This window comes from Acinetobacter lwoffii (assembly GCF_019048525.1).
GTDB classification, from domain to species: Bacteria; Pseudomonadota; Gammaproteobacteria; order Pseudomonadales; family Moraxellaceae; genus Acinetobacter; species Acinetobacter lwoffii_K.
The window spans coordinates 2,650,869-2,708,539 of the sequence record NZ_CP077369.1; the positions used below are offsets into that span (position 1 = coordinate 2,650,869).

Below are 57,671 nucleotides of genomic sequence, written 5' to 3' on the forward strand. Positions count from 1 at the left end.
CCTGACGGATTGCACGCTTGGCATCCAGCTCACCCGCTTCTTTCGCTCCACCAATCAGATGCACATTTTTCCCGGCTGCTTTTAGCTCATCAAACATGGCGGTATAAGATTCCTGACCGGCACAAATGATCACGTGATCGACTTCCAGCACTGCAGGTTTGTCATTCACGACGATATGTAAGCCCTGATCATCAATTTTTTCATAATTGGCGCCCGCAATCATTTTTACGTCACGGTGTTTTAAACCGGTACGATGAATCCAGCCTGTGGTTTTACCCAGACTCGCGCCGACTGAAGCGGCTTTACGTTGCAATAAATAAATTTCACGTTGCGGTTTTTCTACATTTGCGGCTTTTAAGCCACCGACATTTTCATAGTCAGTATCAATACCCCATTCATCATAGAATTTTTCCGGATTGATACTGCCACTTTCCCCTTCATGGCTCAGGAATTCGGCTGTATCAAAACCAATACCGCCTGCACCAATAATGGCAACTCGCTGCCCCACTGGCTTACGCTCTTTCAGAACATCCAGATAAGACAGTACTTTTGCATGATCAATGCCCGGAATCTCAAGCTGACGCGGTGTCACGCCTGTTGCCACCACAATGTCATCAAAGTTTGACTGAGCCAGTTCTTCCAGACTCGCCTTATGGTTCAGCTGCAATTTAATACGTGGCTGTAATTCAATCTGGCGTTTGAAATAACGCAAGGTTTCATAAAACTCTTCCTTGCCTGGAATGGTCTTGGCAATATTAAACTGCCCACCAATCTGAGCAGCGGCTTCAAATACCGTCACCTGATGACCGCGATTTGCCGCATATACAGCAAAACTTAAACCTGCAGGACCTGCACCAATCACGGCAATATTTTTTGCTACATTGGTTTCTTTAAAAATGAGCTCTGTTTCATAGCAGGCACGTGGATTGACCAGACAGGTGGCAATTTTCATTGAGAAAATATGATCCAGACAGGCCTGATTACAACCGATACAGGTATTGATCTCATCGCTACGACCCTGCTCCGCTTTCAGGACAAACTCAGAGTCTGCCAACATTGGGCGGGCCATGGAAATCATATCAGCATCACCAGACGCCAATACATATTCAGCCATTTCCGGAGTATTGATACGGTTTGAAGTGATTAAAGGGATCTTCACCTGACCTTTCAGCTTACGCGTCACCCAGGTGAAGGCTGCACGAGGCACTTTAGTGGCAATCGTCGGAATACGCGCTTCATGCCAGCCAATGCCGGTATTGATAATGGTGGCACCAGCTTTTTCAATTTCTTTGGCCAACTGGATGACTTCTTCCAGAGTTGAACCGCCTTCGACCAGATCCAGCATAGATAGGCGATAAATAATGATAAAGTTCTCACCGACCATTTCACGTGTACGGCGTACGATTTCAATCGGGAAACGGATGCGGTTTGCATAGCTTCCACCCCACTCATCATCACGATGGTTGGTACGTGCTGCAATAAATTCGTTAATCAGATAGCCTTCCGAGCCCATGATTTCTACACCGTCATAACCGGCGTATTGAGCCAGCTTGGCACAATTGGCAAAATCATCAATGGTTTGCTGCACCTCAGCCGAAGTTAAAGCATGCGGTTTGACTGGATTGATCGGTGCCTGAATTGGGGATGGCGCGACATTTTCAGCCTGATAAGAATAACGTCCGGTATGCAGAATCTGCATGGCAATTTTCCCGCCCGCTTCATGTACGGCCTGGGTAATCACCTTATGCTTTTCAGCTTCTTCAATGGTGTCAAGTTTGGAACCGCCATGAAACGTTACGCCATGATCATTTGGTGAAATCCCGCCGGTGACGATTAAAGCGACTCCACCTTTGGCGCGCTCTGCATAAAAAGCTGCCATCCGATCATATCCGCCGGGTGCTTCTTCAAGACCAACGTGCATGGAACCCATTAATACGCGGTTTTTAAGTGTGGTAAAACCCAAGTTCAATGGGGCAAGTAAATTCGGATATTTAGACATTTCAACTCCTGAGCATGCGTTTAGGCTGGCTATTGTTTTAGCAACTGGCAGTTTGATCCCTCAATCTTTCCAGTTTAATGCAACTTGTTGCACTAATTTATATGCCAGAATTGATTATTATGCAACATGTTGCATAATAATCCCGAGTCACTTTTTTGAGACGTTTATGTCTTTAGCGCATGTTTTATTGACCAGCCTGATTGAAAAACCTAGCACCGGAATCGAACTGGCTCGCCGTTTTGACCGTTCCATGGGCTTCTTCTGGAATGCCACTCATCAGCAGATTTATCGCGAGCTGAATGCCATGCTGCAAAAAGGCTGGATTTCGACGATAGAAGAGGAAGACTCGAATAGCCGCAAAAAGACTTATCAGGTAGAACGTCTGGGCCGCGAAGAACTGGCCAACTGGATGTTGCAACAGAGCCCACCAGCACAATTACGTGAAGAGCTGATGGTACGTTTACGTGCCGAAGCCCAACTTGGTGGCAATAACACTTTGGCAGAGCTGGAACGCCATCTGGAACTGCATAAAGAGAAATTGAAAACCTATCAGCAGATTTTTGCCAAGGACTTTGCTCAAGCGGACGAAACTGACCGTACCTTATATATTCATAAAATGATTCTGCAACTGGGAATTGATCAGGAACTGGGTTGGATTTCCTGGCTGGAACAGGTTATTCCGCGACTGCAACAATTTGACGCACAACAATTATAAATACGGAGACACACATGCCCTTTTATCGCATGCCCGATGGTGAACAGCTGTTTGTACGCGAATATGGTCGGGGACAGCCGGTACTGGTACTCTCTGGACTTGGCATGCTGAGCTGGCAATGGAAAGCTTTTCTCTATCCGCATCAGAAAAATTTCTGTTTCATTATTCCAGAATGGCGCGGCTTTGGGGCTTCCAGTCGCTGTAAAATTCCGCAAGATCTCGATGCAATTTCCAGTCACTGGCTGGATGTGCGTTCAGTTCTGACCCAGCTAGAATTAGATCAAGTCATCGTCATTGCCTATTCCATGGGTGCAACCACCGCAATGCACGGCATGCATTATGACAACTTTGCCAGTCAGATTTCTGCTTATTTGCACATTGATCAGACTCCCAAAATTCCGGTCGATGATGCCTGGGATTTTGGTCTTTTTGGTCCACGTTATCAGGAATTTATCGACATCCTGCAGCAGCTCTCTGTCCTACTTACGCAATATCAGCAAGTTGAATTGATCCGTGATCTTGACGTTTCTGTCCGTAAACAAATTGCCGCCCTATGGCTAAAGTTTATTCAGCTACAAAATCAACAAAAATATAGTCTGAAAGCTTTCGAATTCATTTTGAATCAACCTCGCCTGCAAAGTCTGTTAATGCCTTCCAGCCGGGTGGATTATATGGCGTGGTATATCAACAATTATTTATACCATCGTGAGGATTACCGAGAGGCATTGGCCCAGCTCAGCTGTTCGGTGACTTTCTTTAGCGGCGTACAATCCAAGTTGTATCCTTTTGAAGGTCAGCGCCTGATTGCAGAAAGCCTGCCTCAGGCCAAACAGATACTTTTCAGCAAATCCGGCCATACACCTTTACTGACTGAACCGCTAAAATTTGCCCGAGAACTTGGCATCTTTTTAAATGAAAATTCACAATCTAGCACTTCAGCTGCCTAAAGATTCAGGAGATAGAACAATGAAAAAGTTGGTGGCTTTTTCCGGTGCAGGCATGAGCGCCGAAAGTGGCATTCATACTTTTCGCGACAGTGATGGACTTTGGGAACAATACCGGATTGAAGAGGTCGCGACACCTGAAGCTTGGGCCAAAAATCCAGAACTGGTGCAACGCTTTTATAATGCCCGCCGTAAAAACATTCTGGAAGCACAGCCGAATGCCGCACATCAATTAATTGCCGATCTTGAAAATGAGTTTGATGTGCATGTAATCACCCAGAATATTGATGACTTGCATGAACGTGCCGGCAGCTCCAAGGTGATCCATTTACATGGCAATATTCGCCTGGCCAAAAGCTCAGGCCCCGATGCACAAAGCACAACCGAGTTTTATCCAATTGAAGGCTCTGAATTAGATTTAAATCAACACTTTTGTAAGGCAGGCTATCCGCTGCGTCCTCATGTGGTCTGGTTTGGCGAAGCCGTACCCGCGTATGAAGAAGCTCAAGACTGTGTACAGGATGCCGATATTTTCGTGGTGATTGGCACCAGCCTTCAAGTTTATCCAGTTGCCGGGTTAATTCATGAGATTCCTGCGAAATGTCCGGCCTATTACATCGACCCGAAAGCCGAGCAGCAGCATTTGCCTGCACAGTTTTACAAAATCCCCCAAAACGCGACCGATGGCATGCAAACACTGCTAGGTTTACTGAAATCCGGGAATTAAATTTTTTTTATATGCTGCATTCTCTGATTGACAGTATGCAACAATCAATTTTTAATCAGCTTATCGTTGCAAGAATGGAATTAAACCATGCTGTCTGATCTGGATGACTTTTACTGTTTCGCTCAGGTGGTGGAACATGGCGGCTTTAGTGCAGCCGAACGTGCGACCGATATTCCCAAATCCAAACTCAGCCGTCGGGTGTTTAATCTGGAAGAGCGTCTGGGTGTACGTCTGATTCAGCGCAGTTCTCGTCATTTTGCCGTCACCGATATCGGCATGAATATTTACCGGCATGCCCAAGTTATGCTGAGTGCTGCACAGGCGGCGCATGATCTGGTGGACCACCTGAGTACCGAACCGCGCGGAACTATTAAAGTCAGCTTGCCCGTCTCTATTGCCCAAAACGAACTGGCAAAAATTCTGCCGGATTTTTTGAAAAAATATCCTGAAATTAAAGTCCAGATGATGATCACCAATCGACGGGTCGATATTATCAATGAAGGCTTTGATCTGGCCTTACGTGTCCGTTCCAGCCTGGATGATGACCCGAATCTGGTGATCCGCCAGTTTGAAAAAATTGAGCAGCATCTATTTGCCAGTCAAGGTTATTTAAATGAATTTGGTGAACTGAAAAACCCTGAGCAACTGGCTGAACATAAAATTCTGAGTATGGCTGAAGATCATACCGAACAGTTTCTGACCCTACAAAATGAACAGCAGGAACAGAAAAAAATCCGTGTCAGTCCCACAGTTATGGGGTCTGATTTAAATATGCTGGCACAACTGGCCGCCTCAGGCTCAGGCGTCACTTTGCTGCCAGATAATGTGGTCGAGCAGTACGTGGCAAGTGGTGAACTGGTTCGAGTGCTTCCTGACTGGAAAGCACCGCATGGTATTTTCCATGTGGTTTATCCTTCACGTCGCGGCTTATTGCCCGCAGTCCGGGTCTTTATTGATTATTTGGTTGCTGAATTAAATCGGCGCTAAGTGAAGTACTTTTGAGAAAAACTGGACAAAAAAATAGCTCATTCTTGGGGAAAAATGAGCTAGAGAAACTTTCACTACAGCATAGTGAGCGAAAAAAAGGGAACCTATGTATCTGACTCTTAGTTTAATCAGATATAAAATCCTAAACCACTGTTTAATGTAGTTTTTTGTATGTTTTCGTCAGCAAGAACGAGTGAGTTGTAATTTATGTAAGTGGATTATCTGAATAAAGATCATTCAATCAATATTTTAAATTTCCGAATACTCACCTGTACCTTCAGGCCAAGGCGACAAGACTTCAAACCCGGTTTCAGTCACATAGACCATATGTTCCCATTGCGCAGACCAGGATTTATCCGTGGTGACCACAGTCCAGCCATCTTTCAGCTCTTTGACGCGAGCTTTACCCATATTCACCATTGGCTCAATGGTGAACACCATACCCGGAACCAGTTTAATGCCCTGTCCTGGCTGTCCGTAATGCAGAATGTTTGGCTGTTCGTGATAGACCTTGCCGATGCCATGACCGCAATATTCGCGCACGATGGAATAGCCTTCACGCTGTGCGACCGTTTGAATCGCATAACCAATATCACCCAGGGTCGCGCCCGGCTTCACTGCATGAATCCCGGCTACCATAGCTTCATAGGTGGTATTGACCAGTCGCTTGGCTTCTGGAGATGGAGTTCCGACATAGTACATCCGGCTGGTATCACCGAAATAACCGTCTTTAATAATGGCAACATCAATATTGATAATATCGCCATCCTGAAGAACGAGTTTCGATGATGGAATGCCGTGACAAACCACTTCATTCGGTGAAATACAGGTGGTTTTAGTATAGCCATAATAGCCAATATTGGCTGGCGTCACCTTTAATGTATTTACAATAAAATCATGACAGAGATCATCCAGATATTCAGTCGTGACACCTGGCTTGACATGCTCCCCGATCATCGCTAAAACCTCTGCAGCCAAACGCCCAGATATCCGCAATTTTTCAACATCTTGCTCAGTTTTAAGACTAATCGCTGTAGCTCGCATATACCCATCCTCACTATGAATCCCTGAATTATAATCCCTTTTTTGCGAAATATGTCGCAGTTGTTGAGTTTCGGCACAGCAATTTTCCTTGAAATAGGACTTTTCACTGCTGCTTATTTGTACAAACAATAACTGACATATTTTGATATCAAGTGCAGATATTTTTTGAGCTTGTAAGGAAAAATATATTTTTCAGCGAATTATCAAACATATATTTCTACCAAGATTTGAATGACCGGTTATGTGATCCGCAAACTCACTAGAATCAAGGCTTCCAGCCTTAAAATAAACTCCAAAAAATTGGACATATACACTAAAATCGCTTTCTTTTGTTCTATTGATCTCCCTTTATGACAAGTCTGCGTACCCGGGATATTGTCGCCCTAGGTTTTATGACCTTTGCATTGTTTATTGGTGCGGGCAACATTATCTTCCCACCGATTGTGGCTCAACAAGCCGGTGAACACGTATGGCTCGCTGCTTTAGGTTTCCTTATTACAGCAGTCGGCTTACCCGTGATTACCATTATTGCGTTGTCTCGCGTTGAAGGTTCCATTCAGGCACTAAGCTCGCCTCTTGGCAAAGCAGCCAGCATCTTGCTGACTGTAATCTGTTACTTAGCTGTTGGCCCTTTATTTGCGACGCCGCGTACCGCAACCGTTTCTTATGAAATCGGTTTTTCATCTTACTTTGGCAATGAATCTGGCAGCCTGCTCATTTACAGCATCATCTATTTTGCTGTGGTGACCATCGTATCTTTATATCCAAACAAGATTCTGGATACCGTCGGCTATTTCCTGTCACCACTTAAAATTATTTCTTTGATAATTTTGGGTGTAGCAGCCGTGATGATCCCTGCCAGCAATCCGCCTGCAGCGATCGATAATTACGTTACCAGTCCAGTGACTGAAGGCTTCGTAAATGGTTATTTAACCATGGATACTTTGGGCGCTTTAGTTTTCGGTATTGTGATTGTTAAAGCCATTACTTCACGTGGTGTAACCGATAAAAAACTGATTACCAAATATGCAGTGAATGCCGGCATTATTTCTGGTATTGGTTTAACTCTGGTGTATTTAAGTCTGTTTAAACTTGGACTAGGTAGCCATGAGATTGCACCAAATGCAGCCAATGGTGCCATTATCCTGCATGCATATGTACAACATGCTTTTGGCGATATGGGTGCTTACTTCCTGTCCGGCATGATTTTTATTGCCTGTATGGTCACTGCAATTGGTCTGACCTGTGCCTGCGCTGAGTATTTTTCCAGCTTGACCAAAATTCCGTACAAGATCTTTGTATTTATTCTGGTGGGCTTCTCACTGGTGATTTCAAATCTGGGTTTAACCAAACTGATTGCTGTTTCGGTTCCAGTCTTGAGCGCGATTTATCCGCCTGCGATTAGCGTCATTATGCTGAGCTTCTGTGCAAGCTTCTTCAAGAAACCATCTCATGTGATTGCGCCAGTGACCCTGGTAGCCTTGATCTTTGGTATTTTTGACGGATTAAAAGTTGCTGGTTTTGAATTGCCTGCATTACTGCAAAACTTACCTCTATCAGAACAGAATCTGGCCTGGTTTATTCCATCCATGATTGTATTGCTGATTACAGCTGTGATTGACCGTATTAGAAACTAAAATTTCTAGGATGTCTGAAAAATCGTATTTTTACCCAAAATCCGGTTTGAGCGTGATCAATAATTGTCAGGTTTTACCCAAACGGACATTTATTGTTTCTTAATAATGACATCAAATCACCGCTGTAAATCTTGATACTAAGATTTTCTATAAAAATCGTTTCTATAAATAGGATCGCGCTTTAATTATTTTATTTTTATATAAATATAAACAGAACTTTTGATTTTCTGATGTTAGATACTTATTGTTGCCAACTTAAACCAAGTTCCCTTCCGAGTCATACGCAGACTTACAAAGTATTGATTAACCCTACATATCTTTGGCGTAAAATTTGCATTTTCTATCTGGTCGCATTAATTAAATGATGACTACATCTTATTTCCAAAATTAACTGGAGGTGAAATCTGAAAATATAATTCTTGCCTAATCAAGTGATTATGTGGTTATACGACTAAAGATGGCCATTTTGACTGTAAAAGCCTGCCACAGCAGTTGCAAAGGTCCAAATTAAACAGTACAACTATATATTCAATTCTGACTGATTAAATCTGCTTTAATCTTCAATAACATAAATAAATGGGAGGGATGGAGATGTTATCATTACATTTCAACAAGCAAGTCTTCATTGACGCTCTTAAAGCCAACAACACCAATCTGGTGACATTTATATGCACCACTTTTGCACTCATGCTGACTTTAACCGTCCATTGCTTAATTCAAGGTAATTTAAAACTTGAATACTTTGGCTATGCACTGATTGTCTCAGCTGCATTTTTCCTATGGGCTGCCATAGACCAGAAATACCGATAAACAAATTTTAAATTAGCCCAGATGGATGATTTGGCCAATCATCCATCTGGTGAAAAAAGTGTTTTAACTTTCCAACATTCCAGTATCCTTTCAGAATAACTATAAAAATAAGATTAAAATAATCCGATAAATGCTCCATAGAGCAAAATCCCTGTCCCGCCTAATTCTGCGACAATTAAACCCAGCATGGCGAAAGTCATCAAACTTCCTGGCAAATAAAACTTACCCAGCTGATGCGGCTGTTTAAACTGATTCGTCGTGTCTTGCAGAAAACCATGTAGCATATAAACGGCAATCGAGAAGCTAAAAAACAGAATATTGACTAGTACGCAAATCAGATTCACCATACTCGGCAACACTGAACAATAGGCCAGCATTGCCAAAATTAAGGTCGCGGGCGCATAAAGTAGGCTGCTACGATGGGCAATATCGACATAATAATGTGCACGTGACTGAGACGATTGACGAATCTGCCAATATTTCCAGACACCAGTAAACATCCCGATCCACAAGAAGATTCCACTAAAAATAATGCCGATTTTAACGGCCAGCTCAAGTTCCATTAGCTGCATAAGATCATTCCATGTTTATTATTTGACTGACTTTAAAGTCATGTTTTCCCCGAGCTACCCTGCTAAAAATCTATACAGTAAAAGCTTCATCAGGATTCTAAAAAATATAGTGTAACCTATGTCTGAATTTGAAACATTGACTCTCCAGTGCCAAGATGGCTATCGCTTAAGTGCACGTTTTTATGCAGCTATTTCTGAAACTGACAAACTTCCAGTATTAGTCTGTCCGGCAACTGGCATTACTAAACAGTTTTATCATCAGTTTTGTGTGTGGTTACAAGCTCAAGGCTATGCCGTTATGGTCTTTGATTTCCGGGGGATTGGTGATTCACTACATGGCCCGTTGAAAAATTCAAAAGCCAGTATTGTGCAATGGGGTCAACTGGATATACCGGCCGCGATTGATGCTTTATTAACGCGTACCAATGCAAGAAAAGTGATACTACTTGGACATAGTGCCGGTGGTCAGCTTTTAGGTATTGTGCCAAATTACGATAAAGTCGCAAAAGTGGTGGCCGTCTCTGGCTCTACTGGACATGTGAAAGGACTCAAAGGTAAAACCAAGTTACTTGCGCCAGTGATGTTTAATGTTATTTTCCCACTGGCACGCATCACTAAAGGCTATGGCCCGACTCAAGCGATTGGTATGGGTGAAAACCTGCCGAAAGATGTAGCTCGCGAATGGGCGCAGTTCTGTAGTAAACCGGGTTATGTAATCAACGCGATTGGTAAAAATATTGCACCATCCCATGATTATCATGCTCAAGTCACCTGCCCGATTACCTCAATCTGGTCATCGGATGATGAAATTGCCACGGAAGCCAACGTGAAAGATTTACTGCGTTTATATCCAAACGCAAAAACCCAGATAATTGAACTTAGACCTAAAAGTTATGCCTATAAAACCATTGGTCATATGCTGATGTTTAAAAAGTCGCATCAGAATTTATGGCCGGTGATTGAACAGCAATTGGCTGTTTAAATCAGATTTAGATGGTTATTTGCGGGCTGCTGTGTTCTAATACACGCAGTTTGAGATGAGCCTCTTACAGTATATGGGCTTGACCTATATACGACTAGCCCCTAACCATGGGGCTTTTTATTGTCTGAATATTTTAAAACAGATATAAAAATGGACTGACGATAATGCCAACCCATGTCTTTCTTTATCGAATTAAATATTATTTTGACTCAATGTCATACACCCAATTTCGGGCTTGTTTCTCAGTCGTGGTTTCACAAACATAATAGTCATGATCCCAAGCATCTGGATGGAAGATTTCACGTTTGTGATAAGTCACTTGTTTGGCATTTTCGACACAAGTAAAATTTTCACCTTGGTCTTTGACCTGCGTTCCGTTGAGGAAACCACCAATACAGAGGAATCGGGATTGTTTGGGCATTTTACGTCAACTTTCAATAATTTTTAATGTTTGAATTAAATAATATATTTAATAAATATGTAATTTACAGAAGTTTTTTAATATATGACTATCTGAAAAATGATATTACTTTACATTCTTCATAAAACCACATTTGTACTACCAGCATATTATTAAAAGTGTCTTGATAAAATGCATATTGGAAAATCTCAGGATTATCGCCCTTTCTTTTAATATTCTTAAATTTATTAGAATAATAATCCTCCATTTGACTTTGTTGTTCTATCCAATTTTTATCAAGGATTGGTGAGAATAGAGGAGTTGAGTGTATTGACCCCTTATATTTCTTTCCAAATTCATAATAATAAAGTCCTAGAGCACAACATTTTAAAACTTCTTTTAATCTATCTCTATCTATTGTTAACTCTAAAGCCTCAAAAATATCTTCTGACTCTGGATCTTTTATTTTTACTGTTCTAGCTGTCGATAGTAATTTTTCTTTTAGTTTAGAAATTCGATCCTTTCTGGTCCAAGAACGCATTACCTTACTTTCAAAATTTAAAAGTCCATATTTACCCGTTTGAATCGTCATTGACAAAACATTAAACAGATATTCATCATCACCTGACTTCTTACAATTATGATCCACGCATGAAGGTACCTTGATTAGGGCTTTCCTTAAATCTAGGCTAATATCTTTTAAGTCCTTCTTTTCTGGAAATAAGCATTTTGGTGGCACGTGTTCTTTTGTTGTCGCCAAATTATCACACATATAGCAAGTCTGATTATTCATATAAAAAAAATAAGGGCTGATTACTCAGCCCTTATCTTATACCGCTTATTGCCTAATTAACAAAGCAAATCATAGATTTGCTCTTGCGCTAGGGAAAAGCCTTTCGGCTTTTCTTGATCCTAGCTCATTAAGTTAACTGAGCAGCAGCAATTTTCTTAGTATCAACGTCTTTAGCAGCGTCAGTATATTCGCTCATCTTGTCGAAGCTTAAGTATTGATAGATGTCAGCTGACATGCTGTCAATTTGAGCTGCGTACTGTTGATATTCTTCTGGAGAAGGTAATTTACCCAATACAGCAGCAACAGAAGCAAGTTCAGCAGAAGCCAAGTAAACGTTAGCACCTTGACCTAGACGGTTCGGGAAGTTACGAGTAGAAGTTGATACACAAGTTGTGTTCGGAGCTACACGTGCTTGGTTACCCATACATAATGAACAACCTGGCATTTCAGTACGCGCGCCAGCTTTACCATAAATGTTATAGAAACCTTCTTCCATCAACTGATGTTCGTCCATACGCGTAGGTGGAGCAATCCACAAACGAGTTGACAATGCACCACCTGGAACTTTCTCTAACAATTTACCAGTCGCACGGAAGTGACCGATGTTAGTCATACAAGAACCAACGAATACTTCGTCAATTTTCGCGCCTTGAACATCAGAAAGAAGTTTTGCATCATCTGGATCGTTCGGGCAGCAAAGAATAGGTTCTTTGATATCTGCAAGATCGATTTCATACACTTTGGTGTATTCAGCATCAGCATCTGCTTTGATCAGGCTTGGGTTAGCCAACCATTTTTCCATGTTCTCAACACGACGAGCCATCGTACGCGCATCGCCATAACCTTCAGAAATCATCCACTTCAACATAGTGATGTTTGAACGAAGGTATTCAGCAACTTTCTCTTCAGAAAGCGTGATAGAACAACCAGCAGCTGAACGTTCAGCAGAAGCATCAGAAAGTTCGAATGCTTGCTCAACAGTCAGGTCAGTTTCCATTTCTGTTAAGTCGATCTCAAGGATACGACCAGAGAAGATGTTTTTCTTACCTTTCTTCTCTACAGTTAAGTCACCTTCCTTAATTGCGTAGTAAGGAATTGCATGTACAAGGTCACGTAGCGTGATACCAGGCTGCATTTTACCCTTGAACTTCACAAGTACAGATTCAGGCATATCTAGTGGCATAACACCAGTTGCTGCAGCGAACGCTACAAGGCCAGAACCCGCCGGGAATGAAATACCGATTGGGAAACGTGTATGCGAGTCACCACCAGTACCAACGGTATCCGGAAGAAGCATACGGTTTAACCAAGAGTGAATAATACCGTCACCTGGGCGTAAAGACACACCACCACGGTTCATGATGAAATCAGGAAGCGAGTGTTGCATTTGAACGTCAACTGGTTTTGGATAAGCAGCTGTATGACAGAAAGATTGCATAACAAGGTCAGCAGAGAAACCTAGGCAAGCCAAGTCTTTCAATTCGTCACGAGTCATTGGACCTGTTGTATCTTGCGAACCAACAGTAGTCATCTTAGGTTCACAGTAAGTACCTGGAAGTACACCTTGACCTTCAGGAAGACCACAAGCGCGACCAACCATCTTCTGAGCTTGAGTGAAACCTTTACCAGTTGCAGCAGGCTGAACCGGAGTACGGAACATTGTAGATACTGGAAGACCTAAAGCTTCACGAGCCTTAGTCGTCAAACCACGACCTACGATCAGGTTAATACGACCACCAGCACGAACTTCGTCAAGAAGTACTGGAGTTTTAAGTTCAGCTTCAGCGATTTGCGCGCCGTCTTTGAACGCAGTTACTTTAGCAGCAGCGTGATCGATCTTAAGAACGATTTCGTCGCCCATGTTCATGTTGGCAACATCGATCTCGATCGGTAATGCACCCGCATCTTCCATGGTGTTGAAGAAAATCGGAGCGATTTTAGAACCTAGGCAGTAACCACCGTCTTTTTTGTTCGGGATGTGCGGGATGTCGTCACCGAAGAACCAAAGAACCGAGTTAGTTGCAGATTTACGAGATGAACCTGTACCAACAACGTCACCCACGTAAGCAACCTGGTTGCCTTTCGCGATCAGTTCTTTAATCTGGTTAAGTGGACCCACTTCACCAGGAACTTCTGGATTGATTCCGTCACGTACGTTTTTCAACATTGCATTTGCGTGCAATGGAATGTCTGGACGGCTCCAAGCGTCTTGTGCAGGTGACAAGTCGTCAGTGTTGGTTTCGCCAGTTACTTTGAAAACAGTCAGTTTGATTTCTTCAGGAACGTCTTTACGGCTAGTGAACCATTCAGCGTCAGCCCAAGACTGCATAACTGCTTGAGCATTTGCGTTACCAGCTTTTGCTTTATCAGCAACGTCATGGAATGCATCAAATACAAGAAGCGTTTTTTTCAATGCTTCAGCTGCAAGTTCAGCAAGCTCAGCATTGTCTAAAAGTTCAACTAAAGGCGCTACGTTGTAACCACCAAGCATAGTACCTAGTAAATAAACAGCACGTTCTTTAGAAACGAGTGGAGAGGTTGCTTCGCCTTTTGCCAATGCAGCTAAGAACGCAGCTTTTACATATGCAGCTTGGTCAACACCTGCTGGTACACGGTTTTCAAGCAAATCTACCAAGTATGCTTCTTCACCAGCTGGCGGGTTTTTTAGTAGTTCAACTAATGCAGCTGTTTGGGCATCGTCAAGTGGCTTCGGTGGGACTCCGAGTGCGGCACGTTCTTCAACGTGTTGGCGGTAAGCTTCTAGCACAGTGTTATTCCTCTTTTTTAAAAAATTACTTATGAATTCCTGCTTATTCCAAGCTTCATAAATAATATGGACTCCAAAATTTTACTAAATTTCCAGTTAAAAGTTAATGCAACTCAAGTGTTTCTTCGTGATGCTCGTTATTTTATAACTAAATGATGCTCTTAATGATTATTCCATAATCAGTTCCAGCTTACACCACACGAAACAAGCCCATGAATAGGCCCTTTTAACTGAATTTAATGCATAAAAAAAGGCAACCCTGATGTTGCCTGATTTGACGTTAAAAAGATACTCCACCTTAGTGTACAGTGGTCGAGTTTAAATACTGCTGATATGAGTCTCGGCAGCCTTGGAATTTCACCACGCATTCATCTTCATAGGTGCTACTGTGATTATTGCTGGCAAAGGAAATATCAATCTGATAAAGCTTTTTATCTTGTTCTAGCATGTTCTTTAAAACGACTTTGTCACCGACGCTGAGTACATAGCGACTGCCGCCAATAATGACCACACCTTCTTCATCTTCCAACAGCAGATCAGAATGATGCAAATATCTTACGACTTCCATATTGTGCTACTCCTCGGTTAATTGGAGTTAAATTCATTATTCAATATAAAGATAAGTATTTCTATATTTTAGATTTAGAAATTGTCACAAAGTGTACATTTTGCTTAGGCTATTTTTATTATTTAGTCTTTTGAAGATGCTTATATTTAAATACGTTTAATGGGAAATATGGGTTGGATAATTTTATCTAAATATAAAAAAACCGTTCCTTAGAACGGTTTGTAATCTGGTAATTCGTCATGCGGTGTCGCAATACACTTTGCAGTAAATTCAGCGCGGACTTTTTCACGTGCTGCTTTTACATCTCCCTTAATCTCGTCGGCTGGAATCGCATAGACTTCATCAATAATATTCAGGATAAAACCTTTGGTGGTTTCATCATCGATCTTGTTGGCATGCTCGATTGCTTTTTCTTTCTCAATCGCATTCTGACGATCCAGCATAATGGTACGCGCCGCATTACCGACGCTTCGACAATAACCTTGCCACTGCTCTTCAGGGGTTAAGGGTTTCTTCTCGGCACAACCGGCCAGCGCCAGCATAAACGATAAAGCCAATAACTTTTTCATGAATTTCTCCTTCCGAGGGGCAATATAAAAGATCGGGGAAGATTTGTCATTTCAAAATGCGAGTTGTATGGAATTAAAAAAGCCCACTCATGGGCTTTTTCATTTTGTGTAATTAACCACATGAAGCCTGGATAATCTTTTTGCTTGTAGGATCCACCGTTACAGTCACTCGTTCTTCACGATAATCCATCGTCACCGCTTGACCCGGCTCAACCATACGTACAATTTGTGCCTTGGTTTTCTGCTTGATTTGCGCTTCAGTCAAATTGGACTGACCCACCAATGCCGCTGCCTGATCAGCAATACATTTAGGTTGATTCATGTGCAGTAATTCCCACTCCTCGACCACCTGACCATTCTTTAAATGGCAATATCCGACCTGACCATTGCTTTCAGTACGAATCTCAAGCTTGCCACCCTGATTGACACAATAAGCGCTTGCAGGATTCGCTGAACCTATTTTAGGAGCTTCCGTCTCAGATTGCGGCGTGGTGGTACATGCGCTTAGAGCGAGAGCCAACAAACCGAACAGCATTGTTTTTTTCATGAGAGCCTATTCTTCTTCAATAATTCTTCACCAATTTAGCATATTTCCTTGTCCTTGCCAGAGACAAGTCTGTGTACATTTTTAACCGTGCTTTTTCATTAAAGAATGGAAATAACACCTTTATGAATTAAGGACTTCAACGCTATAACTTCTTTCAATGAACAAGAAAAACAGAAGAGAAGAACCTCTACAAAATACGAAAATGCCGAATGAATCGCCTAGACCAAGTAATTATGCACCTCAATAGCATTGCATTGTCATTACATCATTCAAATATGACTTCGCTTTTAGATTTGTGATCTGTGCTGGATTGATTTAATATTTGATTGAATTTTAAACTTTCTATTGGCATGACAGACGATCCTCAACTCTCCCTCAAGGAATATCTTGCTACGGTTCAGGAAGTGGTCAAACTCACTTTCGATACACCAGTATGGGTCAAAGCCGAAATTCGTAATCTAAGTATTAAAGCCGGCCATTATTATCTGGAGCTGGCAGAAAAAGAAGCCGATAGCGATCAGGTGATTGCCAGTTGCCGAGCGACCATCTGGAAATTTAGTGCCCAGAAAATTGTCACGCAGTTTGAACGTGAAAGCGGAATTGAGCTGAGTCGCGATCTGAAAGTGCTGATTAAAGTTAAAGCTAATTTCGATCCGCAATATGGCTTTTCTTTAAATATTGTCGAGATTGATTCAGGCTATACCTTGGGAGATATTGCCCGGCGTTATCAGCAGATTGTTGAGCGGTTGACGAATGAAGGACTGATTCAGCGCAATAGAAACTTGCCTAGCCCTTTTGACCTAAACCGGATTCTGGTGATTGCTCCCGAAAATGCAGCAGGCCTGGGAGATTTCAAAAAAGATGCCGATACACTACAGCGTGCGCAGGTGTGTAAGTTTGTCTATCACAGTGCGACTTTTCAGGGAAATACTGCCCCGCAAAGTATTATGTACAGTCTGGCACAAGCACTTAAACAATGGGCACAGACCTATAACACTGCACCGGATCTGATTGTAATTATACGAGGGGGTGGCGCGGTCAATGATCTGGCTTATTTGAATGATTATGATCTGGCTGCCCTGCTCTGTAAACGTTCGGTACCGGTCTGGGTCGGCATCGGGCATGAAAAAGACCGTACCATTCTGGATGAGATTGCGCATCGCTCCTTTGATACTCCGAGTAAAGCCATTGCCGGAATCCGCAATCATATCTTTGAACTGACCCAGGATATTCTGAATTATCTACAGCGCATTCAGCGTTTATCCCAGCAACAGATTCAAGCTTATCAAAATCAGAATGATCAATTTTTGAAACTGATTCAAAGTCTGGCCAACAACCAGATTATGGATGCGCTGCAACGTCTGCAACAGATCAAGGCCAATACTACCAGTCTGGCCCAGCAGCATACCCAGCTGATTAATCAGCAGCTTGATGCCCTGATGCGGGAAACGCTACTACAAAATCCTAAACATGTTTTATCCAAGGGTTATGCCATCGTGCGCCAGCAAGAACATGTGGTTGCCTCTATTCAACAGATTCAGTCCAGCGATCTGGTTGAAGTCGAATTACATGACGGCATTTTTTCAGCACAACTTATACAGGTACTTCCTCATGAATCATGATACTTTGAGCTTCCAACAAGGCTATGACATCTTGAAAAAGAATGCGGAATTGCTCGAATCTCAGCAAGAACCGGATATTGATAACTTGATGAAAATCGTGGAAGAATCCATGACCGCCTATAAAGCTTGCAAGGCACGGGTTGAAGCAGTTCAAACTGCGTTAAATGATACTTTTAAAGATTAATTGGATGTCATTTCAAATATTAGCTTAGACTATTCTGCTAGATTGAGTTGACATAAAAGCTCTCATTCATGGGGGCTTTTTTATTAAGTGAAAAAAATCATTTCAATGACTATTTAAATTTTCTAGATGGGGATTTTGATCAATCCGCCCAATTCTAAATGGGAAATATTGTATTTTCATTCTCATCCACCAGACGATAAAAGCCCAATATTGAATTGGGCTTTTTATTACTCTTCAATTTCTATCGGATCACCGTCTTCAGGGCGAATATGACGCGTCCCATCATCCGCAGGATCAACACTTGACCCATCTTTGGTAATAGCATTGTACATTTCATCCTCTTTCTTATCATCGATAAATTCTTCATCTTCGAAATCCTGAGGTTCACTATCGTCGTCAAAGTTCAAAGGCTTTTCTTCATCTATCATGGCGATCCATCTCTTATTTAACCAATAAAATATCATGCTCAAATATTTGAAAGATTCATTCAATAGTCAACGATGATCATTTGTGTAACTGAATAAACATAATAGGAATTGGAACATTACTTTCCTATCGACAAAAAAATGCCTCCTTAGGGAAGGAGGCTGAAATTGGAAAGAAACTACAGCGATAGAATCTATTCATGCATTATATATAAAATTATAATTTATACATTAGCATAATATTACATTAATTTTTCAATTAAAAAGCCCGCTTACTTTTTCAAATAAGCGGGCTAGTGCTGTAGTCATTTTCTTCGTATTATTTGCGTCTTCTTGTTTTTGCAAAATGAATATAGCACTGTGAATTTACCAATAAAGTATAGAGAGTATTAATAAACTGTTTTCTTACATTTGCTTTAAGTTACTTTTCGTTCAGTAAGCTATACATATTAAAAAAGCCCATCTTTCGATGAGCCTTCCCCTTTATCACTTTTGCGCTGATTTAGGTATGTTGTCAAAGTGAGCAACGACTAGAGAATAATTAAGTTATTGATAAAAATATATAAATATCCCAGCATTATATAAAGAAACTATCGTTTTATAAAAAATAACTATACTTGTTAAATTGATTGACGATTTTAACCTTCAACGGCACCTTATAGCTGACTTAATTTACTAGACATATAAGTTAAAAATAACGTCTTATCCTGAAAATCAGGCATTTCAAACACCCAAAAAATGTAATTTTTAGATCTCAATTTAAGTTTCACATTCACGGCCTTTACTTGAATCATTGCATCCTCATGCTGCATTTCTGCGAATAATTCTAAAATCAGCGCAAAGAATCTCAGTTTGTTGACTGTGTTGTATTTTGTTGGTTTATATATTCTCAAGGCTTCAGAATATATAAGCTCGCACCATTCATTTCCATCTTCATCATCCATTAGCTCTCATTTAATTATTTAAAATAGATCACGAAGTAGGTTTATAACATGGTGGCTATAATTAAACTGCTTTTAATCTGAATATTAAAATTATAAGTTTTTAGAAAATAAAAAAGCCCATCATTCGATGAGCCTTTTTGGGAAATATATCGTGAAGACTAAGCTGCAAATTCTTGCAGTACAAATCGTTTTACACTTTCATCAAAGTCAGGTTTTGAAAGAGCAAGCTTGCCATTTTTCATAGTTTTATAACAATAACTCGCTGCTACTCCCATACCAACCAAAGTCAACAACTTCATTGCTCACCTCTTTACTGGGAAGATTTGAATACAAAGTTATCATTCAAATTTGTAGTTTTCCAACTCAGTTTCGATTGTTTTCTGTACTACATGTTAATGAATGTATGAATAATAAATGAAAACCTGCCGTATGATGCGTTTGCTTAAAGTCTTTCAACTAGTGGTTAATTTGCGTATCTATCCAGTTAAGGAAATTTTCCTTATTACTGAATTCTGGCATAGACCCTAAATTTATAGTTTCTTTAGCACCAAATTTTCCAGCGACAGTATTCGGTGCTTGAACTCTGAAATCCAGAGGATCACTTTCATGTAGAGTTCTAAAATATTCTACCGCTTTATCAAATTCACTTTTATCCTTAAAACCTGGTCGTTCCTTTAAAAAGTCATAAACTTGTTCTAGAGCTGGTAGATAATTATTTTTAGGCATTCTGTTTTCTCTAAAATGATGAGTTTTATGATGAAGACCTATTTTGAATGAATAATGATAAGAATATTCCCTTATTTCTTAGAGTTTATGTAAATCATGATGATTTGAGAGTTAAATCCAAATTCTGGAATAACCTGATAAAAAAATGAGCGTAAATATACACTCACTTTTACTACATTTTCTAATGCATGCTTAACTGACTGGCATTGCTCTAAAATAAGGTCTGTTTTATCGAACAAAGTGCAAATGTCAGCTGCTCTATCAGCAAAGATCAGATGTTTTTAAATACGTCACTTTAAGGTTCAAGCCTAATTAACGCTATGAATATCAAGTTCATCATTGGTGGTCAATACAATAGAAGCCAAAATTGGAATGCCCAAAATGAAAGGTACAGCGAAAATCCATAGAACTACGGTTACATCAGATTTAAAGAAAAATTGAATGGCTAATGCAGTCAAAATAAGTACAGAAAATAGAATCGCAGCAAAACGGATGATAAATTTAGTCGACATGCGAAGATGCTCTTATGCGTGAAATCGTATTTTCAATATACACCTATTTTTATTATGGGTTTATTGATTTTCAGTCTGTTATTGCATGTTTTAATTGATTTTCTATATGTGATAGCTGACTCATGCGATGAGCAGTTTTCTTCAGCATAAAAGCTGCCCCTAAGTTCTTTCTCTACTCGTAACTCTATTGTCATATATGGATAGGGATTGAATTTAGATATCAATGCTTCTGCTGACTAATACATCAATCTACTTTATAGCCAATAAAATCTGTGTGCTGTCTCATAATAAAAAAGCCCTAAAATTAGGGCTTTTTTATTCGGATTAGAATCGCCAGTTATAGAACAAGTCAATCGCACGCTCTAAAGACTGACTCGCTTCTAAATACAGACGCTGATTTACCTGATAACGTAAAGTCAGCTTATTCACTGGTGTGAATACCCCGACCCCATAGCGCAGATATAAATCCGGCGTAATATAACCGGTCACAGAAACCTGGGTATCATCTCCTGTACCTTGAGCATCCAGAGCTAGACCAGTTAAGCCAAAACTGCGCCCGATCTGGTTGGTCAGTGCGCGGGTGCTACCCAAGCCCAGACTAATCCCCGCAGCAGCGATCGTATTATTCACATCGGATCTAAATCCTTCAGCCTGGCTTAAACCAGATACACCCTCATTAACACGACCGGTAATCAAGGCATTCAAGGCTTCCTGTTCTGACAAGCCCGCATCATTATAAATCTGAATACTTGGACTCGATGCCGTCCCTGTTACCCGTACCCCGACCGTACTACCCTGAACCGATTTATTAGCATCAATGTCCAGTGTCGGATTAGTAAGTTCACCATTAAAACGGGCGATAGCACGATTCAGGTCCAGACTTTGGCCATAGGCTTCGATTTTCACTCGTTGTGATACCCCAATTGCACCATTGGCACGCATTGCGGTTTCCAGCCCCCGCTGTGACAGATTGACTCGACCCAAGAGTGGAATACGACTGTCAAAGCCCTGAAAGATCACCTGATTCCCTAAAGAAACGGCGACATCTGCACGGATATCCCAAGGACGTGCAGACTTCAAGATCGCTAGCTGATCATCACCTTCACGCACGACACGTACATCTGAAGATAAACCGACTACAGGTTCTGAGGCTTCAGGCATTGAAATCAGCGCACGTGGTACATCGACTGTGCCACTCAGACTCAGTTTTTTATTAAATGGATACATGTCCAGGGTCAAATCAGGTGTCACCACAGCGGTAATTAAAGGGGCCTGACGAATCAGCAGATTATCACCTTGCAGTTTTAACTGCACTCGCGGATCGCCTTTCCAGTCGACCGATCCGGTTAATTTACCCACACCACGACCACTGTTAAATGCGCCATTGATGCTGGCAGAATTCTGACGTATGGATGAATAAAGTTGTACATTGGTCAGATTCACTGGTAAGGAGATCATGCTAATCGAAGCATCTTTAACCCGAACCTCACCTTCAAGCAAAGGATCCGTTAAAGTTCCGCTAATTTTTCCGGCATAAGATAAAATCCCGTCCAGATTACGGATGTCCTGAATAAATGGCTTAAAGACCTTGAGCTGTACCTGGTTAAAGGCAATTTCGCCACGCATCGGTTTACTGTCCCGATATGGATCAATGATGACATTGGCATAGCCGGTTCCGATATCTGGTGTTTTGACATCCAGACGAAGCTGCAAGCCATCTGCCACACTTTTTGCGACCAACCCGACTTCATCATATTTGAGTGTAGAACCCAAATAATCTGGATCTTCAGAAGATAAGCCCACCACACCATTACGCGTCACCAGACGTGCGTCGATTTTAGGTTTGGCGCCTTGTGCCCAAGCAGCCTTGGCATAACCATTGACTTTACCCGTCAATGCCAATCCATCAGGCAGGAATGCACTGAAGTCTTCCAGATCAAGGTTTTGAGTAATAAAAGAGGCACTGCCACGGGTTTTGTTGACCCGAATCGGCTGATCAAAACACAACTGGCTTTGCTGACTCATCCAGCAATGAGCACCAACAAACAGATCCGATTGAGCACTGTTATAAATCACTGCTGCATTTTGACGTTGCACCAGACGGGCACGTAAAGAGTCGAAATCACCTTTTTGAATCTGACCCAGCCAGTTATTCTGGGCATTAAAGCCACCGGCGAGCTGTACAAAGAATTTTGATAGGCGGTTTTCTGCCTGCACTTTGAGAATGTGTGCAGCACGGGTACCGGCCAGTGATATCTCACCGCGTACAATCTCGCGTGAACCGCTACGCAGGCGATCCATTGTCGCGGTCAATAAAGTTGGTGTGCTTAGCGATGTCGGCAACTGTCCGCGAACACGAACTTTCTGCACACTAAACAGGTTTTTAAAGGCAAAATTGTCGATAGACAAGTTGGCCGAAGCCTGCAACCGCGGCTGCGCCTGCATATTGATATAGCCTTGTGCACGACCTCTTAAGCCCGGATACAATTCAAACAGTGCTGGCGCATTCACTTTCAATTGAAGATTCTGTGCATTACCGGTCGCCTGAATCTGGTTGCTCGCATAAGACAAGAACAGGTTATTGGCTTCAAACTGCTCTGGTACAAAACCGCGCTGGTTTGAATTGATGATGACCGATAAATTACCTGTACCACGTACTGGCTTGTTATTCAGCATGCCGGCCAGATTTAAACGTTGAATCTGAATGCGTTTTAAAGCATCTGACCAAACGCCTTGGGTTTGCACATTGCCTGACAATTCACCTTTCAGTTTGGCATTAAAATATTGCGGCTTAAAGCGGATTAAGGATGCATTGATATCCCAGCCAATGCCATTCGCCAGATTGACCAGACCACTCGCATTAATCTTGCCAGCCACACCATCATGACGGAATTCATTTATCTTCAACATTTCCGGGGTGCCTGAAACGCGCAGTTTCAGCATACCCTGACTGGCTTTAAGCTGGCTGGCATTTAAAGCACCATCATAATTGACCGCGTAACCTTTAAATCCGCCACCCGCTTTTTCATTATGGAATAACAAGGCAATGGTACTGTTACCGGTCAGACGTACGGTTTCATTTTGCTCTGCCAGTCGTCCGGTCAGGTCGACATTATTGAGTTTAATAATCTGCTGATTCGGTTGCGCATAACCATTGGCTTTAACCTCGCCATTCAAACGATCTACCGGTGAAGCTGCGGCAATACTTTGAGTATTCAAATTTTTGGCATTTAATACCGCGGTCCATTTTAACTGACGTTTTTCCTGTGGCAGTTCAATCCGTGCATTGCCACTTAAGCTGCCTGCTGCATTGGCGCTGTAATTAAAGCTCGGCACATTCAGGATATTCTTGTTCAGATTGAGCTTGGCTTGGTACATGCCTGCAGGTAGAAGTCCTTCTTCATGCTGCTCGACTTTAGTGGCCACATGAATATTCTGCTGACCTTCGACCAATGCCAATTTAACATCGCCAGACTGACTGCTGAGCCAGCCCACATAAGGTACGGCGCGATCAATATTTTTCCAGGCAACATCCAGCAGCATTGGTTGTACTTTATTGCCTTTGACCGGGTTTTGATCCAGCTTCAGATTCCAGCTTTCATAGCGATCAAAATCAACCAGTCCGGTAAGGTGCAAGCCATTTTCCAGGTTACCCGCAGAAGCAATATTCGCATCCAGACTTGGCGGCAAGAAATCTTGTACGACTTGCGGAATGCGCTCATGTTTAGGATCAATCCCGTTCAAACGCCCAGCAAGATCCCAGCTAACCCGGTCTTTCCAGCCTACTGTCCCGGCAAGGCTAACTGCACCTTTCATTAACTGACCATTCAAATCGGTAATATTCAGCTGATTGACCAGATCGGTATACATCACCGCACTATACTGGCCTTGCGGAATATTTTCCCCAATCAGGTCAGTCTGGACGTTCAGGTCCAGACGCTTGATATCGCCATTAAACTCGGCAATGCCATCTTTGGTAAACAGTTTCTGTTCGGCCAGAATAGGCCAGTGATAATCCTTGAACTTCAACTCGCCGCGCATCGGTACCTGAGGGCGCATAGGATGTACAATAACCCAACCGGTTAATAAATCAGGCGTATTGGTCGCTACGCCAGCCTGAATCGTGTCCAGTGTTCCACGTGCCCTCACCTGAGTATCATGAATATTCAAGCTGTCTCTTAAGGAAGGCAGATTGACGATGCCCGTGGCATCTAGAGGGTATTTGCCTTCAAACTGCATTTTACCCGTGGCTTCACGTACTGACAGATAGCCCATATCCATCCGGGAATCTTCAAAATTTAATTCGGTGCCAGACCAGAGCGCCTCATTTAATTCAATATTATAGAAATCAACTGCATTGGTCTGGGTTTTAATGACCAAATGATCCAGCAATAAATGATCAACGCGCAAGATAAAAGGCAAACGGATAGCATTAAACTTGAACGGTTCGCCCGTTGATGGTTGCTTGTTAATAATTTGCAGATTGAGGACATCGGCTTCAGTCAGATGAATTTCTTTTTTGACAATCGCGCGCCAGCCCAGCTTAACATCAGCACGATCAATTTTGACATCGACTGGTTTCAGGCTGACCAGCACATTTTTAAGAATAATCCCGCGCCATAAATTACCGCCCTCATATTCATATTGAATAATTTGCTGACGTTCCAGCACCTGATCCAGCAGAAATTTACTGCCCTGATTGGTCGAAAACAGTAGAGCCAACACAGACAGCAGAAAAATCAGCGAAAAAAGCACCGACAATAGGATGCTTCTGAATATACGGCGCTTTTTCGGCACAACGCTATCTTGTGGTTCTTGTTCTGGCTGTGGTTGGTTCTCGACCATGATCTACCCAAATAACTATTTTTTAAAATGATGTTTTATAACTGTGATCCAATAAAGAAATGTAAACGAATCGGATAATTGTCATCAGACAGTCCAGTCGCAACATCTATACGTATTGGCCCAATCGGTGAAGCCCAACGCACACCCACACCCGCGCCATATTCGGTCGGATTACTGAATTCTTTATTATAGGCATTTCCGGCATCTGCAAAGACCGCAGCACGCCAGCCTTCCTTAAACTGATAATTATATTCTAATGAAGCCACGCCCAAGGCCTGACCACCTACTTTAAAACCGTCAATTTCCGGAGAAAGGCTCTTATAATCAAAACCGCGGATACTCTGATCACCCCCGGTAAAATATCTCAGGTTATACGGCACTTTGGCAAAATCTTCAGTAAAGATATAGCCTGCATCGGCACGACCCACAAACTGATGGTCTGCATTTTCACCCAATGAATAGATAAACCGCCAACCTGCATTCACAATGGCCATATCGGCATCAGAGAGTAAAGCCTCACTGCCCAGTTCAATCTTATAGGTCTGCTTAAAACCTTTTGTCGGATTGACCCGACGATCACTCTCGGTACGTGAAACTTCATAACCCACCAGTAGCGATTGCTGTTCATCTTCGGTATTAAAGCGAAACGCTTCTGGAATCTGGTTAAAATCAACAGAACCATCCTGTGTTAAGCGATCCAGACGATAACGGGCGCCAAAAGTACGTTGCCAGTTACCCAGTGGATTTTTAATAATCCGGTCTGCACCTAAGACTGCCGATTCAATCAACAGGCCTTCACCCTGTGCGACGCCTTCACGCTCTTCACGCTCATAACCACCCACAATACTGACATAATCATTCAGCGGATGGTGATAGGGAATATTATAACGTCCATCAATCGACTGACGGATGCCAGATAACTCCATGTTGGCATCAAACGAATGTCCGCGCTTGTTCACAATGGCACGACGATATTGACCACGTAAGCGGATATCGGTATCTGTGCCATAACCCAAACCCACTTCAGCACTATTTAAACGGTCTGCATTTAAAGTCACAATCACTGGAATCTTTTTCTCTTCCCGTGCCTGTACTTTTAAACGGTCCTGTTCATTCTCTTTGGTTTGCTGCTCAACCCGTAAAGTTCTTAAATTTGCGCTTTCCTGATCGCGGCTACCGGCAAACTGGTCTTCATCTACGACATTCTGGGTCACTTCCTGAGAAGAGGATACCGAGCGAGCTGGTTGCATAGTAGCAGCCTGATCTTCAGTCCGTTTCTGTTCTTCAATCAGGCTTTGAATATCGGGTGCCAGTTCCAGCTCTTTATCAAGCGGATCAGGGCGAATTGCATCTACCAGGGTATAATTAAAATAACGTGAGTTAGTCAGGTTGTTGGCCAGACTATTGACCCGCCAGAAGGTATAATCAGCACCATCTGTCCAGGTGACCAGACTTTCCAGTACGTCTCGGTCCAGCGGGAATTCCTTTTCAGGATCGCTCATTCTGAACTCGACATTGCCTAATTTATAACGTTCACCCGTTTCAAAACGCAGGTTCACATCTGCAGTGTTTTGTGGTTGGGCAATCTTTACATCATGCAGACGCCAGAATGAATCAAAATAACCATTGTTATTGGCTGCTGTGGTAATGCGTGTTTTGGTTTTTTCATAATTGCCATGATTGAAAATATCGCCTTCTTCCTGTTCAGGTAAAAGACTGATGACCTGGAATTGTGGCTGTTCCGCACCCTCTCCAGTAAATTCAATATTTTGACTGCTGATCAGCACAGGTTCATTCGGGGTCACAAAAACCTGAACCCGACTGTCAGAGATTTTTTCAAACCTGAACTGGGCATTATAATAACCCACTGCCTGCGCTGCCTGTCTGGACAAGGTGCGTAATTGCGGCAAAGCCGAATTAAAGTCGCCAAAAGACTCTTGGGTAAAACTGGATAATTTGGCTTTGACATTATTTCTTAAATTCAGATGGCCTTCAGGCACATCTTTACGGTTCAGCATACCATTACTTTGTGCAACACCTTGTCCATTCATGATCACCACATCTGCACTAATGCGAGGAACTCTTGCCGTCATAATCTGACGTGGAGGACGGATTTTATAAAATAGTCGTTTGAACAGATTCGGACGTTTATCATCCTCAGCGACAAGCTGACCTGGCACTTCTGGCAAGGTCAATCCGGCTTCATTATTTTGTACAATAATCTGGCTGTCAGCCTGAATCGATTGCATCAACTGATCGACATTAACCGGCGCCTGATTGATTTCCAGCAGTTCTTGCTGGCTGATATCGGCCACCACCGTTTCGCTGGTCTGAGTATTGCGATAGTTTTGTGCTTCCTGTTTGGCTTGCTCGGCTACCTGGTAAATTTCATTCGCCATGTTCTGATCAATAGTCTGTACTGGCAGATCTTCCAGATCATCAAACTCGATCGGCGTAAATTCACCCAGACCAGATCCTGCATTTTGCTGTTGTTCCAGCATCAACATGCTGTCCACTGGAACTTCAGGCTCCAAGGCTTCTTCGATTTTTTCTTCCGCTTCCGTTTCGGACGTGGCCACTCCCTGACGAATCGCTTCTTTGGATAGCTCGTCCACCATTTCTGCCTGAGAAATGGCCACAGGTGTTTCGGGCTGTTCGGTTTGTGCCATGCTCTGATGGGATAACATCATAAAAAAGATGCTCATACACAGCTGCATACCACTATGCTGTGGTATGAGAGGCCCCATACTGCGATTTAGCATCGTTTTTTTAAAATTTTTCTTTGCAGGCATAGCAAACTCTAAACGAATACATTCTTTAATTGATTATTTGACCGAAAAATATAAGCTAAGGAGCTTAATTAATTGGTTTTTACCTTTACATGGCTGAAAGTATCTTACATGATTTTTCTCAATGTTTACGCATAACTGACATTTCTTAATAAAACTTAATGTAGCACGGCCTATATGAACAAAAATGAACATTTGTTAGCTTCTCGGCGCTTTTTACCGATGTTTCTGACGCAGTTTTTTGGTGCATTAAACGATAATGTATTTAAACAGGCGTTACTGCTGGTCATTACTTATGGCTGGATTCAACAGCAATCGGCCAGCATCAGCACTTTAAATAATCTGGCGGCTTTACTGTTTATCTTGCCCTATTTTATTTTTTCAGCCACGGCCGGTCAGATTGCCGACAAATACGAACGTTCACAGCTGATTCGCTATCTCAAGCTTCTGGAAATTGCCATTATGTTGCTGGGAACTGTCGGTTTCCTCATGGGCAATTTATGGATTCTGTTATTTGCCCTGTTCCTGATGGGCACCCATTCCACTTTCTTTGGCCCGATCAAATATGCGATTTTACCTGAAGTCCTGAAACCGAATGAACTGATGTCCGGCAATGCCCTGTTTCAGTCCGGAACTTCTCTGGCAATCCTATTCGGTATGATTCTGGGCGGTGCAGTCATTGCAGCTTCCGCCGGCAACCTGATCTGGATCAGTTTAACCGTCATCAGCATCGCCTTGATTGGTTATATATCCAGTCGCTATATCCTGAAACAAAGTATTCCCGCGCCTGAGCTGCAAGTTGACTGGAATTTCTTCCGCACCAGCTTGCAGACCTTGAAATATGCCAAAAGCTTACCTCTGATTTTTACAATTTTACTGGGCAACTCATGGTACTGGTTTTATGGTGCAACCTATCTGACCCAGATTCCTCAGCTGACATTACAAAATCTGCATGCATCTGAAAATGTCGCCAGTCTGCTCTTAACCTTTTTTTCTGTCGGAATTGGTCTGGGTTCATACTTATGCCGTAAAATTGGTGGCAGCCAGGTCAATATCAAGATGGTGCCTTTTGGCGCGATCGGTCTGGTGATCTTTGCCCTGTATCTGGCCGCGAGTCTGGCCTTTGTTCCGGAGCGTACAGGTGCATTAATCGGCTTGGCAGATGTCTTTCAGCAAGGCTGGAGCTATTATCATGTGATGCTGGCCGTCACCTTACTTGGAATTAGCGGCGGTTTTTATATTGTACCGCTGTATGCCATGATGCAGGCGCATTCTCCCCGCTCACATCGTGCGCGTGTGGTTGCAGCAAATAACATTCTGAATGCCGTTTTCATGGTATCTTCTGCTATATTCTCGATTATTATTTTAAGTGTTTTAGAGCTTGATCTTAAAATACTTTTTTGTATTACCGCAGTATTAAGCGGCCTGTTTACTCTCTGGCTACTTTACCGGCTGAAACCAATGATCAAAACTGCAAAAGCGCCCTTGGAGGATTAATTCATGCGTCAATATACAGGTCTCGATAAACTGATTCACTCTTTTGACCAGGCATTACGCAGTCTAGTCCCGGGCACGACTTCGGCCCAACGTGAAAATCCGGCCCAACCGGTAGAAACACAGTTAACCGTCAGTGATGCACGTCATGTGGCAGGTTTAATGCGGGTCAATCATAGTGGTGAGGTTTGCGCACAGGCGCTGTACCATGGTCAGGCGATGACGGCGAAACTCCCGAATGTACGTCGCGAAATGGAACAGGCAGCGATTGAAGAACAGGATCATCTGGCTTGGTGTGAAAACCGCTTAAAAGAACTGGATAGCCATACCAGTCTGCTCAATCCGGTCTGGTACGGTCTTTCCTTCGGTATGGGTGCAATTGCCGGAATCGCAGGCGATAAATACAGTCTGGGTTTTGTGGCTGAAACAGAACGTCAGGTCAGCATGCATTTACAGCATCATCTTAGCCAGTTGCCACCGCAGGATGAACGTTCTCGTCGTATTCTAGAACAGATGAATGAAGATGAACTGCATCATCGGGATACAGCGTTAAATGCTGGCGGTGTAGATCTACCCGTTCCAGTTAAGATCGCCATGACAGGCATTTCCAAGTTGATGACCAAAACCAGTTATTTTATTTAAATCCCACTATTTTAATTTTAGCCCACTCATTTGTGGGCTTTTTAATACATCTGAAATCCTCACTGGTATCTATCAGCTCAAGGGATATCGTTATCTTATTGCTTATAAGTTCTATAAAATAATAGAGATTCCCCACAGCTTCCTTTAATCTTTTTTGCTCATTTCAGAAAGCAGGTCCAGCTGGATTTCCTGAATTTGCGCCAACCGTTCCCATTGATGTAGCAGCAGATGATCTAATTTTTCATGCAAGTGTTGGATTTCCAGCTCGGCTTTTAAATTGATCTGATAATCATTTTGCGAACGTAAGCGGTCTTTTGCTTCCTGTCTGTTCTGGCTCATCATAATAATAGGTGCCTGAATCGCCGCAAGACAGGACAGGATTAAATTCAACAGAATAAATGGATAAGGATCAGTAGGTCGTGTCACCATCACCACAGTATTTATCGTAATCCACAGGCCCAAGAAGATTGCAAAACAAATCAAAAAGGTCCAGCTTCCACCAAAAGTTGCAATTTTATCGGCGAGCCTTTCTCCCAAGGTCCACTTTTGCTCTAAGGTTGTTTCCACATTTTTGGTAATCAGTTCATGCTGATGCATGCTATCAATCACTTCAAACTCAAGATCAGTCACTTCACCCTTTTCCGAACTTAATAATGAATGTACATACTGTATGCGGTACCGGGTTAAATCTGCCTGGCAAATATAATCTTGCGGTGTCCAGCCTGGAATATCCCTGGCAATCTCTTCGGTAATGACTTTTCTGACTGTTCCCATCGGAGTGAGATTTTTCAGAAGAAAGTGCTTGCCGCATACCAAGCATTTATGGCTTTCATGTTTTTCTTTCATGATGATTCTCTTTTTAAACCAGCTCACTCAGCTATTATTTTGTTCGATATATTTGATTTGCTTTAATCATTTTTACCATTCGTAAATCAATTATGTATCAAGTGCGTCTGATTTCTTGAACTTATGAATCTCACTTCGATTTTATCTTGGATTGATAAAATGCTCAGCCAAGCGCACGATGATCAGATCATTCAAGATAATTTTCAGATCGATTCAATCCTACTATCTATACATGACTTAAATTTACTATAATCATGATGATAATAAAAAAGGGGCTTCATTGTGCGCCATTCATACCATCTTGAAAAACATTATATCGAACGCGCGGGTTGGCTTCGTGCAGCTGTACTGGGGGCAAATGACGGAATTATTTCGGTCACCAGTCTGGTGGTGGGTATTGCAGCCAGTGGAGCATCCACAGAAATTTTATTGGTGACCTGTGTTGCCGGCTTAATCTCTGGCGCTGCCTCGATGGCGGCCGGTGAATATATTTCGGTTAAATCCCAGCAAGATATTGAAACCAATGATCTACTCATGGAAGAGCGCGAACTTCAGCGCCATCCCACGCATGAGTTAAATGAACTCAAAACGATTTATATACAACGAGGTCTGGAACCTGCTTTGGCACAACAGGTCGCTGAACAGCTGACCGACCATAATGCCTTGGATGCCCATGCCCGGGATGAAATTGGTATTTCAGCACATACCTCTGCCCAACCCTTTCTCGCTGCATTTTCTTCGGCCATGGCCTTTACGGTAGGTTCATTATTTCCTTTAATTTCAATTATGATTTTACCGGAACACTATCTGGATAAAGGCGTCATGCTGATTGGCGTTTTAAGTTTGGGGATGATGGGTGCACTGGCGAGCTATGCGGGTGGAGTAAGTGTCTGGAGAGGTGCAGTTCGGGTCATGCTCTGGGGAATTATCGCCATGTTATTCAGTGCATGGATCGGATCATTATTTAATGTGTCTGTTGGCTAAATATATGTTTATTTTTTTAGTTAGACACAGAATAGGATTGAGCGGTTCTTCTATCAACATCACTGAAAAATGTTTTTCAAAAAACTAGCGGCTCTAACAAAACTTGAGTTTAATTAATATATATTCGGTTTTAATTTAGATGCTTAAAACTTAAGATTTATGCCTGAGAGGTATTGTTATGGAAACTACGATCATTCTTGCCATCTTGGCGATCATTATCGTATTACTGATCATTTTTTATAACAAGAAAAAGTGAAAGAGCGATGATTCATTTCTTGATACTTTGAGGATTTTTATTGATCTTAAAATACATTTCAGAGCTTTAAATCAATCAAATATTAATTCCCTGTTGGATCACATAAAGAATTCCAAGAATTAAAATGACCGAAACCAAGATTTCTAATATTTTCATTTTTAAATGATTCCTAAACTCCACCTGAACCATCTTATCTGAATTTTTCTTTTACTCTAAAGACAAAAAAACTGCACCATAAAAAGCCTGATCTGGCTTGATCAGGCTGGTTAATTATTCTTACTGGATAAAATGTATTAGCAAAAAATTAGGTGATTTGATTTAAATCAGCTGTTCAACTGTTGGGAAGCTATGTGATCCATGTTCGAACATGGCATCATGCCAGATATCAAACATAGGCACTTTCACATCCAGAGCCAAGGGCAACTTTTTTTCATTAAACTGCATATGTTGAAGATCTAATCCCCAGGCAATCAAATCAACATCCAAAGTAATCTGATGAGATGGACGTACTCGCCCTGATGCCTGTTCCAGCTGTTTGAGCAGCTCAATCAGGCCTTCACTAGACACCGAACTTCGCAATAAACACGCTGCATTCCAGTAATCTGCGCCGATGCCATCGCGGCAAGGAATCATATAAATGGGAGAAAACTGAACTTCTCCCCATTCAGAAATACGTTGCTGTGCAGCTTGAAAATGTTGCTGAGGATGACAATTACTCGCTAATGCTAGGGCGAAAATCGTTTCGGTGGCGTTCAAGACGTATCCCTACAGAATTGGCTTGCGCGATAATGGCAGGCTTACGGATCGTAATATTAATCGATTCAATTGCTGTAAAGGTAGTAAAAAGTGCATTCAGCACTAACTTTGCTGCATGTTCAATCAATTCAGGCTTGGCGTCTTGAATGACTTTACTGGAAATCTCACAAATTTCTGCATAATTCAACGTATCTGCAAGTGCATCTGAGTTTGATGCCTGTTCTAAATCGGTTTGAATGATCAAATCCAGCATTAAAGGCTGAATAATTTGACGCTCCCAGTTAAAGCAGCCCACGACTGTCTCAACCTTTAAACCTTCAATAATAATGGCGTCCATTGGATTGCTCGAGAATTTAATACTGACCACATCCCCCTCAAGCTCCTTTACAAAGGGAGGAGCTTTTAAAGTCCCCCTTTTAAAAGGGGGATTTAGGGGGATTTTTCCAAGTCTAGATAGGGTTTAAGATTAATGCTTTAACAGCAGATTCGGATCCATGCTCTGTACCATCTGCAAACGCTGATCGGCATAGATGTCGGTATACGGCGCCAGAATACGCATGAAACGGTCGAAATACAGCATTTGCTTGAACAACAAGGCAAAGTCACGCGGGAACCGGATCCCGTGACGCTCACCCACAGCCACCATATCCATCATGATATCGTTCAGATCAGCAGGATTCGACGTTAACAATTCCTGTGGATCTGCCATCAACACGCCACTGAATAAACGCTCTAGATCAGCAGCCAAAACTTTGGTGTCTATCTGCACAGCGGTCATACCCATTTTCAGCATGTTTTGCGCCATCAGCTCATAATTGGTATGTTGCAATGAATCCATAAATGCCATACATGCCGTCCATACTTCAGGCTTGAGCTGACCAACAATACCGAAATCAATAAAACCGACACGGCCATCTTCAAGTAGCATCAGGTTGCCTGCATGCAGATCGGCATGGAAACTGTTACACATCATCAAGCTGCCAAACCAGGTATTCATCGCAGTGATAAGTACTTGAGATGGATCTTTGGATACTTTTTTGACCACTTCAAAATCTGTCAAAGGCACACCGTATAAACGCTGCATGGTGAGCACACGACGGGTCGAATATTGATGATAAACCTTAGGTGCAGTGGCTGCCTGATTGTTGGTGATATTCAGGTAATTAACGAAATCATCCAGATTCTGTGCTTCTTCGATAAAATCGACTTCACGCACCATACGGGTTTTGATTTCTTCGACAATGTCAGCCAGTGAAGCAAACTTAACTTTCGGGACTGCTTTTTCCAGCAACTTGGTTGCCCAATGCAGCACATTCAAGTCAGTGTACAAAATGGTTTCTACGCCCGGTTTTTGTACTTTAATCACGACATCTTCGCCAGACACCAGTTTGGCCGCATGCACCTGTGCAATAGATGCAGAAGCTAACGGCGTTTTATCAATCGATGCAAAGATTTCATCCAGATTACGTCCTGCAAATTCAGAAGCCAATACTTGCTGGATATAGCTAAACGGCAAGCGTGGAGTCTGATCCAGACAACCCTGAAATTCTTCAACATATTCACGTGGAAACAGCGACGGTGTGCTGGCAATAAACTGACCCAGCTTGATATAAGTTGAACCTAAGGATTCAAAAGTTTCACGCATGAGTTTGGCATTGCTCGGCTTTTCAGTGGCATATTTAAAGCCCGCCTTTGCCGCAACGACTGCTGTTTCTCCCATACGGGCAACTGAACGTATTCCATCTAACCAGATATTGTTTTTCATAATGTCTTAGGAAAAATTAATTAAACGCAGTGTAGCAAAAAAATTCACTTTGCAGGCTTATCTTGCCTGACAGATTGGGCAATCTGTATCTTTTTCGAAAGCAAGAATCCGCTGTTTAAAGCTCAGCCCATCCCACAACAACAGCTTTTGTCGAAGTGGTATCTGACCTAATCCCAGATATAACAAGGCATGATGTGCCTGTAAGCTGGCCATCACATTCGGTGTGGTGGCCAGTACACCGGAATCTGCACAGCGCAGACTTTCATCGGCCTGATTTTCTGGCGGGAACAGGCAAGCATAACAGGCGGAATCCCCTTCGACCATAAATAGCTGACCTTGCAAGCCAATCGCAGAAGCACTCAATAAGGGCACATTTAGCTCCACGCAAATCTGATTGACCAGATAGCGTGTGGTAAACTGGTCACAGCCATCTAGCACCAGATCCTGATGCTCAATCAAGTGCGCTGCATTCTCAGCCGTTAAGGCCTGATTCACATATTCAACTTGTACGTTAGGATTAACCTGACTCAGTCTTTTGGCCAGAGTTTCTGCCTTATAAAATCCAATATCCTGCGGCATAAATGCCAGTTGTCGCTGTAAATTACTCATCTCGATGGTATCTGGATCGATCAGGGTAATTTTTCCCACGCCTGCGCGTGCCAGAAGTTCTGCCAGTGCACAGCCAATCCCGCCACACCCAATAATGCAGACATTAGAAAATTTTAACCGTTCTTGAGCGTCAATATCCCAGCCATCCAGAAGAATCTGACGGCTATACAGATGTAGTTCAGCATCAGTGAGTTCAAATTCTGGGGAGATGGCATCCATGTTAAATGTAGACAACGTCTTTCCTTGTTTCGAAAATTTTTAACAATGATCGTAAAATTAACTTTACTGAAGTTTTTAAGGACTGATAAATCTATGGAAGATCAATCTCACAGTCAATTTACAGCATATCAATAATTGGTTCGGCAATCGTTGAGCCAAATAGCATATCAGCTAAACGCTCGGTATCAAGCTGCAGCGGCTATGGCTTGGCAAGATTTTTTGAATCACCTCAATTCAATGGTTCCGGCAAACAGCTTTTTCTAACTTATAAAAGGTGTCAGACCTGAAGTTTTTAAAATCTTTGTTATTAAATTTCCCTGTAAATCGAGCTGTCTTGTTTAGCAATTCTGTAGTCTCTGCCTATATTTGAGTATGAAAATGTATGAGTTCAGTGAGACCTAAGGCATCTGTCTCCAAATATGATTAATCTGAAAATACCAAGCAATCTTTTCAGCTTTCATAAAATCGTCTGGAGAACATACGTGACCGAGCATAACAATACTCAACATGATAATCGTGAAAAATTATGGGAATTGATCAAGGATGTCCGTTACACCATGATCAGCCATTTAACCGACACACATGAAATACACTCCCAGCCGATGACCATGCTGAACTCCGAGCAGATGAATGAACGTCAAAACTTATATTTCATCCTGCGTAACACCAATGATCTGGTCAAAGCAGCAGAAACAGGCCGTGGTCAGATTGGTCTGTCTTTTGCAAAACCATCAGATGGTATTTACGTGTCGATTAGTGCACATGCCCAGATCAGTACTGACCGCATTCTGATTGAACAGTTGTGGAATCCGTGGGCTGAAAACTGGTTTGAAGGCAAAGATGATCCTACCGTACGGGTATTGATTGCTGAAGCAATCAGCGCAGAATATTGGAATGTGACAGACAACAAAGTCACCCAGCTTTTTAAAGCCTTAAAAGGCGGCGTAACTGGTGAAGCGGGCGAACCGCATGCAGAACATCAAAAAGTGAATCTACAAAGTAATATCTGGTAATGAATGAGATTTAGCCTCTTGAAATTAAGAGGCTAATTTTTTGATATATTTAATTTTAAATATCAATGTAATTCCACTGTAATGACATAAAAAATTATAATTTTTGCTTGCCTTAATCTGCTCTCTTAAAAATATAAGCTTGGGAAAATCAGCTCAATATCTGACTAAAATTTAAGTAGAAGATTTATTTCCTAAAAAACCAAAAGGCTGCCATGGCAACCTTTTAGCATTCAATCAAAAAACTAATTTGAGAAACTAACTAACTAAATTAACTGACTCGCTTCATCTCTTGGACTTTGGCTATTTCCTGCTGTTTGAGTAAATTGCGCTGAATCTTGCCACTCGATGTTTTAGGCAAAGACGCCACAAACTCAATCTCTTTCGGATAGGCATGTTTGGATAAGCGTGAACGTACATAACTTTGCAGTTTTAACATTAAATCTTCAGTGGCAGGATAGGCTGATTTAAGCACTACAAAGGCTTTCACTATTTCTGTTCGTTCTGGATCTGGCTTGCCAACGACTGCGGATTCAAGCACTTCCTCACATTCAAGCAAAGTACTTTCTACATCAAAAGGCCCAACCCGATATCCCGAGGTTGTAATGACATCGTCCGCACGTCCAATAAAATCAATACCGCCATATTCATTCAGCTTCACAGTATCACCAGTGAGATAATACTGCCCGACAAATGACTTGCGGTTATGCCCTGCATAGCCTTCAAACCACATCAACGGTGAAGCTAAACAGTCAATTGCCAAGGTTCCAATCCCGCCTTTTTCTACTTCCTGATGTTCTTTGTTCAATACAGCAAAACGATGCCCAGGAATAGCAAAACCGGCTGAACCAACTTTTTTATAATGCTCCAAGCCATGATGATTGGCGATCACCATACCCAGTTCAGTCTGTCCATATTGATCATAAATATTCACATTTAAATCATGATTGAACCATTGAATCACTTCAGGCGTGAGCGGCTCACCCGCACTGCTTACCACGCGTAAATGTGAGCTGATGCCTGCATCAAATTTTTCTTTAAAGCCAAAGAACATGCGAAATGCAGTTGGCGAACCGGTCAGGTTGCTGACCTGATATTTTTGAATGATTTGTACGGCGTTATCGACACTAAAGCCACGTTCATCCATGATAATGCTGTGCCCTAAACTCAACGGCCCTGCAATACCATAGTACAGTCCATACGCCCAGCCTGGGTCTGCCAGATTCCAGAAGGAATCTTCATCTTGCAGATCTACAGCGTGCAGCATATAACCCTTAAAGGCCAACAAGGCTTTTAAAGGCACAGGAACCGATTTCGCCAAGCCTGTGGTGCCTGAAGTAAACATCATCAGGAAGACATCATTAAACTGGCAATTTACCGGTTCAAACTCTTCCGGTTGCTGCTGTAAGGCTGTCCAGAAATCAGCATCTTGATAATCATCTGCCGCTGTTTGATGCACAGTCAGAATATTAGGGACATTGAGATCATGAAGTTTCAGTCGCTGCTCTTCATCAGTAACAATCAACTGGGTGCCAGCGGTACTGATGCGATGTTCAATGGCTTTGCTTTCAAAGGCAGTAAATAAAGGTTGGTATATGGCACCGATCCGCCAGGTGGCCAATATGGTAATTAAGAGTGCTGGCGTTCTTGGCAGCAATCCTGCAATACAGTCACCGGCCTTTAAACCCAGAGAATGCATATAATTGGCCAGCTGTCCTGAAGCTGTTGCCAGCTGTTCAAAGGTCCACTGCTCTGCATCTCCATTTTTACCTTCCCAGATCAGTGCAGTTCGGTTTTGACCCAGGTATCGACCACAGCATTCGGTATACGCATTGATGTTCTCTGCGCTTCCAACCAGATGTTCCTGAACCATATTTTCAAAATTAAAATCAGCATATGCCTGCTCTAGTGTCTTCATGACGACAACCTCTTTCCTATTGTAGTTTTCAGGCGACCTTACCTGAGTTTATCCATTTGTATTTGTTGTTCCTGCTGATTCCCTCAGCATACTTTCTCAAATCTGCATTCATGCCCTAGGGCTAGAACATGAATAAGGCTTATTTTTCGATTATTCGTACTGTATGTCTTTAGATCATCATGTTCAGTTGAATCCTGCAATTTCCATATCCATCAATGTAAGTGCAGGATTTGAACATCAATCAAAGTCTGTTTTTTTAATTTAACAATCAGCGTTGACACACTTCACGTGCAATCACCAGTCGTTGAATATCTGATGCACCTTCATAAATCTGGCTCACTCGTACATCACGATAGATACGTTCAACCGGAAAATCCGACACATAGCCATAGCCACCATGAATCTGAATCGCATCTGAACAGACTCGCTCTGCGATAGTTGAAGCAAACAATTTGGCCATAGAAGCTTCTTTTAAGCATGGCTGGCCAGCATCTTTTAAGGTTGCAGCATGCAAGACGAGCTGACGTGCGGCTTCAATTTGTGTCGCCATATCTGCAAGCCTGAATGCCACAGCCTGATGCTGCACAATTTCTACGCCAAAGGCTTTGCGATCATTGGCATATTCCACTGCAGCATCTAGCGCAGCCCGGGCCATACCGACAGATTGTGCTGCAATGCCGATCCGCCCCGATTCAAGGTTCGACAAGGCAATCTTATAGCCTTCTCCTTCCTGCCCCAACAAGTTGGCAGCAGGAATCCGGCAGTTATCCAGAACGATGGTCGCGGTATCGGAACAATGCTGACCCATTTTCTCTTCCAGACTGGACACGATATAACCCGGTGCATCGGTCGGCACCAGAAAGCATGAAATACCTTTTTTCCCTGCCGATTTATCAGTCACAGCAAAGACTAGTGCAATCTGTGCGTGTTTCCCTGTGGTAATAAACTGCTTGGTGCCATTTAACACCCATTCATCACCATCACGTTCGGCTTTACACTCCAGCGAACTGGCATCCGAACCGGCCTGAGGTTCTGTCAAGCAGAAACACCCGAGCCATTCACCTGTTGCCAGCTTGGTTAAATACTGTTGTTTTTGTTCCTCTGTGCCATAACGCTGGGTAATGCCACAAGGTAAAGAATTCTGCACACTGACAATCGTCGATATTGCACCATCACCTGCGGCGATCTCCTCTAGTGCCAAGACCAGTGACACATAATCCAGACCTGCGCCGCCCCATTCTTCAGCCACTGTCATACCCAATGCGCCAAGCTCACCGAGTTCTTTAAGTTCTTGTGCAGGGAATTGTGCAGTTTTGTCGCGTAAGGCCGCTGTCGGTTTCAGTTTCTGCTGCGAATAATTTCGCATCATGTCCTGAATCATTTTTTGTTCATCATTTAAAATCATTGAACTTCCCTTTCTATATCTATTTATTTACTTCAAGCTTTTTACTATTGAGATCGTTGGCACGTCGGATAAGGCGGCATGGATGTCGCCTGCGAAACTGAGATACAGGGATGTATCTTCAGTTTCGCAAAGGATTTTTGTTTCTTTTGATCCTTCAAAAGAAAATGCATGCTTGAGCAAATTCATTTAAATTCAATGAGAAATTTACAGATGTGCAAATCATCATGTCCTATATAAATCGAAGACTTATTTAGGCTGCATACGGATTGCGCCATCCAGACGAATCACTTCACCATTCAAATAACTATTTTCGAAAATATGACCAACTAACTGAGCAAATTCCTGTGGTTTTGCCAGACGTGGTGGAAACGGCACCATTTGCCCCAAAGCATCCTGGACATTTTGCGGCATGCCTTTCAACATTGGAGTTTCCATGATGCCCGGCGCGATGGTCATGACACGGATCGCTTCACGAGCCAGTTCACGTGCTAGCGGCAAAGTCATAGCGACTACAGCGCCTTTGGATGCCGCATAGGCAGTTTGACCAATTTGGCCGTCATAAGCGGCAACCGAAGCGGTATTCACAATCACGCCACGTTCTTCTCCACCCGATTGCAGCTCATATTTTGCGATTAAAGCCGCCGCATGACGCAGCATGTTAAAAGTACCGCTCACATTAATATTCAGCACTTTCTGAAACATCGCCAATTCATGGATGCCGTTTCGTCCCAATACTTTGGCAGACGGTGCAATCCCTGCACAGTTCACCAGACCATTCAGTTGACCATACGTGCTTTCAACATGAGCGAAGAAAGCTTCAACTGCCTGCTCATCGGTAACATCAAGCTGTACAAATTCAGACTGTGAACCCAGTTGCTGCTGTAATGCCTGGCCCTGCTCCTGATTCATATCGACCAGAATCACTTTAGCGCCGTGTTCAACCAAATGAGTTGCTGTGGCTGCACCCAAACCCGAGGCACCACCGGTGATCACAATAACTTTTCCCTGAATGTTCATGTTTATTTCCTAGCGATTTTTCTATTTCAGATACGACTTAATATGCAGAGTAAACAGAGTTTTTCTTCTGTACAATTTCCAAATATTGCATCTTGCATGATGTATTTGGACAATGAAAACAAGGATGTCAGACTGAATATGCATAAGCCTGCACTGGAATATAGCAAAGGCACCATCTCGATTGATCTGGTGAATGAAGCATTGCTGGATGCCAAACGGCTGCAATTTGATCTCCCTGCCATTCTGAAAAAAGCCAATATCCCAGCAGAAGTATTGAATTCTCCCAAGGCACGCGTATCCGTTAGCCAATTTGCCCAGTTATGGACTGTGCTTGCAGACAGCATGAATGACGAATTTTTTGGTATGGACAGCCATGCCATGCGTCGTGGTAGTTTTAAATTACTTTCGAAAATGGTCATGCAGGCAGATACACTGGAAAAAGCGCTGCAACATATTTTGCAATTTCTCAACCTGGTTTTGGACGATCTGCAAAGCACGCTCATGGTTGAGGAACACTATGCCTATATCGTGATTTATGATCTACAACAGACTAAACGCATGTTTAGTTATGCGACTTATCTGATGCTGATTCATACCCTGATCTGCTGGTTAAGTGGACAACGGATTTTGCTTAATCAGATTCAACTCAAATGTGCAGCTCCCCTGGATGATTTCGATTACAAAGTCCGTTTTTGTGAACAGATTGAATATCAGGCCAGCGAAAACTATGTGCAATTTGATGCAAGCTATCTGCAACTGCCAATTAAACAGGATGCTCAGTCCTGGTATCAGTTTATTCAGCAAACTCCACAAAATTTATTGGTGCGTTTTAAAAACCCCTATGCTTTGAGCACCCAGATTCGCCGACAATTGCTGCATGTTTCACCGGCAGAATGGCTGGAACTGAATGAACTGGCCTTAAAAATGAATATGTCTGAAGCCACCATGCAACGGCGTTTAAAAAGCGAAGGAGTCAGCTATCAACAGTTAAAAAATGAGATACGCCGGGATACCGCCATTGAGTTACTGACCCGTACTGAACAAAGTTTACAAGAGATTAGCGATCAGCTTAATTTTCAGGAATCCAGTGCATTTCATCGTGCATTCAAAAAGTGGACTGGCGTCAGTCCAGGCGCGTATCGACAAAATAATATTAGATAATTTATATAAATTTAGACTTCAAAAATATTACCGAAAAATACTTGGATTCTAAGCATTTATTTTTATTATGATTATATATTTCAAGCCCCAAAACATATATTAGCAGGACTACACAGTCATCCAGAAAGCTTTGCAATTCGACTGAGAATAGATTATTTTTCACTCAATTTATAGCACTTTGCTATTGGCTGTACTCCCAAATTTTCTCCTAAGTTGAAGGTATTTTCATGTTAAAGATGACTGATGTTCTTGAACAGAATCTTGTTCAAAACTTCGCCAATGCTTTAGTTCATTCAGCTGATCAAATCTCTGAACAGCTTAATCAAGCTATTTTAAGTACCTCTGACTCAGCGCTTAAAGATGTTGTGGTTCAGTTCTTTAACCGTGTTGATGCAACTGAAACTGCGGCAGCCTTAGAAATTCCGGCAGATCGCATTGTCGCCCTGCAACAAGGTATTGCACTCAAAGATGAACAATACTTGGCAGATACCGTGAAAGTTGTAGCGCTTTGTCTGGCAATGGAAACCGGTGGCTTAGATCAAGTCGAAGTCTATGACTGCCTGCAAGACTATCCGATGTAATTCTTTTAAAGAATTTAACAAAAGTGATGCTCTGGCATCACTTTTTTCTTTATAGGATAGTAATAGAATGTCATTAAAAATACTGGATATTTCAGATGTTAATCTAAGAATTTAAAAACCAAAAAAAAAGCGACCAAATCGGTCGCTCTTTTCATAAAGAAGGATTAAAAATTAATGCGGCCACTGACCCAAAGTCACCCGATCATTACCGCCATAATCTTTTACGGTACGGACCTTTTTATAACCGGCCTGCTTAAATAGATGCTGCACGGCATCAGCCTGATCATAACCATGCTCAAGCACCACCCAGCCATTGACGGTTAAATGCTTTTTGGCCTGAATAATAATGTCTTCCAAATCAGCCAAGCCCTTTTTATCCGCAACCAGTGCACGTTGCGGCTCGGTCGCCAGATGCTGCATATGTGCATCATCCGGATCGATATACGGCGGATTTGAAGCAATCACATCAAAGAACTGACGGCCAAATGGTTTCAACCACGAACCCAGAACGAATTCTACATTCTCAATATCATGTTGTTCTGCATTATATTTGGCTACTTCAAGCGTAGGCGCATAAATATCTGATGCAACAATCACCCATTCAGGACGCTCCGATGCAAGCGATAAGGCAATTGCACCTGTGCCTGTACCCAAATCTACCACACGGGCATCTTCAGGCAAATCTAACTTTAACACGGTTTCAACCAGCACTTCAGTATCAGGACGCGGCACCAACGTATCTTTGCTGACTTTCAGATCCAAAGTCCAGAATGGTTGTGAACCGGTGACATAAGCCAAAGGTTCACCGGCAGCAATTCGTGCCAGACCATCCTTATAAGCTTGTTCCTGCTCAGGCGTCAATTCCTGATCTTTTTTCATCAACAGATCAAATGAATCAATCTTGGTGATGTGTTCCAGCAACCAGGCATTTTCCTGACGCTCATAACTTTCAGCTTCACCGCGTAAAGCCAGCGCTTGTAAAATATTCATTATCCACCATTCTGCTGTGCAAGCATGGCCAATTGATCCGCCTGATATTCGCGATGCAGGCTGTCCAGCAATTCGGTCAAATCACCTTCCATGACCGCATCCAGCTTGTATAAAGTCAGGTTAATGCGGTGGTCGGTCATACGACCTTGAGGGTAATTATAGGTACGAATACGTTCTGAACGATCCCCTGAACCAACCAGATCACGACGCATTTCAGAGGTTGCAGCATCGGCAGCAGCCCGTTTGGCATTTTCTAAACGAGACACCAAAAGTGCCATCGCTTTGGCTTTGTTTTTGTGTTGCGAACGTTCATCCTGACACTCCACTACCGTGCCTGTCGGTAAATGGGTAATACGTACCGCAGAATCAGTTTTGTTAATATGCTGACCACCAGCACCTGAGGCACGGTAAGTATCAATCCGCAAATCCGAGGAATTGATTTCTACCGAAGTATCGACATCGACTTCCGGTAAGATCGCAACGGTACAAGCAGACGTATGTACACGACCTTGCGATTCGGTTGCTGGCACACGTTGTACACGATGCGCACCACTCTCAAACTTCAAGCGACCATATACACCGTCACCATTGATCAGGCAAATCACTTCTTTATAACCGCCGTGTTCACCTTCATTTTCTGACAGGATTTCAATACGCCAGCCTTGATTTTCTGCGTATTTACTATACATGCGATACAGATCACCCGAGAAAATCGCTGCTTCATCGCCGCCGGTTCCGGCACGAATTTCCAGATAAGCAGAGTTGGCATCATTTGGATCTTTTGGAATCATCAGAATATTCAGGTCTGATTCAAGCGCTTCAATCAAAGCTTTATTTTCTTTGATTTCCTCTTGTGCCATTTCCTTAAAGTCTGGGTCCGACAACATGGCCTGAGCTGTTTCAATATCTTCTTCAGCCTGTCTGTACTTGCTCCAAACGCTGGTGATTTCTGTCAGGTCATTATGCTCACGCGACAGCTGACGAAAACGTTTATTGTCTGAAATTACTTCTATATCAGCCAATAATGCTGTCAGCTCTTCGTGGCGGTCAGAGAGTTGGTCTAATCGTAAACGTAACGATTCTTTCATTTTTTAAAAAATCTCAAAACATAGGCTGCAACTAAAAACCGATTTAGCACAGCGAAATCAAAAAATTGCGCCTAGTTTAACGATTCTGGCTTCTAATGAACATCATTATTGAGTAAGTCCACGCCGCTATCATTCTCTCTCGGCAGCATTTGTTAACAAATAAGATTAAAAATAGTGGAATTGCCTTTTTTATAATCGATCTTATGCTTATTTCATGCAGATTTTACAATTCATCAAATAAAGCAGTAAATTATGGAGAAACATCTTCATATTATTCTGGGCATGATTTGTTACATTTTCCACATCGAAATAAATACAGTCCTGTTAATGGACACGGAGTGATGACATGAAACTCAACGCACTTTTAATGAGTACAGTTTTAGCTGCTGGTTCAATGATGGCGGTAAATGCACATGCAGACAGTACAGCACGTGTTGCAGCAGCAAGTGCCTTAGGTAGTGTTGCAGGTACAGCCCTAGGTAAAAACATGGGCGGCAATACTGGTGCTACACTTGGCGCAGCCTTAGGTGGTGCAGGCGGCGCAGCAGTGGCAAGTAGCAAAAAGAACCGTACTGAATCTGCAATCGGTGGTGCTTTGGGTGGCGGTGCAGGTTACACCGTAGGTAAAAACATGGGCGGCAGCAATGGCGGTTATATCGGTTCAGCCTTGGGTGCTGCCGGTGGTGCTGCATTAGGTAACAAGATTTCCAAAGACAAAACTGCAGAAAAAGCCAAATCACGCCACTACAAGAAAAAACGTCATTACCGTTATAACTGATCAATGCGTTAGACCTCAGACATTCGTCATTAAGAGCACCTTCGGGTGCTTTTTTTATGCTTTTCAAACACAGTCAAATTCATGTAATACATAAAATTATTCACTCAAAATCATGAATAAATTAAGGAGATAAAAATCACAATTCGTCAACACGGCCTTCATGCTGTTTGACGCTTGCTAGATTAAATTGATCTTATCAACAAATACAGCTAGATATACGAAAAGGTGTACTCATGAACTATAAATCTCTAATGATCGCTGTTGTAGCAACCTCAGCCATGGGTATGACAGCAGCCAATGCCGGTAATACCACCAATACAGCTTTAGCTTCAGCACTTGGTGGTGTGGTTGGTGCAGCCGTGGGTAATAAAATGGGCGGTACAACCGGTGCAACCATCGGTTCTGCGATTGGTGGTGGTGCTGGTGCAGCTGTTGCGGCAAACAAACGTGACCGTAATGGTGCGATTATCGGTGGTGCCCTCGGTGGTGGTGCGGGTTATGCAGTCGGCCGAAACATGGCGGGTACCAATGGCGGTTATATCGGTGCAGCACTAGGTTCTGCGGGTGGTTCAGCACTGGGTAAAAAAGTCAGTGAGGATCGCCGTTATGATGACCGCTATGACCGTCGCTACAGTTCAAAAAACTACCGCACGAATGACTATCGTTACAACAACCGTCGTCGTTAAGGCTGCACTCTCTAAGCTTCCCTCCTTAAATAAGCATCTTCGGATGCTTATTTTTTTGCCTGTTATTTTCGTTTACACTTATATCGATTTTTTTCGATATACAAATACAATGCAAAGTCGTATGCTTTTAGTCATGTCTATAGTCAAACTACTTTATTATTCATACAAGATTCGAAAAAAACTCGAAATAACTCATCGACTGAGTCGATCAACCATTCTTTACGCTTACGTTTAACCCATGCCCACATGTGTTCTATAGGATTTAAATCAGGGCTGTATGCAGGAAGCCAAAGAATTTTATGCCCTTGTTGTTCCAATAACTCCTGAATATCTGCTCTTTTATGAAATGCTGCATTATCCATAACCACTACACTATTTTCTGGTAATGCTGGTATGAGGAATTGCTCAATCCAAAAATGAAAAACATCTGAATTGATTTTGCAGTCAAATAAACCGACTGAAAATAACTTACCCTCATGGATTGCTCCAATGGCATTGGTCTGATTCTTTAATTGCCAATTATATTGCCCTAAACAGGGTACTCCTTTTCGTGAGTAGCCATGAGGTCTATAATCATGTGACTTAAAACCACTTTCATCCAGATAAATAATCGGATGGTTTTTTTCTAATTCATTCACTTGCAGAATAAATTTATCCCTAAGCTTTGTATCTGCTTTAGGATGGCTTAACGTCTTTTTTTAACTGTAATATTTAAGCGCTTTAATGCAGCACCAATAGATGAAACACCACAATTAAAACGTGCAGCACGTTCATATTGATAAGCATCAGGATACTTTTCAACATCTTCACGTAAAGCATCATCGTTAATTTTAGAAGGTTTACGTACACGAGTTTTTTTAATCTCTATACGTTTCTTCCATTCAACAATGGTATTTTTATTAATTTCAAATTGTGCAGCTACCGCTCGAATAGAATAACCTTCCTCAAGCTTAGCTAAAATTTTACGTCTAAAATGTTCTGAATAACTCATTGCACCATTGTATTGGTTTTATAATGATTTGACTATATTTAAGAGTAATACGATGCGTACACTTAACGATACCCGGTTCTCTATCCTCGAACTGGTTCCTGTTCGTGACGATAAGACTATTCAATTCGCGCTGAACCACGCGCTGGAGCTTGCCCAGGCAGCAGAACAACTGGGTTATAGCCGAATGTGGCTGGCAGAACATCACAATATGGATGGCATTGCCAGTTCAGCCACAGCCGTTCTTTTAGGCTATTTACTGGCGAACACCAAAAGCTTAACTTTAGGCTCAGGCGGGATTATGCTCCCGAATCATGCGCCGCTGGTGGTGGCTGAGCAATTCGGAACTTTAGCGACCTTATATCCAGATCGTGTTGAACTCGGTCTGGGCCGTGCTCCTGGAACTGATCAAATGACCATGCGTGCCCTGCGTCGTGGCCGTCAGGAAACCGAAGATCAGTTTCCACAAGATGTTCTGGAAATTCTGCAATATTTTAAAGATCCAGAACCACATCAGCGTATCGTAGCGACGCCAGGTCAAAGTACGCACGTACCCGTATGGCTTTTAGGTTCCAGCCTGTTTAGTGCACAATTAGCGGCGAAACTTGGTCTACCTTATTCCTTCGCTTCGCATTTTGCCCCGCGTATGCTGGGTCAGGCCATTCAGCTTTATCGTGAAAACTTTGAACCTTCTGAATACCTGGATCGTCCTTATGTGTCGATGGGTGTACCGACCTGTGTCGCAGATACTGATGAAGAAGCAGAATATCTAGCGACTAGTGCCTATCAGCGGGTTTTATCACTGATTCGTGGACAAAGCCTGAAACTTAAAGCACCAATTGACTCCATGAAAGGTCTGTGGTCGCCGCCGGAAAAAATGTCGGTCGATAATTTTTTTGCCATGGCTCAGGTCGGTTCCAAAGAAACCGTTAAAGCCGGTCTGGCATCGCTTTTAGCCAAATATGATGTGGATGAGTTTATCTTTACTTGTGACATCTATGACACTGACAAACGTCTGCACAACTTTGAGCTATTGATGCAAATAAAAAACGGTTAGTAAATGAATGAGAGTTGCATCTACCTATTCTCAGCAATGGGTAGATGTTTTTCATCTTTAAAGATAAATGACTAAAAGAAACATCCCAGTAAAATCATTTCTATCGACTACACCATTAAACTGCTTCTTCTTTGACAAATAACTCAACTTTATTTCCTTCGTCGATCTCGTCAAGTTAAAAGTCATTCCTTTTGGATTGCATATAAATCCATTCAGTCTTCAATAAAGTCAGATTTTATATTTTGGTCAAATAGATGACTGTCTAAGTTAAATTTTTCACTTTACCCTGGCTTGAGTTTTTGTTTATATCTCATACAAAGAAAATTAATTATTAAATAAATTCAAGGAATTCTAATGTCTACCAAGCAGGATCCACACGCTGGTATTTTTGAAAATCGCCCCGAACATTTTCAGCAGTTTACTGGAATTAAAGCACCCTCTTCCGAACTGCTAGAATTGGATTATGCAGATAAAGATATTGCGATTATTGGCACTGACCAGTTTACCGTGAGCCAGCTGGATAAGATCAGTCAACATGCCCGTTCGGTGAAAGTTTTCCAGATTAATCCAGCTTTTGTACTGCCCGGTTCCGACCGAATTCTGCAACGAATTATTAATCATCCATTGATTGGTAAAAATCGCCGCTTATTTAACAACCGGATTAAAAGCCTACTCTCTCTGCGGTTTTTAGAAAATCAGGTGCAGAATTTGTGGCTAAGACGCCAGTTAATGCCAAATCTTGCATCTTCCGGTAAAATTTATCTGAAATCAGATCATTATTATGCTGCCCTACAGCGTGAAAATTGCCAGCTGATTACCTGGCCGATTCTGAAAATTTCGGAAAATACGATTCATTGTATCAATGGCGAGCAGCATCCGGTTGATATCATTATTCACACTTATTTAGCATAAAGATAACTCACACTGGCGAGTAAAAATGAAAAATTGGTAAGCTAGTAATAAGATTTTAAATTACATGCCACGAACCAATTGATGATTTATTCAACAAAGTACTCAAAGAATACTATTAGGTATTTTTAAAAATGATACTTGATATTTTATTTAAATTATAAAACTCATACATTATTTCGATTAATCAATGCTTACTTGTAATTTTTAGCTATAAATCAAAGCCAAACTGAAGTTTGGCTCTGGTAGGTTTCTTAACCGATTCGACGTTTTAAACCGGTCATCTGCAACACACGTGTTGAGATTTCTTCAATCGACATTTCAGACACATTCAGGTACTTGATGCCTTCCGAAATATAAATCCCTTCAATCGCACGCAACTCCATCTGACACTGACTAAAGCTGGCATAACGGCTATTGGCTTTACGCTCAGAACGGATAGCTACAAGGCGTTCCGCATCAATCATCAGGCCAAACAGCTTGTTTTTATGCGGTCGCAACACGGCTGGCAGGCGGTTATCGTCCAAATCTTCTTCAGTCAGTGGATAGTTTGCTACGCGAATACCGAACTGCAAAGACAGATAAATAGAGGTCGGGGTTTTACCTGAACGCGATACACCAATCAGGATCAGGTCAGCTTTATCATAATGACGGGTACGTGCGCCGTCGTCATTGTCTAAAGCAAAATGAACAGCATCAATACGAGCTTTATAGGACTCAGAGTCGGTCACCGCGTGGGTCTGCCCGACTAAAGTTGTAGGAATCGTGCCTAATTCATCAGCCAACTTACTAATAAGCCCTTCAAATACATCGAGATTTACTGCATTTGCAGTATTAATAATGTCACGCACATAGGGATCAACTAGGGTATCAAATACCAGGGGTTTCTCACCGTCGATTTGAGCTCTTGCATTGATCTCTGCCACCACATTTGTAGCCGCTTCTTCGGAACTAATGTAAGGGATAATATGAATGTCAAATTTCACATGCGGAAACTGCGCTAACAGCGAGTGTCCAAGGGTTTCAGCGGTGATGGCGGTACCATCTGAAATAAAGAAAACACTACGCTGAATTTGTTTACCTTCCGACATTAAAATTCTCCTCCAACATTTGTCTTAGTGCTATATAATCTTTATAGTAAACCGATCTTACATGACTGTCGCTTAGTAAAATCAAAAACCTAGATGATTTGCTATACTCTCATGCCGAGATAGTGATTAATACTGCAAAAGTGGAGTAACAACTTTGGAAGCGCGCGTAATTGGTCTGGAAAAATTAGGGAAGCACGACGTTGAGCTGGTCGGTGGGAAAAACTCATCACTAGGCGAAATGATCAGCCACTTATCAAATGCTGGTGTATCTGTGCCAGGTGGTTTCGCAACGACTGCCGATGCCTACCGTGAATTTCTCGAGCAAAGTGGCCTAAACGCTAAAATCAATGCAGAGCTTGCTGCACTCAATGTTGATGATGTAAATGCACTTGCTGAAACTGGCGCAAAAATTCGTCAATGGATTGTGGATACTCCACTTACGCCTGCATTAGAACAAGAAGTTCGTACAGCATTTGCAGAACTTTCTAACGGCAACCCTGACATCGCGGTTGCCGTTCGTTCTTCTGCAACTGCAGAAGATTTGCCGGATGCTTCTTTTGCCGGCCAGCAAGAAACTTTCTTGAACATTCGTGGTATCGATAACGTTCTGATCGCAATCAAAGAAGTGTTTGCATCTTTGTACAACGACCGCGCAATCTCATACCGTGTACACCAAAACTTTGCCCATGATGTAGTTGCCCTGTCTGCTGGTGTACAACGCATGGTTCGTTCAGAAACTGGCGCTGCAGGTGTGATGTTTACGCTAGATACTGAATCAGGCTTCCGTGATGCAGTATTCATTACTGCATCTTATGGTTTGGGTGAAATGGTCGTTCAAGGTGCAGTTAACCCGGACGAATTCTATATTTCTAAACCGCTTTTAAATGCAGGCCGACACGCGATCCTTCGTCGCAACCTGGGTTCTAAGCACCAGAAAATGATTTATGGTGAAGAAGCATCTGCAGGTAAATCTGTCGTTGTCGTGGATGTTGAAAAAGCTGAACGCCAACAGTTCGCTTTAAACGACCAGGAATTACAAGAACTTGCTAAACAAGCGCTGATCATTGAAAACCACTACGGTGCACCAATGGACATCGAGTGGGCAAAAGATGGCGATGATGGCAAGATTTACATCGTTCAGGCGCGTCCTGAAACTGTAAAAAGCCGTGAAAATGTCGGCACCATGGAACGCTACCTGTTGAAACAACGCGGTACTGTGATCTGTGAAGGCCGTTCAATCGGTCAACGCATTGGTTCTGGTAAAGTCCGCATTGTGACGTCTATTAAAGAAATGGACAAAGTACAAGACGGTGATGTTCTTGTATCTGATATGACTGACCCGGATTGGGAACCAGTCATGAAACGTGCAGCTGCGATTGTAACAAACCGTGGTGGTCGTACTTGTCACGCAGCAATTATTGCACGTGAGCTTGGTGTTCCTGCAATCGTGGGTTGTGGTAATGCAACTGAAGTTCTTGTAGACGGTCAGGAAGTGACTGTGTCTTGTGCTGAAGGTGATACTGGCTTTATCTATGAAGGCGCACTAGATTTTGAAATTCAAAAGAATTCAATTGAGTCTATGCCTGCTCTTCCATTTAAAGTAATGATGAACGTGGGTAACCCGGATCGTGCATTTGACTTTGCTCAAATTCCAAACGCAGGTATTGGTCTGGCGCGTCTTGAATTCATTATTAACCGTATGATTGGTGTTCACCCGAAAGCATTAATCAATATTGACAGCCTTCCACGTGAAACACGTGCAGCAGTCATGGCGCGTACTGCAGGTTATGCATCTCCAATTGAATTCTATGTAGAGAAACTGGTTGAAGGTATCTCGACACTTGCTGCTGCATTTGCAGACAAGCCAGTCATTGTTCGTATGTCAGACTTCAAGTCTAACGAATATGCAAACTTGATCGGTGGTAAGTTATACGAGCCAGAAGAAGAAAACCCGATGCTAGGTTTCCGTGGTGCAAGTCGCTACGTTTCTGATAACTTTCGTGATTGCTTCGAACTTGAATGTCGTGCATTGAAAAAGGCACGTGATGAAATGGGTTTAACCAATATCCAGATCATGATTCCATTTGTTCGTACTGTTGCTGAAGCGAAACGTGTAATTGAACTTCTTGCATTAAATGGTCTTAAGCGCGGTGAAAACGGCCTTAAAGTGATCATGATGTGTGAACTTCCAACCAATGCTTTATTGGCAGATCAATTCCTTGAACATTTCGATGGTTTCTCTATTGGTTCAAACGACTTGACACAATTAACGCTTGGTCTTGACCGTGACTCGGGTATTGTCTCTCACCTATTTGATGAGCGCGACCCTGCAGTTAAGGCGTTGCTTTCTCTTGCAATTCAAGCATGTCGTAAAGCTGGCAAATATGTCGGTATTTGTGGTCAAGGTCCTTCCGATCACCCAGATCTTGCACAATGGTTAATGGAACAAGGTATCGACTCTGTGTCTTTAAACCCAGACTCGGTACTTGAAACTTGGTTCTTCCTGGCTGAAGAAAAAGTGCAAAAAGCATAAGCAATTGTGAATAAAAAAGACCCTTTGATAGGGTCTTTTTTATGAGATAGATATTATGATTTATTGTTTGAAAATTGATAACTAAAGACCCAATCACAAGCTAAACAATTGAATTTATAAATATAATCAAATCAACGCTTATCAACACATAAAGACTGTAATGACAAAACAAATACCAACAGTAAAGTCATATCAAAATGGCAATAATAATAAATAACCATCGAATGTTCAGGAAGATATTTTTAAGAATGCAGATCCTTGCAATTTTGTATGGGCTCATTTTTAATGACAAATATGATTGAAAATCCTCAATTAATCTATATCTTACGATGAGAGGATGTTTGTTTTCAAAACAGAATTCAATACAATCTTGATCAAAGCTATTATCAGTTCACATTTATATATTGAGATTCAGTCTATATGCAGATTTACTTGGCCCGAAACAATCAACAAGCTGGTCCATATACGCTCGAGCAATTGAATCAGATGCTGGCGAATCAACAAGTCATGCTGACTGACCTGGCATGGCATCAAGGCATGACAGAGTGGAAAGCCTTAGGTGAACTTACCCAAGGAAAATCGGTATATCAACCTGAAGGTTATGTCGCTCCGGCAGTCACACCTGAAACGCCAGTATTCCAGAACAATCAGTCAACGACTTCGGCCTATTCACAGCCTCATACTCAAACAGCAACTCAAAAAAATGAACTCGCCAGTATTCCAAGCCGTATCCTGGCCAAAATTGTAGACGTGTTACTGTGGTTACCAGCAACCTTCATTTTGACTGCATTTTTCACCCCTGAACAGGAAACCCGGTTTGCTCAATTGAATGAAGAATTCATGAATGTTGTGCTGAGTAGCGATGCAGATCCTGCAATGGCTCAGCAATTACAGACTCAAATGTTTGAGATGTTTTCTCAGCAGGCGTGGCTTGCCACAGCGGTCTATTTGATTATCATGCTGGCCATTCAAGCCTTTCTGATTGCCAAATCAGGCCAAAGTATTGGTAAAAAGCTCACAAAAATCAAAATTGTAGATGCAGAATCAGGTGAAAAGCCCAGCCTGTTGCGCGCCTTCACTATTCGTAGTGTATTTTTCATATTTTTAAATATTGTATTTATGCCACTGAGTTTAATTATTGACTGGGCCTTCGGATTGGGCAAAAAACGTCAAACCTTGCACGATAAACTCGCAAAAACGCAAGTTGTGAAACAATAGTGCAGGAATACACAAAATGGGATGAATATCATCCCATTTTGATTACAGAACTTTGAAATTGAAATAAAATTCCCATAACCCCCCCAATCCAGACCAGCAAAATCGGTTTTTATTACAGGCATTTAAAGCGCCCTAGATATAGCTTAGTTCGTGAATCTCAGGCATAATGCCCTACAACGTAGCGGTGTATTGTGATTAATAGGATGTTTTGTAAAATTCAGCCTTTTTTGTCATGTGCACTTTAATCGCTATCCCATATTAAATTAGGGAATGGGACTCTTCACCGAGGTTGTAAAATGAGACAAACGATTTTAGCTGTATTGTCTTTATCTGCGATGACTGCACTCTTGACCGGGTGTGGTGGTGATATGGTACTTCTGAACTCTAAAGGTCCAGTTGCAGCAGGTCAAAGTAACCTGATGATGACTGCGATTTACTTAATGCTTTTGGTGGTTATTCCATCAATCATCATGGCATTATGGTTCGGTTGGAAATATCGTGCATCGAATAAAGACGCAGACTATAAACCTACATGGGTACACTCTACTGCGATTGAAATTGTAGTATGGGGTATCCCTGTCATTATTATTGGTATTTTAGCTTGGTTAACTTGGTGGGGTTCCCACAAGTATGACCCATACCGTCCAATTGAAGCAGATAAAGCGCCATTAACTGTTCAGGTTATTGCTGAGCAATTTAAATGGATCTTCATCTATCCTGAGCAAGGCATTGCAACTGTTAACGAATTGCGTTTCCCAGAGCAAACTCCGGTAAGCCTTCGTTTAACCTCTAACTTCACGATGAACTCGTTCTTCATCCCGGCGTTAAGTGGTCAGATTTATGCAATGGCAGGTATGCAAACTCACCTTAACTTCTTAGCTGATGAAACTAGTCCAGCTGAAGGTTATCGTGGTTTCTCTTCAAACTATTCAGGCTATGGCTTCTCACAAATGCGCTTCCGTGCACATTCTGTGACTGATGCTCAATTTGCTGAATGGATTTCTGCTGTTCAGGCAGGAAACGGTACTTCAGTTAACCCTAATGCAGTACAAAAAACTGTTCTAGACCAAGCTGAATTTGCAACTTTACGTGACGGCAACCGTGGTAAACACCAGATCGAAGCGATTATTGCAAAAGCTGAAACTCCTGAAGAGAAGGCTGCTGCTGAAGCAATGAAGCCTTACCCTACTAAGCCACATCCTGTGACTTACTACTCTTCTGTAGAGCAAGGTTTGTTTGAATCTGTGATTCACAAGTATATGAGTAACTATCACGGTGCTGATCATTCAGCTCCTGTAGAAGCTGCAGCGACTGATGCTGTTGCTCACGAAGCGGCTGCTTCTGAAGCTCATGTAGCTGGTGAACATGCGACTGCTTCTCAAGGAGAATAAGACATGAGCTTCTTAGGTAAGTTAGGTCCAGATGCAATTCCTTACGATCCAATCGTATTGGCAACTGTTGCAATGATGATCCTGGGTGGTATCGCAGTTTTTGCTGGTATTACCTACTTCAAAAAATGGGGCTACCTGTGGAACGAATGGTTCACATCTGTAGACCATAAAAAAATTGGTATCATGTATATCTTCGTATCTGTGATCATGCTTTTGCGTGGTTTCGCCGATGCGATCATGATGCGTCTTCAGCAGTTCCTTGCAAAAGGTGGCGGCGAAGGTTATTTACACCCTGAGCATTACGACCAGATCTTTACCGCGCATGGCGTGATCATGATCTTCTTCGTGGCAATGGGTCTTGTAGTTGGTTTAATGAACATCTCTGTACCGCTTCAAATCGGTGCACGTGACGTTGCATTCCCATTGTTGAACTCTTTAAGCTTCTGGTTATTCGCCGGCGCTGCAGGTCTGATGATGGTTTCACTTGCGTTAGGTGAATTCGCTGCAACAGGTTGGATGGCATACCCTCCACTGTCTGGTATCGAATACTCTCCAGGCGTAGGTATGGACTACTACATCTGGGCACTGCAAATTTCAGGTCTAGGTACGCTATTAACGGGTGTTAACTTCTTCGTTACCATCATCAAAATGCGTGCGCCTGGCATGAAACTTATGGAAATGCCAATCTTTACCTGGACATCTTTATGTACAGCAGTATTGATTATTGCGGCTTTCCCAGTGTTGACTGCAACAATTGCAATGTTAACGCTTGACCGTTACTTCGGTTTCCACTTCTTTACTAACGACTTGGGTGGTAGCCCGATGTTGTACGTGAACTTGATTTGGACTTGGGGTCACCCGGAAGTATATATCTTGGTATTACCAGCATTTGGTATTTACTCTGAAGTTGTTGCGACTTTCTCGCGCAAAGCATTGTTCGGTTACAAATCAATGGTGTATGCAACAGTAGCAATCACAGTATTGTCATTCGTTGTATGGGTTCACCACTTCTTTACCATGGGTGCAGGTGCCAACGTTAACGCGTTCTTCGGTATCATGACCATGATTATTGCGATTCCTACAGGTGTGAAAATCTTCTCTTGGTTATTCACCATGTACAAGGGTCGTATTGTTTACACTACTCCAATGCTATGGACACTAGGCTTCCTGGTAACTTTCGGTATCGGTGGTTTAACAGGTGTATTGATGGCGGTTCCACCAGCGGACTTCCTGGTACATAACTCTTTATTCCTGATTGCTCACTTCCATAACGTAATTATTGGTGGTGTAGTATTTGCGATGTTCGCAGGTATCATCTTCTACTGGCCGAAAATGTTCGGTTGGAGACTGAATGAGACTTGGGGTAAAGCAGCGTTCTGGTTCTGGTTCTTCGGTTTCTACTTTGCGTTCATGCCACTTTATATCCTTGGTTTCATGGGTATGACACGTCGTTTGAATACATTTGACAACCCAGAATGGGACCCGTATGTAAATATCGCGATGTTCGGTGCAGTTCTGATTGCGCTTGGTATCGTATGTTTCATTCTGCAAATCGTGGTTGGTTTCTTACAACGTGACCAACGTCTGGATTTGACTGGCGATCCATGGGATGGTCGTACCCTTGAATGGGCGACATCTTCTCCTGCTCCGTTCTATAACTTTGCTCATCTTCCAAAGATCAATGGTATTGATACTTTCTGGATCGAGAAAGAAAATGGTGTTGCGTATGCAAAACCAACGAAGTACGAAGATGTTCATATGCCAACTAACCGTGCTGCCGGTTTCGTTATCGCGATGTTCATCACTGTTATGGGCTTCGGTTTAATCTGGCACATCTGGTGGTTAGTAGTTGTTACGTTCATTGCTTCTATCATTAGCTTCATTGTGTCTTCTTTCACCAAGAAAGTGGATTACTATGTTCCAGCTGCTGAAGTTGAACGTATTGAAAACGAACGCTATGCGATTCTTGAAAAACACTTGAAGAAGGACTAAGACAATGGCTGAAGTACTTCATCACGATAACCACGGACACGATGAGCATCATCATCACGATGATACTGACATCACCGTCTTTGGTTTCTGGACTTACTTGATGAGTGACCTTGTCCTGTTCGGTACACTCTTCATTGCGTTCGCTGTTTTGAGTAGCCACATTCCTGTGGGTACTCCAA

At 42.3% G+C, this 57,671-nt stretch carries 53 protein-coding genes (2 of these 53 cut by a window edge); 24 read left to right on the forward strand and 29 right to left on the reverse strand.

The window, feature by feature from the left end:
• Window positions 1-1,999 carry the 5' portion of an NADPH-dependent 2,4-dienoyl-CoA reductase gene (locus I6L24_RS12435; protein ID WP_216986111.1) on the reverse strand. The gene continues 26 nt to the left of window position 1, outside the view, so only the first 1,999 of its 2,025 coding nucleotides appear in the window; its start codon is at window positions 1,997-1,999; the stop codon falls past the left edge of the window.
• A gap of 166 nt (window positions 2,000-2,165) precedes the next feature.
• Between I6L24_RS12435 and I6L24_RS12440 the strand changes: the two genes are divergently transcribed.
• From I6L24_RS12440 to I6L24_RS12455, 4 genes are all read left to right on the forward strand, one after another.
• Window positions 2,166-2,714: a PadR family transcriptional regulator gene (locus I6L24_RS12440; RefSeq protein ID WP_004645277.1), complete on the forward strand. Its 549-nt coding sequence runs from the start codon at window positions 2,166-2,168 to the stop codon at window positions 2,712-2,714.
• A gap of 14 nt (window positions 2,715-2,728) precedes the next feature.
• Window positions 2,729-3,661 carry an alpha/beta fold hydrolase gene (locus I6L24_RS12445; RefSeq protein ID WP_216986112.1) on the forward strand — a complete coding sequence of 311 codons (933 nt, stop codon included), beginning with the start codon at window positions 2,729-2,731 and terminating at the stop codon, window positions 3,659-3,661.
• Window positions 3,662-3,680: 19 nt separating this feature from the next.
• Complete coding sequence (locus tag I6L24_RS12450) at window positions 3,681-4,385, forward strand: SIR2 family NAD-dependent protein deacylase (protein WP_148334892.1); 705 nt, start codon at window positions 3,681-3,683, stop codon at window positions 4,383-4,385.
• Between the two features lie 87 nt (window positions 4,386-4,472).
• Window positions 4,473-5,372, forward strand: a complete 900-nt coding sequence (locus I6L24_RS12455; RefSeq protein ID WP_004645280.1) for a LysR substrate-binding domain-containing protein — start codon at window positions 4,473-4,475, stop codon at window positions 5,370-5,372.
• 249 nt (window positions 5,373-5,621) lie between these two features.
• On the opposite strand, the gene map is transcribed toward I6L24_RS12455, so the two are convergent.
• Window positions 5,622-6,416, reverse strand: a complete 795-nt coding sequence (gene map / locus I6L24_RS12460; protein ID WP_216986113.1) for a type I methionyl aminopeptidase — start codon at window positions 6,414-6,416, stop codon at window positions 5,622-5,624.
• Window positions 6,417-6,766: 350 nt separating this feature from the next.
• On the opposite strand from map, the gene brnQ reads away from it, so the two are divergent.
• Window positions 6,767-8,053, forward strand: a complete 1,287-nt coding sequence (brnQ, locus tag I6L24_RS12465; RefSeq protein WP_191112122.1) for a branched-chain amino acid transport system II carrier protein — start codon at window positions 6,767-6,769, stop codon at window positions 8,051-8,053.
• A 591-nt stretch (window positions 8,054-8,644) separates the two neighbouring features.
• Entirely contained in the window at window positions 8,645-8,863 is a 219-nt protein-coding gene (locus I6L24_RS12470; protein ID WP_004645284.1) for a hypothetical protein, read from the forward strand.
• A 113-nt stretch (window positions 8,864-8,976) separates the two neighbouring features.
• Here the strand turns inward: I6L24_RS12470 and I6L24_RS12475 are convergent, their stop codons facing one another.
• Window positions 8,977-9,435 carry a hypothetical protein gene (locus I6L24_RS12475; RefSeq protein ID WP_216986114.1) on the reverse strand — a complete coding sequence of 153 codons (459 nt, stop codon included), beginning with the start codon at window positions 9,433-9,435 and terminating at the stop codon, window positions 8,977-8,979.
• Between the two features lie 118 nt (window positions 9,436-9,553).
• Here I6L24_RS12475 and I6L24_RS12480 point away from each other — a divergent pair, with 118 nt between their 5' ends.
• The gene (locus I6L24_RS12480; RefSeq protein ID WP_004278741.1) at window positions 9,554-10,417 is read left to right on the forward strand and encodes an alpha/beta hydrolase family protein; all 864 of its coding nucleotides are present in this window, start codon (window positions 9,554-9,556) and stop codon (window positions 10,415-10,417) included.
• A 199-nt stretch (window positions 10,418-10,616) separates the two neighbouring features.
• Here the strand turns inward: I6L24_RS12480 and I6L24_RS12485 are convergent, their stop codons facing one another.
• From I6L24_RS12485 to I6L24_RS12510, 6 genes are all read right to left on the reverse strand, one after another.
• Window positions 10,617-10,838: a hypothetical protein gene (locus I6L24_RS12485; RefSeq protein ID WP_180037344.1), complete on the reverse strand. Its 222-nt coding sequence runs from the start codon at window positions 10,836-10,838 to the stop codon at window positions 10,617-10,619.
• An 88-nt stretch (window positions 10,839-10,926) separates the two neighbouring features.
• Entirely contained in the window at window positions 10,927-11,577 is a 651-nt protein-coding gene (locus tag I6L24_RS12490) for a hypothetical protein (protein WP_228128805.1), read from the reverse strand.
• A 160-nt stretch (window positions 11,578-11,737) separates the two neighbouring features.
• A complete protein-coding gene (locus I6L24_RS12495) occupies window positions 11,738-14,377 on the reverse strand; it encodes a bifunctional aconitate hydratase 2/2-methylisocitrate dehydratase (protein WP_005252103.1) in 2,640 nt (879 codons plus the stop codon).
• Between the two features lie 298 nt (window positions 14,378-14,675).
• Window positions 14,676-14,945 (reverse strand): hypothetical protein, encoded by a 270-nt coding sequence (locus tag I6L24_RS12500; protein WP_216986115.1) that lies wholly within the window; start codon window positions 14,943-14,945, stop codon window positions 14,676-14,678.
• A gap of 209 nt (window positions 14,946-15,154) precedes the next feature.
• Window positions 15,155-15,514, reverse strand: a complete 360-nt coding sequence (locus I6L24_RS12505) for a hypothetical protein (protein WP_216986116.1) — start codon at window positions 15,512-15,514, stop codon at window positions 15,155-15,157.
• Window positions 15,515-15,626: 112 nt separating this feature from the next.
• Entirely contained in the window at window positions 15,627-16,061 is a 435-nt protein-coding gene (locus tag I6L24_RS12510; protein WP_004278749.1) for an I78 family peptidase inhibitor, read from the reverse strand.
• 350 nt (window positions 16,062-16,411) lie between these two features.
• Here I6L24_RS12510 and xseA point away from each other — a divergent pair, with 350 nt between their 5' ends.
• Window positions 16,412-17,683 (forward strand): exodeoxyribonuclease VII large subunit, encoded by a 1,272-nt coding sequence (xseA, locus tag I6L24_RS12515; RefSeq protein ID WP_216986117.1) that lies wholly within the window; start codon window positions 16,412-16,414, stop codon window positions 17,681-17,683.
• Window positions 17,673-17,867: an exodeoxyribonuclease VII small subunit gene (gene xseB / locus I6L24_RS12520; RefSeq protein WP_005103445.1), complete on the forward strand. Its 195-nt coding sequence runs from the start codon at window positions 17,673-17,675 to the stop codon at window positions 17,865-17,867. The genes xseA and xseB overlap by 11 nt, the downstream gene beginning before the upstream one ends.
• Before the next feature lie 227 nt (window positions 17,868-18,094).
• Here xseB and I6L24_RS12525 read toward each other — a convergent pair whose 3' ends face one another.
• From I6L24_RS12525 to I6L24_RS12555, 7 genes are all read right to left on the reverse strand, one after another.
• A complete protein-coding gene (locus tag I6L24_RS12525) occupies window positions 18,095-18,295 on the reverse strand; it encodes a hypothetical protein (protein ID WP_180037351.1) in 201 nt (66 codons plus the stop codon).
• Window positions 18,296-18,948: 653 nt separating this feature from the next.
• Entirely contained in the window at window positions 18,949-19,236 is a 288-nt protein-coding gene (locus I6L24_RS12530; protein ID WP_191112129.1) for a hypothetical protein, read from the reverse strand.
• A 158-nt stretch (window positions 19,237-19,394) separates the two neighbouring features.
• On the reverse strand, window positions 19,395-19,535 hold the full coding sequence (locus tag I6L24_RS12535) for a hypothetical protein (RefSeq protein ID WP_004645377.1): 141 nt from the start codon (window positions 19,533-19,535) through the stop codon (window positions 19,395-19,397).
• A gap of 157 nt (window positions 19,536-19,692) precedes the next feature.
• A complete protein-coding gene (locus I6L24_RS12540; protein WP_005263238.1) occupies window positions 19,693-19,962 on the reverse strand; it encodes a hypothetical protein in 270 nt (89 codons plus the stop codon).
• 308 nt (window positions 19,963-20,270) lie between these two features.
• On the reverse strand, window positions 20,271-20,474 hold the full coding sequence (locus I6L24_RS12545; RefSeq protein WP_216986118.1) for a hypothetical protein: 204 nt from the start codon (window positions 20,472-20,474) through the stop codon (window positions 20,271-20,273).
• Window positions 20,475-20,798: 324 nt separating this feature from the next.
• Entirely contained in the window at window positions 20,799-25,319 is a 4,521-nt protein-coding gene (locus I6L24_RS12550; protein ID WP_216986119.1) for a translocation/assembly module TamB domain-containing protein, read from the reverse strand.
• A 35-nt stretch (window positions 25,320-25,354) separates the two neighbouring features.
• A complete protein-coding gene (locus tag I6L24_RS12555; RefSeq protein WP_216986120.1) occupies window positions 25,355-28,111 on the reverse strand; it encodes an autotransporter assembly complex protein TamA in 2,757 nt (918 codons plus the stop codon).
• Between the two features lie 174 nt (window positions 28,112-28,285).
• On the opposite strand from I6L24_RS12555, the gene I6L24_RS12560 reads away from it, so the two are divergent.
• A complete protein-coding gene (locus tag I6L24_RS12560; protein ID WP_005103454.1) occupies window positions 28,286-29,605 on the forward strand; it encodes an MFS transporter in 1,320 nt (439 codons plus the stop codon).
• Between the two features lie 3 nt (window positions 29,606-29,608).
• Complete coding sequence (gene coq7, locus I6L24_RS12565) at window positions 29,609-30,244, forward strand: 2-polyprenyl-3-methyl-6-methoxy-1,4-benzoquinone monooxygenase (protein ID WP_004278762.1); 636 nt, start codon at window positions 29,609-29,611, stop codon at window positions 30,242-30,244.
• Between the two features lie 144 nt (window positions 30,245-30,388).
• Here the strand turns inward: coq7 and I6L24_RS12570 are convergent, their stop codons facing one another.
• Window positions 30,389-31,090, reverse strand: a complete 702-nt coding sequence (locus tag I6L24_RS12570; RefSeq protein WP_216986121.1) for a DUF1003 domain-containing protein — start codon at window positions 31,088-31,090, stop codon at window positions 30,389-30,391.
• Window positions 31,091-31,372: 282 nt separating this feature from the next.
• Between I6L24_RS12570 and I6L24_RS12575 the strand changes: the two genes are divergently transcribed.
• Complete coding sequence (locus I6L24_RS12575) at window positions 31,373-32,074, forward strand: VIT1/CCC1 transporter family protein (protein ID WP_216986122.1); 702 nt, start codon at window positions 31,373-31,375, stop codon at window positions 32,072-32,074.
• A gap of 574 nt (window positions 32,075-32,648) precedes the next feature.
• Here the strand turns inward: I6L24_RS12575 and I6L24_RS12580 are convergent.
• The 4 genes from I6L24_RS12580 to I6L24_RS12595 form a co-directional block, all read right to left on the reverse strand.
• Entirely contained in the window at window positions 32,649-33,086 is a 438-nt protein-coding gene (locus I6L24_RS12580) for a 2-amino-4-hydroxy-6-hydroxymethyldihydropteridine diphosphokinase (protein WP_213687380.1), read from the reverse strand.
• A complete protein-coding gene (gene folB / locus I6L24_RS12585) occupies window positions 33,043-33,423 on the reverse strand; it encodes a dihydroneopterin aldolase (RefSeq protein ID WP_004278766.1) in 381 nt (126 codons plus the stop codon). Before folB ends, I6L24_RS12580 begins: the two co-directional genes overlap by 44 nt.
• Window positions 33,424-33,552: 129 nt before the next feature.
• The gene (locus tag I6L24_RS12590) at window positions 33,553-34,851 is read right to left on the reverse strand and encodes an ABC1 kinase family protein (protein WP_114541118.1); all 1,299 of its coding nucleotides are present in this window, start codon (window positions 34,849-34,851) and stop codon (window positions 33,553-33,555) included.
• Window positions 34,852-34,908: 57 nt separating this feature from the next.
• Entirely contained in the window at window positions 34,909-35,679 is a 771-nt protein-coding gene (locus tag I6L24_RS12595; RefSeq protein ID WP_216986630.1) for a HesA/MoeB/ThiF family protein, read from the reverse strand.
• A gap of 482 nt (window positions 35,680-36,161) precedes the next feature.
• Here I6L24_RS12595 and I6L24_RS12600 point away from each other — a divergent pair, with 482 nt between their 5' ends.
• Entirely contained in the window at window positions 36,162-36,692 is a 531-nt protein-coding gene (locus I6L24_RS12600; protein ID WP_005247254.1) for a pyridoxamine 5'-phosphate oxidase family protein, read from the forward strand.
• A 268-nt stretch (window positions 36,693-36,960) separates the two neighbouring features.
• Here the strand turns inward: I6L24_RS12600 and I6L24_RS12605 are convergent, their stop codons facing one another.
• The 3 genes from I6L24_RS12605 to I6L24_RS12615 all read right to left on the reverse strand — a co-directional run bounded on the left by I6L24_RS12605 (window position 36,961) and on the right by I6L24_RS12615 (window position 41,029).
• Window positions 36,961-38,607 carry an AMP-binding protein gene (locus tag I6L24_RS12605; RefSeq protein ID WP_216986123.1) on the reverse strand — a complete coding sequence of 549 codons (1,647 nt, stop codon included), beginning with the start codon at window positions 38,605-38,607 and terminating at the stop codon, window positions 36,961-36,963.
• Between the two features lie 268 nt (window positions 38,608-38,875).
• Window positions 38,876-40,012 carry an acyl-CoA dehydrogenase family protein gene (locus tag I6L24_RS12610; protein ID WP_216986124.1) on the reverse strand — a complete coding sequence of 379 codons (1,137 nt, stop codon included), beginning with the start codon at window positions 40,010-40,012 and terminating at the stop codon, window positions 38,876-38,878.
• 246 nt (window positions 40,013-40,258) lie between these two features.
• Window positions 40,259-41,029, reverse strand: coding sequence for an SDR family NAD(P)-dependent oxidoreductase (locus tag I6L24_RS12615; RefSeq protein ID WP_216986125.1), 771 nt, complete (start codon window positions 41,027-41,029; stop codon window positions 40,259-40,261).
• 138 nt (window positions 41,030-41,167) lie between these two features.
• Between I6L24_RS12615 and I6L24_RS12620 the strand changes: the two genes are divergently transcribed.
• Window positions 41,168-42,190, forward strand: a complete 1,023-nt coding sequence (locus I6L24_RS12620; protein ID WP_216986126.1) for an AraC family transcriptional regulator — start codon at window positions 41,168-41,170, stop codon at window positions 42,188-42,190.
• A gap of 227 nt (window positions 42,191-42,417) precedes the next feature.
• On the forward strand, window positions 42,418-42,771 hold the full coding sequence (locus I6L24_RS12625; RefSeq protein ID WP_005097222.1) for a hypothetical protein: 354 nt from the start codon (window positions 42,418-42,420) through the stop codon (window positions 42,769-42,771).
• Window positions 42,772-42,942: 171 nt separating this feature from the next.
• Here the strand turns inward: I6L24_RS12625 and prmC are convergent, their stop codons facing one another.
• Both prmC and prfA read right to left on the reverse strand, forming a co-directional pair.
• Entirely contained in the window at window positions 42,943-43,761 is an 819-nt protein-coding gene (gene prmC, locus I6L24_RS12630) for a peptide chain release factor N(5)-glutamine methyltransferase (protein ID WP_005097223.1), read from the reverse strand.
• Window positions 43,761-44,849: a peptide chain release factor 1 gene (prfA, locus tag I6L24_RS12635; RefSeq protein ID WP_005097224.1), complete on the reverse strand. Its 1,089-nt coding sequence runs from the start codon at window positions 44,847-44,849 to the stop codon at window positions 43,761-43,763. Before prfA ends, prmC begins: the two co-directional genes overlap by 1 nt.
• A 346-nt stretch (window positions 44,850-45,195) precedes the next feature.
• Here prfA and I6L24_RS12640 point away from each other — a divergent pair, with 346 nt between their 5' ends.
• Both I6L24_RS12640 and I6L24_RS12645 read left to right on the forward strand, forming a co-directional pair.
• Window positions 45,196-45,627, forward strand: a complete 432-nt coding sequence (locus tag I6L24_RS12640; protein WP_005097225.1) for a glycine zipper 2TM domain-containing protein — start codon at window positions 45,196-45,198, stop codon at window positions 45,625-45,627.
• 233 nt (window positions 45,628-45,860) lie between these two features.
• The gene (locus I6L24_RS12645) at window positions 45,861-46,313 is read left to right on the forward strand and encodes a hypothetical protein (RefSeq protein ID WP_005097226.1); all 453 of its coding nucleotides are present in this window, start codon (window positions 45,861-45,863) and stop codon (window positions 46,311-46,313) included.
• A 143-nt stretch (window positions 46,314-46,456) separates the two neighbouring features.
• Here the strand turns inward: I6L24_RS12645 and I6L24_RS12650 are convergent, their stop codons facing one another.
• The gene (locus I6L24_RS12650; protein WP_004781677.1) at window positions 46,457-46,951 is read right to left on the reverse strand and encodes an IS630 family transposase; all 495 of its coding nucleotides are present in this window, start codon (window positions 46,949-46,951) and stop codon (window positions 46,457-46,459) included.
• A gap of 47 nt (window positions 46,952-46,998) precedes the next feature.
• Entirely contained in the window at window positions 46,999-47,304 is a 306-nt protein-coding gene (locus I6L24_RS12655; RefSeq protein ID WP_000122230.1) for an IS630 transposase-related protein, read from the reverse strand.
• 52 nt (window positions 47,305-47,356) lie between these two features.
• Here I6L24_RS12655 and I6L24_RS12660 point away from each other — a divergent pair, with 52 nt between their 5' ends.
• Entirely contained in the window at window positions 47,357-48,358 is a 1,002-nt protein-coding gene (locus I6L24_RS12660; RefSeq protein WP_216986127.1) for an LLM class flavin-dependent oxidoreductase, read from the forward strand.
• Window positions 48,359-48,712: 354 nt separating this feature from the next.
• A complete protein-coding gene (locus tag I6L24_RS12665; protein WP_216986128.1) occupies window positions 48,713-49,270 on the forward strand; it encodes an NAD(P)/FAD-dependent oxidoreductase in 558 nt (185 codons plus the stop codon).
• A gap of 251 nt (window positions 49,271-49,521) precedes the next feature.
• On the opposite strand, the gene ppsR is transcribed toward I6L24_RS12665, so the two are convergent.
• Entirely contained in the window at window positions 49,522-50,358 is an 837-nt protein-coding gene (gene ppsR, locus I6L24_RS12670) for a posphoenolpyruvate synthetase regulatory kinase/phosphorylase PpsR (protein WP_004278781.1), read from the reverse strand.
• A gap of 154 nt (window positions 50,359-50,512) precedes the next feature.
• Here ppsR and ppsA point away from each other — a divergent pair, with 154 nt between their 5' ends.
• From ppsA to cyoC, 5 genes are all read left to right on the forward strand, one after another.
• Window positions 50,513-52,891: a phosphoenolpyruvate synthase gene (gene ppsA / locus I6L24_RS12675; protein WP_004278782.1), complete on the forward strand. Its 2,379-nt coding sequence runs from the start codon at window positions 50,513-50,515 to the stop codon at window positions 52,889-52,891.
• A 420-nt stretch (window positions 52,892-53,311) separates the two neighbouring features.
• Window positions 53,312-54,109, forward strand: coding sequence for an RDD family protein (locus I6L24_RS12680; RefSeq protein WP_216986129.1), 798 nt, complete (start codon window positions 53,312-53,314; stop codon window positions 54,107-54,109).
• 296 nt (window positions 54,110-54,405) lie between these two features.
• The gene (cyoA, locus tag I6L24_RS12685; RefSeq protein WP_148334482.1) at window positions 54,406-55,500 is read left to right on the forward strand and encodes a ubiquinol oxidase subunit II; all 1,095 of its coding nucleotides are present in this window, start codon (window positions 54,406-54,408) and stop codon (window positions 55,498-55,500) included.
• Between the two features lie 3 nt (window positions 55,501-55,503).
• Entirely contained in the window at window positions 55,504-57,492 is a 1,989-nt protein-coding gene (gene cyoB / locus I6L24_RS12690) for a cytochrome o ubiquinol oxidase subunit I (protein WP_216986130.1), read from the forward strand.
• A 4-nt stretch (window positions 57,493-57,496) separates the two neighbouring features.
• Window positions 57,497-57,671 carry the 5' portion of a cytochrome o ubiquinol oxidase subunit III gene (cyoC, locus tag I6L24_RS12695; RefSeq protein ID WP_004278786.1) on the forward strand. It continues 446 nt past the right edge of the window, so only the first 175 of its 621 coding nucleotides appear in the window; the start codon lies at window positions 57,497-57,499; the stop codon falls past the right edge of the window.

Excerpts from the sequence above, each read along its gene's own strand:
- I6L24_RS12530 (WP_191112129.1), bottom strand. The coding sequence starts at position 19,236 with ATGGATGATGAAGATGGAAATGAATGGTGCGAGCTTATATATTCTGAA.
- I6L24_RS12525 (WP_180037351.1), bottom strand. The coding sequence starts at position 18,295 with ATGATAGATGAAGAAAAGCCTTTGAACTTTGACGACGATAGTGAACCT.
- I6L24_RS12470 (WP_004645284.1), top strand. The coding sequence starts at position 8,645 with ATGTTATCATTACATTTCAACAAGCAAGTCTTCATTGACGCTCTTAAA.
- I6L24_RS12615 (WP_216986125.1), bottom strand. The coding sequence starts at position 41,029 with ATGAACATTCAGGGAAAAGTTATTGTGATCACCGGTGGTGCCTCGGGT.
- xseA (WP_216986117.1), top strand. The coding sequence starts at position 16,412 with ATGACAGACGATCCTCAACTCTCCCTCAAGGAATATCTTGCTACGGTT.
- I6L24_RS12480 (WP_004278741.1), top strand. The coding sequence starts at position 9,554 with ATGTCTGAATTTGAAACATTGACTCTCCAGTGCCAAGATGGCTATCGC.
- I6L24_RS12560 (WP_005103454.1), top strand. The coding sequence starts at position 28,286 with ATGAACAAAAATGAACATTTGTTAGCTTCTCGGCGCTTTTTACCGATG.
- I6L24_RS12485 (WP_180037344.1), bottom strand. The coding sequence starts at position 10,838 with ATGCCCAAACAATCCCGATTCCTCTGTATTGGTGGTTTCCTCAACGGA.
- cyoA (WP_148334482.1), top strand. The coding sequence starts at position 54,406 with ATGAGACAAACGATTTTAGCTGTATTGTCTTTATCTGCGATGACTGCA.
- I6L24_RS12550 (WP_216986119.1), bottom strand. The coding sequence starts at position 25,319 with ATGGTCGAGAACCAACCACAGCCAGAACAAGAACCACAAGATAGCGTT.
- I6L24_RS12440 (WP_004645277.1), top strand. The coding sequence starts at position 2,166 with ATGTCTTTAGCGCATGTTTTATTGACCAGCCTGATTGAAAAACCTAGC.
- coq7 (WP_004278762.1), top strand. The coding sequence starts at position 29,609 with ATGCGTCAATATACAGGTCTCGATAAACTGATTCACTCTTTTGACCAG.
- I6L24_RS12610 (WP_216986124.1), bottom strand. The coding sequence starts at position 40,012 with ATGATTTTAAATGATGAACAAAAAATGATTCAGGACATGATGCGAAAT.
- I6L24_RS12475 (WP_216986114.1), bottom strand. The coding sequence starts at position 9,435 with ATGCAGCTAATGGAACTTGAGCTGGCCGTTAAAATCGGCATTATTTTT.
- I6L24_RS12605 (WP_216986123.1), bottom strand. The coding sequence starts at position 38,607 with ATGAAGACACTAGAGCAGGCATATGCTGATTTTAATTTTGAAAATATG.
- I6L24_RS12540 (WP_005263238.1), bottom strand. The coding sequence starts at position 19,962 with ATGCCTAAAAATAATTATCTACCAGCTCTAGAACAAGTTTATGACTTT.
- ppsR (WP_004278781.1), bottom strand. The coding sequence starts at position 50,358 with ATGTCGGAAGGTAAACAAATTCAGCGTAGTGTTTTCTTTATTTCAGAT.
- I6L24_RS12555 (WP_216986120.1), bottom strand. The coding sequence starts at position 28,111 with ATGCCTGCAAAGAAAAATTTTAAAAAAACGATGCTAAATCGCAGTATG.
- I6L24_RS12625 (WP_005097222.1), top strand. The coding sequence starts at position 42,418 with ATGTTAAAGATGACTGATGTTCTTGAACAGAATCTTGTTCAAAACTTC.
- I6L24_RS12665 (WP_216986128.1), top strand. The coding sequence starts at position 48,713 with ATGTCTACCAAGCAGGATCCACACGCTGGTATTTTTGAAAATCGCCCC.
- I6L24_RS12620 (WP_216986126.1), top strand. The coding sequence starts at position 41,168 with ATGCATAAGCCTGCACTGGAATATAGCAAAGGCACCATCTCGATTGAT.
- cyoB (WP_216986130.1), top strand. The coding sequence starts at position 55,504 with ATGAGCTTCTTAGGTAAGTTAGGTCCAGATGCAATTCCTTACGATCCA.
- prmC (WP_005097223.1), bottom strand. The coding sequence starts at position 43,761 with ATGAATATTTTACAAGCGCTGGCTTTACGCGGTGAAGCTGAAAGTTAT.
- map (WP_216986113.1), bottom strand. The coding sequence starts at position 6,416 with ATGCGAGCTACAGCGATTAGTCTTAAAACTGAGCAAGATGTTGAAAAA.
- I6L24_RS12595 (WP_216986630.1), bottom strand. The coding sequence starts at position 35,679 with ATGGATGCCATCTCCCCAGAATTTGAACTCACTGATGCTGAACTACAT.
- I6L24_RS12660 (WP_216986127.1), top strand. The coding sequence starts at position 47,357 with ATGCGTACACTTAACGATACCCGGTTCTCTATCCTCGAACTGGTTCCT.
- prfA (WP_005097224.1), bottom strand. The coding sequence starts at position 44,849 with ATGAAAGAATCGTTACGTTTACGATTAGACCAACTCTCTGACCGCCAC.
- I6L24_RS12545 (WP_216986118.1), bottom strand. The coding sequence starts at position 20,474 with ATGTCGACTAAATTTATCATCCGTTTTGCTGCGATTCTATTTTCTGTA.
- I6L24_RS12500 (WP_216986115.1), bottom strand. The coding sequence starts at position 14,945 with ATGGAAGTCGTAAGATATTTGCATCATTCTGATCTGCTGTTGGAAGAT.
- folB (WP_004278766.1), bottom strand. The coding sequence starts at position 33,423 with ATGGACGCCATTATTATTGAAGGTTTAAAGGTTGAGACAGTCGTGGGC.
- I6L24_RS12450 (WP_148334892.1), top strand. The coding sequence starts at position 3,681 with ATGAAAAAGTTGGTGGCTTTTTCCGGTGCAGGCATGAGCGCCGAAAGT.
- I6L24_RS12655 (WP_000122230.1), bottom strand. The coding sequence starts at position 47,304 with ATGAGTTATTCAGAACATTTTAGACGTAAAATTTTAGCTAAGCTTGAG.
- brnQ (WP_191112122.1), top strand. The coding sequence starts at position 6,767 with ATGACAAGTCTGCGTACCCGGGATATTGTCGCCCTAGGTTTTATGACC.
- xseB (WP_005103445.1), top strand. The coding sequence starts at position 17,673 with ATGAATCATGATACTTTGAGCTTCCAACAAGGCTATGACATCTTGAAA.
- I6L24_RS12645 (WP_005097226.1), top strand. The coding sequence starts at position 45,861 with ATGAACTATAAATCTCTAATGATCGCTGTTGTAGCAACCTCAGCCATG.
- I6L24_RS12570 (WP_216986121.1), bottom strand. The coding sequence starts at position 31,090 with ATGAAAGAAAAACATGAAAGCCATAAATGCTTGGTATGCGGCAAGCAC.
- I6L24_RS12590 (WP_114541118.1), bottom strand. The coding sequence starts at position 34,851 with ATGAAAAACAATATCTGGTTAGATGGAATACGTTCAGTTGCCCGTATG.
- I6L24_RS12445 (WP_216986112.1), top strand. The coding sequence starts at position 2,729 with ATGCCCTTTTATCGCATGCCCGATGGTGAACAGCTGTTTGTACGCGAA.
- I6L24_RS12535 (WP_004645377.1), bottom strand. The coding sequence starts at position 19,535 with ATGAAGTTGTTGACTTTGGTTGGTATGGGAGTAGCAGCGAGTTATTGT.
- I6L24_RS12680 (WP_216986129.1), top strand. The coding sequence starts at position 53,312 with ATGCAGATTTACTTGGCCCGAAACAATCAACAAGCTGGTCCATATACG.
- I6L24_RS12505 (WP_216986116.1), bottom strand. The coding sequence starts at position 15,514 with ATGAAAAAGTTATTGGCTTTATCGTTTATGCTGGCGCTGGCCGGTTGT.
- I6L24_RS12510 (WP_004278749.1), bottom strand. The coding sequence starts at position 16,061 with ATGAAAAAAACAATGCTGTTCGGTTTGTTGGCTCTCGCTCTAAGCGCA.
- I6L24_RS12640 (WP_005097225.1), top strand. The coding sequence starts at position 45,196 with ATGAAACTCAACGCACTTTTAATGAGTACAGTTTTAGCTGCTGGTTCA.
- I6L24_RS12455 (WP_004645280.1), top strand. The coding sequence starts at position 4,473 with ATGCTGTCTGATCTGGATGACTTTTACTGTTTCGCTCAGGTGGTGGAA.